The 53,906-nt window shown below is 71.1% G+C and carries 42 protein-coding genes; 33 read left to right on the forward strand and 9 right to left on the reverse strand.

Annotated features, from left to right (window positions below; genetic code table 11):
- Nucleotides 1-123: 123 nt before the first annotated feature.
- Nucleotides 124-1,719: an NADH-ubiquinone oxidoreductase-F iron-sulfur binding region domain-containing protein gene (locus tag ACIBB8_RS00005; protein ID WP_398948109.1), complete on the reverse strand. Its 1,596-nt coding sequence runs from the start codon at nt 1,717-1,719 to the stop codon at nt 124-126.
- Complete coding sequence (locus ACIBB8_RS00010) at nt 1,716-3,041, reverse strand: hypothetical protein (RefSeq protein WP_398948110.1); 1,326 nt, start codon at nt 3,039-3,041, stop codon at nt 1,716-1,718. Before ACIBB8_RS00010 ends, ACIBB8_RS00005 begins: the two co-directional genes overlap by 4 nt.
- A 407-nt stretch (nt 3,042-3,448) precedes the next feature.
- Between ACIBB8_RS00010 and leuS the strand changes: the two genes are divergently transcribed.
- From leuS to ACIBB8_RS00040, 6 genes are all read left to right on the forward strand, one after another.
- Nucleotides 3,449-6,322: a leucine--tRNA ligase gene (gene leuS / locus ACIBB8_RS00015; protein ID WP_398948111.1), complete on the forward strand. Its 2,874-nt coding sequence runs from the start codon at nt 3,449-3,451 to the stop codon at nt 6,320-6,322.
- Between the two features lie 157 nt (nt 6,323-6,479).
- Entirely contained in the window at nt 6,480-7,229 is a 750-nt protein-coding gene (locus ACIBB8_RS00020) for a hypothetical protein (protein WP_398948112.1), read from the forward strand.
- A 207-nt stretch (nt 7,230-7,436) separates the two neighbouring features.
- Entirely contained in the window at nt 7,437-8,282 is an 846-nt protein-coding gene (locus tag ACIBB8_RS00025) for a DegV family protein (protein WP_398948113.1), read from the forward strand.
- A gap of 474 nt (nt 8,283-8,756) precedes the next feature.
- A complete protein-coding gene (locus ACIBB8_RS00030; protein WP_398948114.1) occupies nt 8,757-9,461 on the forward strand; it encodes a helix-hairpin-helix domain-containing protein in 705 nt (234 codons plus the stop codon).
- Complete coding sequence (locus ACIBB8_RS00035) at nt 9,458-12,010, forward strand: ComEC/Rec2 family competence protein (RefSeq protein ID WP_398948115.1); 2,553 nt, start codon at nt 9,458-9,460, stop codon at nt 12,008-12,010. The genes ACIBB8_RS00030 and ACIBB8_RS00035 overlap by 4 nt, the downstream gene beginning before the upstream one ends.
- A 359-nt stretch (nt 12,011-12,369) precedes the next feature.
- The gene (locus ACIBB8_RS00040) at nt 12,370-13,254 is read left to right on the forward strand and encodes a YceI family protein (protein WP_398948696.1); all 885 of its coding nucleotides are present in this window, start codon (nt 12,370-12,372) and stop codon (nt 13,252-13,254) included.
- A 245-nt stretch (nt 13,255-13,499) separates the two neighbouring features.
- Here the strand turns inward: ACIBB8_RS00040 and ACIBB8_RS00045 are convergent, their stop codons facing one another.
- Nucleotides 13,500-13,745: a hypothetical protein gene (locus ACIBB8_RS00045; RefSeq protein WP_398948116.1), complete on the reverse strand. Its 246-nt coding sequence runs from the start codon at nt 13,743-13,745 to the stop codon at nt 13,500-13,502.
- 83 nt (nt 13,746-13,828) lie between these two features.
- Here ACIBB8_RS00045 and holA point away from each other — a divergent pair, with 83 nt between their 5' ends.
- Entirely contained in the window at nt 13,829-14,818 is a 990-nt protein-coding gene (gene holA, locus ACIBB8_RS00050) for a DNA polymerase III subunit delta (RefSeq protein ID WP_398948117.1), read from the forward strand.
- Between the two features lie 446 nt (nt 14,819-15,264).
- Here the strand turns inward: holA and rpsT are convergent, their stop codons facing one another.
- Nucleotides 15,265-15,531, reverse strand: a complete 267-nt coding sequence (gene rpsT, locus ACIBB8_RS00055; protein WP_398948118.1) for a 30S ribosomal protein S20 — start codon at nt 15,529-15,531, stop codon at nt 15,265-15,267.
- A 215-nt stretch (nt 15,532-15,746) separates the two neighbouring features.
- On the opposite strand from rpsT, the gene lepA reads away from it, so the two are divergent.
- From lepA to hemW, 4 genes are all read left to right on the forward strand, one after another.
- Entirely contained in the window at nt 15,747-17,621 is a 1,875-nt protein-coding gene (gene lepA, locus ACIBB8_RS00060) for a translation elongation factor 4 (protein ID WP_398948119.1), read from the forward strand.
- A gap of 327 nt (nt 17,622-17,948) precedes the next feature.
- Entirely contained in the window at nt 17,949-19,838 is a 1,890-nt protein-coding gene (locus ACIBB8_RS00065; RefSeq protein WP_398948120.1) for an AMP-dependent synthetase/ligase, read from the forward strand.
- A gap of 215 nt (nt 19,839-20,053) precedes the next feature.
- Nucleotides 20,054-21,979, forward strand: a complete 1,926-nt coding sequence (locus ACIBB8_RS00070; RefSeq protein WP_398948121.1) for a SpoIIE family protein phosphatase — start codon at nt 20,054-20,056, stop codon at nt 21,977-21,979.
- A 42-nt stretch (nt 21,980-22,021) separates the two neighbouring features.
- A complete protein-coding gene (gene hemW / locus ACIBB8_RS00075) occupies nt 22,022-23,254 on the forward strand; it encodes a radical SAM family heme chaperone HemW (RefSeq protein WP_398948122.1) in 1,233 nt (410 codons plus the stop codon).
- Between the two features lie 468 nt (nt 23,255-23,722).
- Here the strand turns inward: hemW and ACIBB8_RS00080 are convergent, their stop codons facing one another.
- On the reverse strand, nt 23,723-24,541 hold the full coding sequence (locus ACIBB8_RS00080) for a DUF3097 domain-containing protein (protein ID WP_398948123.1): 819 nt from the start codon (nt 24,539-24,541) through the stop codon (nt 23,723-23,725).
- A 25-nt stretch (nt 24,542-24,566) separates the two neighbouring features.
- Nucleotides 24,567-25,289, reverse strand: coding sequence for an MBL fold metallo-hydrolase (locus ACIBB8_RS00085; RefSeq protein ID WP_398948124.1), 723 nt, complete (start codon nt 25,287-25,289; stop codon nt 24,567-24,569).
- Between the two features lie 181 nt (nt 25,290-25,470).
- Between ACIBB8_RS00085 and hrcA the strand changes: the two genes are divergently transcribed.
- The 9 genes from hrcA (at nt 25,471) to ACIBB8_RS00130 (ending at nt 36,033) form a co-directional block, all read left to right on the forward strand.
- Entirely contained in the window at nt 25,471-26,487 is a 1,017-nt protein-coding gene (gene hrcA / locus ACIBB8_RS00090; protein ID WP_266985805.1) for a heat-inducible transcriptional repressor HrcA, read from the forward strand.
- On the forward strand, nt 26,488-27,624 hold the full coding sequence (dnaJ, locus tag ACIBB8_RS00095) for a molecular chaperone DnaJ (RefSeq protein WP_358859083.1): 1,137 nt from the start codon (nt 26,488-26,490) through the stop codon (nt 27,622-27,624). It begins immediately after the preceding gene.
- Nucleotides 27,625-27,766: 142 nt separating this feature from the next.
- On the forward strand, nt 27,767-28,840 hold the full coding sequence (locus ACIBB8_RS00100) for a nitronate monooxygenase (RefSeq protein WP_398948125.1): 1,074 nt from the start codon (nt 27,767-27,769) through the stop codon (nt 28,838-28,840).
- Nucleotides 28,837-29,583, forward strand: a complete 747-nt coding sequence (locus ACIBB8_RS00105) for a 16S rRNA (uracil(1498)-N(3))-methyltransferase (protein WP_366137545.1) — start codon at nt 28,837-28,839, stop codon at nt 29,581-29,583. Before ACIBB8_RS00100 ends, ACIBB8_RS00105 begins: the two co-directional genes overlap by 4 nt.
- Nucleotides 29,584-29,677: 94 nt before the next feature.
- Nucleotides 29,678-30,217: a hypothetical protein gene (locus ACIBB8_RS00110; RefSeq protein WP_398948126.1), complete on the forward strand. Its 540-nt coding sequence runs from the start codon at nt 29,678-29,680 to the stop codon at nt 30,215-30,217.
- Between the two features lie 79 nt (nt 30,218-30,296).
- Nucleotides 30,297-33,548: a S41 family peptidase gene (locus tag ACIBB8_RS00115; protein WP_398948127.1), complete on the forward strand. Its 3,252-nt coding sequence runs from the start codon at nt 30,297-30,299 to the stop codon at nt 33,546-33,548.
- A 166-nt stretch (nt 33,549-33,714) separates the two neighbouring features.
- Entirely contained in the window at nt 33,715-34,074 is a 360-nt protein-coding gene (locus ACIBB8_RS00120; RefSeq protein ID WP_358859004.1) for a histidine triad nucleotide-binding protein, read from the forward strand.
- A gap of 34 nt (nt 34,075-34,108) precedes the next feature.
- Entirely contained in the window at nt 34,109-35,029 is a 921-nt protein-coding gene (locus ACIBB8_RS00125) for a ribonuclease Z (RefSeq protein WP_398948128.1), read from the forward strand.
- A gap of 11 nt (nt 35,030-35,040) precedes the next feature.
- On the forward strand, nt 35,041-36,033 hold the full coding sequence (locus ACIBB8_RS00130) for an adenosine deaminase (protein ID WP_398948697.1): 993 nt from the start codon (nt 35,041-35,043) through the stop codon (nt 36,031-36,033).
- On the opposite strand, the gene ACIBB8_RS00135 is transcribed toward ACIBB8_RS00130, so the two are convergent.
- Nucleotides 35,997-37,355, reverse strand: a complete 1,359-nt coding sequence (locus tag ACIBB8_RS00135; protein WP_398948129.1) for an MFS transporter — start codon at nt 37,353-37,355, stop codon at nt 35,997-35,999. The genes ACIBB8_RS00130 and ACIBB8_RS00135 overlap by 37 nt on opposite strands.
- Before the next feature lie 400 nt (nt 37,356-37,755).
- Here ACIBB8_RS00135 and ACIBB8_RS00140 point away from each other — a divergent pair, with 400 nt between their 5' ends.
- From ACIBB8_RS00140 to era, 9 genes are all read left to right on the forward strand, one after another.
- Nucleotides 37,756-38,865, forward strand: a complete 1,110-nt coding sequence (locus ACIBB8_RS00140) for a carbohydrate kinase family protein (protein ID WP_398948130.1) — start codon at nt 37,756-37,758, stop codon at nt 38,863-38,865.
- Between the two features lie 136 nt (nt 38,866-39,001).
- Nucleotides 39,002-41,098 carry a PhoH family protein gene (locus ACIBB8_RS00145; RefSeq protein ID WP_398948131.1) on the forward strand — a complete coding sequence of 699 codons (2,097 nt, stop codon included), beginning with the start codon at nt 39,002-39,004 and terminating at the stop codon, nt 41,096-41,098.
- A gap of 12 nt (nt 41,099-41,110) precedes the next feature.
- Entirely contained in the window at nt 41,111-41,608 is a 498-nt protein-coding gene (gene ybeY / locus ACIBB8_RS00150; RefSeq protein WP_356481747.1) for an rRNA maturation RNase YbeY, read from the forward strand.
- A complete protein-coding gene (locus ACIBB8_RS00155; RefSeq protein ID WP_398948132.1) occupies nt 41,605-42,888 on the forward strand; it encodes a hemolysin family protein in 1,284 nt (427 codons plus the stop codon). Before ybeY ends, ACIBB8_RS00155 begins: the two co-directional genes overlap by 4 nt.
- Nucleotides 42,885-43,238 carry an MmcQ/YjbR family DNA-binding protein gene (locus tag ACIBB8_RS00160; RefSeq protein WP_398948133.1) on the forward strand — a complete coding sequence of 118 codons (354 nt, stop codon included), beginning with the start codon at nt 42,885-42,887 and terminating at the stop codon, nt 43,236-43,238. Before ACIBB8_RS00155 ends, ACIBB8_RS00160 begins: the two co-directional genes overlap by 4 nt.
- Before the next feature lie 166 nt (nt 43,239-43,404).
- Nucleotides 43,405-43,758, forward strand: coding sequence for a cytidine deaminase (locus ACIBB8_RS00165; protein ID WP_366137536.1), 354 nt, complete (start codon nt 43,405-43,407; stop codon nt 43,756-43,758).
- A gap of 164 nt (nt 43,759-43,922) precedes the next feature.
- Nucleotides 43,923-45,302, forward strand: a complete 1,380-nt coding sequence (locus ACIBB8_RS00170) for a beta-xylosidase (protein ID WP_398948134.1) — start codon at nt 43,923-43,925, stop codon at nt 45,300-45,302.
- A gap of 87 nt (nt 45,303-45,389) precedes the next feature.
- On the forward strand, nt 45,390-46,334 hold the full coding sequence (locus ACIBB8_RS00175; protein WP_398948135.1) for a WxL protein peptidoglycan domain-containing protein: 945 nt from the start codon (nt 45,390-45,392) through the stop codon (nt 46,332-46,334).
- Between the two features lie 50 nt (nt 46,335-46,384).
- Nucleotides 46,385-47,359, forward strand: coding sequence for a GTPase Era (era, locus tag ACIBB8_RS00180; protein ID WP_398948136.1), 975 nt, complete (start codon nt 46,385-46,387; stop codon nt 47,357-47,359).
- A gap of 170 nt (nt 47,360-47,529) precedes the next feature.
- Here the strand turns inward: era and ACIBB8_RS00185 are convergent, their stop codons facing one another.
- The gene (locus ACIBB8_RS00185) at nt 47,530-47,796 is read right to left on the reverse strand and encodes a protealysin inhibitor emfourin (protein WP_398948137.1); all 267 of its coding nucleotides are present in this window, start codon (nt 47,794-47,796) and stop codon (nt 47,530-47,532) included.
- Nucleotides 47,797-47,913: 117 nt separating this feature from the next.
- Nucleotides 47,914-48,990, reverse strand: a complete 1,077-nt coding sequence (locus ACIBB8_RS00190) for a M4 family metallopeptidase (protein WP_398948138.1) — start codon at nt 48,988-48,990, stop codon at nt 47,914-47,916.
- Between the two features lie 294 nt (nt 48,991-49,284).
- Here ACIBB8_RS00190 and leuA point away from each other — a divergent pair, with 294 nt between their 5' ends.
- The 4 genes from leuA to ACIBB8_RS00210 all read left to right on the forward strand — a co-directional run bounded on the left by leuA (nt 49,285) and on the right by ACIBB8_RS00210 (nt 53,749).
- Entirely contained in the window at nt 49,285-51,072 is a 1,788-nt protein-coding gene (gene leuA, locus ACIBB8_RS00195) for a 2-isopropylmalate synthase (protein ID WP_398948139.1), read from the forward strand.
- Between the two features lie 214 nt (nt 51,073-51,286).
- A complete protein-coding gene (locus ACIBB8_RS00200; protein WP_398948140.1) occupies nt 51,287-51,991 on the forward strand; it encodes a TerB family tellurite resistance protein in 705 nt (234 codons plus the stop codon).
- A 120-nt stretch (nt 51,992-52,111) separates the two neighbouring features.
- A complete protein-coding gene (gene recO, locus ACIBB8_RS00205; protein WP_398948141.1) occupies nt 52,112-52,858 on the forward strand; it encodes a DNA repair protein RecO in 747 nt (248 codons plus the stop codon).
- A gap of 36 nt (nt 52,859-52,894) precedes the next feature.
- The gene (locus ACIBB8_RS00210) at nt 52,895-53,749 is read left to right on the forward strand and encodes an isoprenyl transferase (protein ID WP_398948142.1); all 855 of its coding nucleotides are present in this window, start codon (nt 52,895-52,897) and stop codon (nt 53,747-53,749) included.
- Nucleotides 53,750-53,906 lie beyond the last annotated feature (157 nt).

The following is a 53,906-nucleotide window of genomic DNA, read 5'->3' on the forward strand; positions in this document are numbered from 1 at the left end:
GTGTTTGGGGTGGCGGATTGCTTGGTTGGTCTGCTGTCTTTTTTCACTCCCACTTTCCCACCAGTCCTAACACCCCCCGCGCGGAACCCCGTACGGCCCCCCCCCGCTTCCTGTCTGTGCAGGTCAATTACGGCCGGCAGGCCAACTACGGCCGCTGCCGAGAGCCTTCCGGCCGACGCCCGGCGGCAGCGCGGGTCGCTCCGCGGGCGGCTGTTCGATGCGGAGTGCCAGCGCCGGACACCGCCGCACGGCACGCTGTGCGCGCCCCCGCAGATGCATCGGAACCGCGGCGTCCGCGAGCGCGGGATAGCCGTCGGGGCCCAGTCTGATCAACTCCGGGACGATGTCCGCACAGAGCCCGTGGCCCTTGCAGAGCGTCCAGTCCACCGCCAGCCTCTCGCCGCTCGGGATGGACTCCTCCACGTCCTGGTAGCCGGGCGTGGGCAGCGGGAGCACTCCGAGCGTCTCCCGGCCGCAGCCGCCGCCGAGGACATGGGCGGCCAGATCGTCCGTGAACGCGGACAGGGTCGACGTGAGGAAGCGGGCCGAGCCGTCCGGATGCTTGCAGGCCCCCCGGCCCTTGACCGCCTGGGTCACCTCGCGCAGCGCCTCCAGGGCCGCGGGACCGCCGCCGTTCAGCACGTCGGAGAGTCCGCCCGCAGCGGCCGGCAGCCCCAGCTTGCAGGGGCCGCACTGGCCCGCTGTCTCGGCGGCCAGCCAGTTCGCGATCCGCAGTGATTCCCCGATCGGGCAGGTCTCGGGCCCGATCGGCAGGATCGCGCCCGCGCCCAGCGCGCCGCCCGCCGCCGCCAGGGACGCCCGGGAGACGACGGCGTCGTGCGAGGCCATCGCGTCGATCCAGGTGCCGTGGTAACCGCCGGTCAGCACGCCCTGGGGCAGTGGTGGTGCGTCGGCCAGCTGCAGCACGTACCGCAGGGGGACACCTGTGGGCACCTCGATGACCATCGGGCGCGAGACGGCGCCGGAGACGGTGAGCAGCACCGTGCCGGGCTCGTCGGGCAGGCCGGTGTGCCCGTAGCGGCGGGCACCTGTCCGGGCCGCGACGGCGAGCTGCGCGTACGTCTCCGCGTTGGACAGCAGCGTCGGGGCGCCGGCGATTCCCGACTCCGCGGCCCGCTCGCGACGGCCGGGCGGCAGGGCGGGTCCTCCGCCCGCCGCTCTGATGACGGCCGATGCCTCGCCGGAGACCATCCGCTCGGGCGTGCGCACCACGCGTGCCCGCAGCTGCTGTCCGCGCCGGTCGGACAAGCCACGCTCGGCGAGGGCGGAGCGTATGGATATCTCCGTGGAGTTGCGCGTGACGGCGACGATCAGCGTGCGGGCGCCGAGCGCCTCGGCCGCCAGGAGGGCGCCGTCCAGGATGAGGTGCGGGGCGCGGTTCAGCAGGACGGTGTCCTTGCGGCAGGCGGGTTCACCCTCACTGCCGTTGATCACGACGACGGGGCGCACCCCGCGCCGGATGGACGCCTTGGCGACGGCCCGCAGCTTCTTTCCGAAGGGAAAGCCCGCACCGCCGCGGCCGCGCAGCGAGATGGTCTCGGCCAGCTCGGCCAGTCGCTCTCCGGGCATCGGTTCCAGCGGTCCGTGCACCTTCAGGTGCATGGCGAGGTCGAGCCGCTCCACCAGATCGAACCCGGTGGTCAGCTGGGGGAGGCCGACGACACGGACTTCGGGCACGTCGGGGAGGGGGAGGTTCACGGTCGGTCTCCTGCGGGTGCCTGCCAGGGTTCTCCGGCAGGGGGCGGATAGAGGGGCCCGGGCAGCGGCGCGGTCTCGTCGGCGGCGGGCACCGGGCCGGTGGGCACATCAGCCGCGTACGGGTCGTACGAGTGCTCCTGGGCGGGCTCGTGCAGGTGACGGAACGGCTGGGTCTGTGCCCGGGCCGGCGGTGCGGGCGACGGGGCGGGCCGGCGTGCGGAGGGTTGCCGGGGGCTCGGCCCCGGCACCGGGACCGCGGTCTCGGCGGCCCGTGAGACCGCCCGGTAGGCAGCGGATATCCCGGGACCGGGGCCCGTACGGGCAGGTCCGCCGGCCGGGTCCAGGTCGAGACCTTCGGAACTGCGGGGTGGCGTCTCGTGCAGCGGCGGGGCGGACGAGGAGAGGGGTGCGCGCGGGCGCTCGAAGGATGACGGCAGCGGGGTGCCGAACAGGTCCCGTCCGAGCCCGTCGCGGCCCGTGCTGCCGTAGGCGCTCTCGTCCCGGATCAGCTGCTCCTGGCCGAGATCCTCCCGGCTGAGCGTCCCCCACCCGGGCGGGGTGACGCGCTCGGCGCCGGGCGGCGGGGACTCGCGGAGCACCGGGTCCGGTTCGGAGGCGAGGGCGTCCGCCTTGATCAGAGCGGTGATCAGCTCGGTGATCCGGCGCTTCATCGGGGGCGGCAGCTGCCGCAGGCACAGGGCGGTTGCCACCGCGAGCAGCGAGAGGCTGTACATCGCGACGACCCAGGTCGCGGGCGGCCGGCCCGCGTACAGCCCGTGGATCAGTGCGGCGCACCACGCCGGGTAGGACAGTGCGTGCAGGGCGCGCCAGCGCCCCGCCATCCGGCCCGGGGTGGCAAAGGCGCTGCGCAGCGCGCCGGTCGCGGCGGCGGCCACCATGAGCAGCCCGGCCAGTGAGCCGAAGCCGATCAGCCCGGCCGTCCCGCTCACGCCGAGGCCGAAGGGGATGAGGGCGCCGAGCAGCGCCACATGCCCGAGCGTGACCTTCACGGTGACATGGAGGAGCAGGAAGCCCAGCGAGGCGGTGGCGGCGGCCCGGTGGATGCCCTGGCCGAGCAGTCGCTGCCGCGAGGACAGGAACAGCCGGTCGGTGGCGATCAGGCCCCAGGCCACGGCCGCGGTGAGCGAGACCAGCGACAGGGCACCGGTCGTGAAGTCGAGTGCGGCGCGCAAGTCGTCGCTCCCTGCGACGGCGAGCAGCGGGATCAGAACCAGCGCGGCGACGGTCAGCCCGCCCTGTACCGTGCGGCCCGGTCCGGTGCTCAAGGTGGCGGATGAGCGGATCCTGCGATGAGGGTTCATGGGGGCGACTCCGAATGGTTCGGCAAAGCGGTCCCGTTGCCGCATGCTAGGTCGCTCCATACCGGCCAGTAGGGGGTTTGAGCGGTTGCCCCGATAGAGGGCATTACGCGGAGTAACCCCCGCTTCCCGGATGTTCCGCCGTGACCCGGCGCGTGCTCTGCCGCCGCCTCGCCGGTGCTCCGGCCGTCCGGCGTCGTCCACGGAGCGGAATCGCCCGGCTGCGCTCCGGGCCCGTGCGGTACCCTGACGCCATGCGTGCCGTACGCCTTCTGCTTAGCGAGCCGCGCTGATCAGTCCCGACCGGTGTGAATGCCTGGTTGGAATCGGCGCGGCGTCCCCTCCTGTGCGAGGGGCTTTTTCGTTTCCGTAAGCGCTGGCAGATGACGATCGATGGAGCTTTGAGGATCATGAGCGAGACGAATTCCGCAGTCGACGTGGCTGCGCCGCACCGCTATACGGCGGCGATGGCCGCCGACATCGAGGCACGCTGGCAGGACTTCTGGGACGCCCACGGCACGTACGAGGCGCCGAACCCGACGGGCGATCTGGCGGGCGACGCGGAACTGGCAGCCAGGCCGAAGAAGTTCATCATGGACATGTTCCCGTACCCCTCGGGTGCGGGCCTGCACGTCGGTCACCCGCTGGGCTACATCGCCACCGATGTCTACGCCCGCCACCAGCGCATGACCGGGCACAACGTGCTGCACACCCTGGGTTTCGACGCCTTCGGCCTGCCGGCGGAGCAGTACGCCGTACAGACCGGTACGCACCCGCGCGCCTCCACCGAGGCCAACATGGTCAACATGAAGTCCCAGCTGCGCCGGCTGGGCCTGGGCCACGACAAGCGCCGCTCGTTCGCGACGATCGAGGCGGAGTACTACAAGTGGACCCAGTGGATCTTCCTGCAGATCTTCAACTCCTGGTACGACACGGAGGCGGACCGGGCCCGGCCGATCGCCGACCTGGTCGCGCAGTTCGAGAACGGTGAGCGCCCGACCCCGGACGGCCGCGACTGGAGCGCGCTGAGCGCCGTCGAGCGAGCCGATGTCCTGGGCGAGTACCGCCTGGCGTACGCCTCCGACGCTCCCGTCAACTGGTCGCCGGGGCTGGGCACCGTGCTGGCCAATGAAGAGGTGACGGCGGACGGCCGTTCCGAGCGCGGAAACTTCCCCGTCTTCAAGGCCAAGCTGCGCCAGTGGAACATGCGCATCACCGCCTACGCCGACCGGCTGCTGAACGACCTGGACGGGCTGGACTGGCCCGAGGCGATCAAGCTGCAGCAGCGCAACTGGATCGGGCGTTCCGAAGGCGCGCGCGTCGACTTCCCCGTCGACGGCGCCGGTGACATCACCGTTTTCACCACCCGCCAGGACACCCTGTTCGGCGCCACGTACATGGTGCTGGCGCCCGAGCACGAGCTGGTGGAGCGGATCATTCCGGCCGCCTGGCCCGAGGGCACCCACCCGGTGTGGACCGGCGGACACGCGTCCCCGGCCGAGGCCGTCACCGCGTACCGCAAGCAGGCCGCCGCCAAGTCCGATGTGGAGCGCCAGGCCGAGGCCAAGGACAAGACCGGTGTCTTCACCGGTGCGTACGCGACCAACCCGGTCAGCGGCGAGAAGGTGCCCGTCTTCATCGCCGACTACGTCCTGATGGGCTACGGCACCGGCGCGATCATGGCCGTGCCGGCGCACGACGCGCGCGACTTCGCGTTCGCGCGCGCCTTTGAGCTGCCGATGCGCTGCGTTGTCGAGCCGTCGGACGACCGCGGTACGGACCCCTCCACGTGGGACGACGCGTTCGCCTCGTACGACGCGAAGCTGGTCAACTCCGCCAACGACGAGATCTCGCTGGACGGCCTGGGTGTCGTCGACGCCAAGGCGAAGATCACCGAGTGGCTGAAGGCGAAGGGCCTGGGCGAGGGGACCGTCAACTTCCGGCTGCGCGACTGGCTGTTCAGCCGCCAGCGCTACTGGGGCGAGCCCTTCCCGATCGTCTACGACGAGGACGGCATCGCCCACCCGCTGCCCGAGTCGATGCTGCCGCTGGAGCTGCCGGAGGTCGACGACTACTCGCCGCGCACCTTCGACCCGGAGGACGCCGACACCCAGCCCGAGACTCCGCTGTCCCGGAACGCCGACTGGGTCAACGTCACGCTGGACCTGGGCGACGGCAAGGGCCCGAAGAAGTACCGCCGCGAGACCAACACCATGCCCAACTGGGCCGGTTCCTGCTGGTACGAGCTGCGCTACCTGGACCCGAACAACGACGGGAAACTGGTCGACCCGGCGATCGAGCAGTACTGGATGGGGCCGCGCGAGGGCCAGCCGACCGGTGGTGTCGACCTGTACGTGGGCGGCGCCGAGCACGCCGTACTGCACCTGCTGTACGCCCGCTTCTGGTCCAAGGTCCTGCACGACCTGGGGCACATCTCGTCGGCGGAGCCGTTCCACAAGCTGTACAACCAGGGCATGATCCAGGCCTTTGTCTACCGGGACAGCCGCGGCATCGCGGTCCCGGCGGCCGAGGTCGAGGAGCGCGACGGCACGTTCTACCACCAGGGCGAGAAGGTCAGCCGCGTCCTGGGCAAGATGGGGAAGTCCCTGAAGAACGCCGTCACGCCCGACGAGATCTGCGCCGAGTACGGGGCGGACACGCTGCGTCTGTACGAGATGGCGATGGGCCCGCTGGACGTGTCGCGTCCGTGGGACACGCGCGCCGTGGTCGGCCAGTACCGGCTGCTGCAGCGGCTGTGGCGCAACATCGTCGACGAGGAGACCGGTGAGGTCACCGTCGTGGACACCGAGCCCGGCGAGGACACGCTGCGCGCGCTGCACAAGGCCATCGACGGCGTCGGCCAGGACATGGCGGGGATGCGCTTCAACACCGCCATCGCCAAGGTCACCGAGCTGAACAACCACCTGACCAAGGTGGGCGGCCCGCTGTCGCGGTCCGTCGCGGAGCGGCTGGTGCTGCTGGTCGCACCGCTGGCGCCGCACATCGCCGAGGAGCTGTGGCGCCGGCTGGGCCACACCGAGTCGGTCGTGCACCAGGACTTCCCGGTCGCCGACCCGGCGTACGTCGTGGACGAGACCGTGACCTGCGTGGTTCAGGTCAAGGGCAAGGTCAAGGCGCGGCTGGAGATCTCCCCGTCGATCTCGGACGAGGATCTGGAGGCGCTGGCCCTGGCCGACCCGGCGGTGGTCGCGGCCCTGGACGGGGCCGGGATCCGCAAGGTGATCGTGCGGGCGCCGAAGCTGGTCAACATCGTCCCCGCGTGACGGTCCGGGTCCAGGGCTGACCGCCGGTTGTCGTACGGCGGTGTGAGGGCTTTCCCCTACGGGCAGGTTGGGGGTTCCGACGGAACCCCCAACCTGCCTGTTCCGTTTACGGTTGAGGGGCCGGTACTCGGCAGCCGAACCGACATCAAGGGGCGTCATGGAAGCCGTGATCCTGATCCTGGGGCTGCTCTTTGTCGCGCTCATGGCCCTGGGCGTCTATGTGGGCGTCAAGGTCATCGGCGCGGCGAAGCGCGGCGTCGACCGCACGATCACGCAGGCGCGCCGCACCGTCGAGGACACCGCGCTGCGGGCGAAGAGCTATGGCCAGCCGGGCGTGGCCGGTGAGCTGGCGCAGCTCCGGCTCGCGCTGCGTACGTCGATGCGGGCCACGCAGGAGGCGTTGCAGACAGGGGTGGCCGAGGATGCCTCACTGTCGGAGTCGCTGGGGCTGTTCCAGCGGCTGAGCGTCCACGGGCGGGAGCTCGACGAGGAGCTGAAGAGGCTGGAGCGCGAGCCCGACCGGGCGACGGTCGCCTCGCTGCTGCCCGGGCTGAAGCAGCGCACGCAGCGGATCACGCACTCCGCGGAGTCGCTGCGGTGGGCCGCGCGCGACCGGGCACGGCAGTTCGCCGACGAAGATCTGGCGGCGCTGAACACGCAGATCGACGTGGAGGCGGGGGCGCTGCGGCACTGGACGGTGGAGGAGCCTGTGGAGCCTTCGGCGGGGGTGGACGCCCGTGCCGAAGGGCGGGCCGACACCGGCGCGGGGGCACGCCCGGGTGGGGACGGACGGGCGCGGAGTGCGGCGGTCGGCGAGGAGGGGCCGGAGGCGCTCACGGCTCGGGATCCTCGGGGGCAGGCGGGCTATCCGTGGCAGAAGGCCGCGCGGCCCGAGACGACGAACTGAGGCGGCGGGGCGGACCCGACCGGGGGACTTCGGTCGCGCGCAGGGGCGGCTGAGGGCGGTTCCGGGTGTGTACAGGCGCGTGGCCGTCGGGTCGGGCTCGAACCGACGTGACTGGTGGTGGCAGGATGCGCCCTGAAGCGACCGGATGTGATCACTCGCTCGGGGGCGGACTGCCGAGCCACCGCCCCGGCAGGTAACCTCCCGCTCATGTCCCGCCATGTCGCGATCGTCACCGATTCCACGGCCCACCTGCCGCCCGAGACGATGGAGCGGCATGGCATCACCGCGGTGCCCCTGACCGTCGTCCTCGGCGATCAGGCGCTGGAGGAGGGCACCGAGATCTCGGCCCGCTCCCTCGCGCTGGCGCTCCAGAAGCGCCGGCCCGTGACGACATCCCGGCCGAGCCCCGAGGTCTTCGCCGCGGCGTACCGGGCGGCGGCCGAGGCGGGCGCAACCGGCATTGTCTCGCTGCACCTCTCGGCCGAACTCTCGGGTACGTACGATGCCGCGCTGCTTGCCGCGAAGGACGCTCCGGTGCCGGTGCGGGTCGTGGACACCGGGATGGTGGCCATGGCCCTGGGATTCTGTGCCCTGGCAGCGGCGGAGACGGCGGAGGGGGGCGGCAGCCTGGACGAGGCGGTCGCGGCCGCCGAGAAGCGGGCCGCGGGCACCTCCGCGTACTTCTACGTCGACACGCTGGACTATCTCCGCCGCGGTGGACGCATCGGCACGGCCCAGGCCCTGCTGGGGTCGGCGCTCGCGGTGAAGCCGCTGCTGCAACTGGACGGCGGCCGCATCGAGCTGCTGGAGAAGGTACGGACGGCCTCGAAGGCGATCGCACGGCTGGAGGAGATCGTCGTCGAGCGGGCGGGCACGGGCCAGGTGGACATCGCCGTGCACCACTTGGCAGCGCCCGAGCGCGCCGAGCGACTGGCCGAGAGGCTGCGCGTGCGGGTCCCGGGACTTGCTGAACTGCATGTCAGCGAGGTGGGTGCTGTGATCGGTGCGCACACCGGCCCGGGTCTGCTGGGAGCGGTGGTTTCGCCGCGTTGATCTCGCTCCTGAGAGTGAGCGAGATATCCACAACAGGTCGGTTGTCCACCGGATACGGGCCTGCTCAGCGGGTTCGCGCAGATGTGCCTAGCGTCGTGACGCATGGCTCCCCGATCACATCGTGCAAGCAGCGGAAGTGGACCCGGCCGCGCTGCGGCCTCGGACGTGCGGGACCGACGCAGGCCCGGTGCGGGCCAAGGCGTTGATCCCGGGCCCGGCCCTGGACCCGGGCGACGACGGCCTTCGCGCGGGCGCGCCGCCGTGGTCGCTGCCGCTTCGCGGCGGCGTGCGGACGCGCTCATGGCGGGGGCGTACGGAGGATCTGCGGACCGGTCGGTGACGGGGGCAGCCCCTACCCCGGACACGGCCCCCGCACGGGCCCAGGCGTTTTCTCGTCCGGCGAGTGCCGCGCCGTCCGACCAGCCGGCGCGGGTGGCCGACGCGGCTCCGGCTGCGCCAGGGTGGTGGGAGCGGATGGTGCCCGCGGTGCGGGAGCGGCTCCCGATGTGGTTGCGGCTCAGGTGCGGTCTGGAGCCGAGAACCCTTGCCGCGCTCACCGTCGTGCTGGTCGCGGCCGCAGTCGTCGCGGCGGTCCACTTCTGGTCCGTACGGCCCCAGTCCGTACGCGCGCCCGACCCGGTCAACGAGCGTGCGCACGCCCCGACATCGGACCCGATGACGCACCCCGTCCAGACCCCCGAACCGTCACCCGGACCACCGGCCACCCCGGGACCGGACGGGCGGATCGTCGTCGACGTCAGCGGCAAGGTGCGGCGGCCGGGCATCTACCCCTTGCCGTCCGGAGCGCGGGTTGCCGACGCGCTACGGGCGGCGGGCGGGGTCCGGCCGGGCGTGGACATCACCGGGCTCAACCGGGCACGGGTGCTGCTGGACGGGGAACAGGTCGTGGTCGGCGCGCCACCCGGCGCACTCGTCTCCGGTGCCACGGGCGGCGCCGGCACGGGCGGCCCTGGTGGCCCGGCGGCCGGTCCGGTCAGCCTCAACAGCGCGACCGTGGAACAGCTGGACACCCTGCCCGGCGTCGGTCCGGTCCTTGCCCAGCACATCCTCGACTACCGCACGCAGCACGGCGGCTTTCGTTCCGTCGACGAACTCCGTGAGGTCAACGGGATCGGCGACCGCCGGTTCGCCGATCTCCAACCGCTGGTACGGCCATGACCCGCCCGCACATCCCACCGGACGTGCATACGGCGTCGGGCCGACGGCTCGGCGCCTCCGACCCGCGACAGGAGGGCCCGGTCGATCTGCGACTGGTTCCGCCGGCCCTCGCTGCCTGGGCCGCCGCGGCGCTCGCCGTGGGTGCGCCGTGGCGCTGGACGGCCGTGGGGACGGCGCTCTGCCTCGTCGCCGCCCTGGTGCTCCTCGGCGTCTCACGGGCCTCGACGACACGTGCAGCGCGCGCCCGGCCCGCCGACCACCAGAAGTGCGAGGACAGTGAGGGCAGCACTGGACGGAACCGGCACAGGCTCCATGCCACCGCGGCGGCCGCGGTGCTGCTCTGCGCGGCGGCCGGAGCGACGGCGGCGGGCCTGCACGGCGCGGACGCACGGCAGGGGCCCGTTCCCGGTCTGGCCGACCGTTTCGAGAGGGTCGAGGCGGAGGTGACGGTCACGTCCGACGCACGCCGGACCCGCCCCAGGGTCCAAGGCGACCACAGCACCCCGGCCGCTCTCCTCCTGGACGCCGAGATCACCGGGCTCACGGCACTCGACGGCGCCACCACCCGTCTCCGCACCCCGGTGCTGCTGATCGTGTCGCCCTCCGGTTCGACGGCGCGATGGGAGCGGCTGCTGCCGTCCACGAGGCTGCACGTGAGCGGCCGACTCGCGCCACCGCTGCACAGCGGGCAACGCAACGCCGCGGTCCTGCGTCCGGACGGCAAGGGGCCGCCTCGTGTCACCGGGCCGCCGACTCCTCTCCAGCGCACGGCGGGCGAACTGCGCGCGGGCCTGCGACGCGCGACGGACGGGCTGGATCCCGATGCGCGGGCGCTGCTCCCGGGGCTGGTCGTCGGCGACACCTCCAGGGTCACCCCCGAACTCCACGAGGCCTTCCAAGCAGCCGACCTCACACACCTGATGGCGGTCTCCGGTGCCAACCTGGCGATCCTGCTCGTGTTGCTCATCGGACCGCCCGGTGCTGCGCTCCGGGTCGAACGCCGTGGTCTGGCAGCCCGGTTGGGCATCCCGCTGCGGATGACCGCGCTGCTCGGCGGCGGACTCACGCTCGCCTTCGTCCTGGTGTGCCGACCGGAGCCGAGCGTGCTGCGCGCCGCGGTCTGCGGACTGATCACACTGCTCGCGATCGGTACGGGCCACCGCCGCTCGCTGATTCCCGCACTCGCCGCCGCCGTTCTGCTGCTCGTGCTGTACGACCCGTGGCTGACGCGCAGTTATGGCTTTGTCCTCTCCGTGCTGGCGACAGGCGCCCTGCTCACGGTCGCCCCGCGATGGAGTGCCGCGCTGCAACGGAGGCGGGTGCCGCCCCGGCTCGCGGAGGCGCTGGGTGCGGCCGCCGCGGCGCAGGCGGTGTGCGCGCCCGTCGTCGTGGTGCTCGCCTCGCGGGTCAGTCTGGTGGCGATTCCGTGCAACCTGCTGGCCGAGTTCGCCGTGGCACCCGCCACCGTCCTCGGGTTCGCCGCGCTCGCCGCGGCACCGGTGGCCATGCCCGTGGCCGAGCTGCTCGCCCGGATCGCGGGCTGGCCGGCCGGGTGGATCGCCTCGGTGGCCCGCACCGGGGCGGCTCTTCCCGGGGCGGAGATCGACTGGCCCGACGGCTGGCGGGGAGCGCTCCTGCTGGCCGCCCTCACGGCCCTGGCGGCGCTCTCCGCCCGCCGTATCGCCCGTCACCCATGGGTCTGTTCGGCTGCCGCGCTGCTGCTGGTCCTCGCGGTGCTGCGCCCGGTGCCGCTCACCCGGGTGCTGACGGGATGGCCGCCGCCGGGCTGGGCGTTCGTGATGTGCGATGTGGGTCAGGGCGACGCCATGGTGCTTGCGGCGGGGGACGGCGAGGGCGTGGTGATCGACACCGGACCCGATCCACGTCTGGCCGACCGCTGCCTGCGTGACCTGGGCATCACTCGGGTGCCGCTCCTGCTGCTCACACACTTTCATGCCGATCATGTCCGGGGTCTGCCAGGCGTGTTGCGGGGCAGGGCGGTCGGCGCGATCCAGACGACGAGTCTGGACGAACCACCGGACCAGGCGGCGTTCGTACGCAGAACAGCCACTGCGGCGCGGGTCCCCCTGGTACGGGCAACAGTGGGAGAGCACCGCCGCATCGGCACGCTCGACTGGCGAGTCCTGTGGCCGGCGGGAGGCACGACGGCAGGCCCCTTACCGGAGGAGCCCAACGACGCAAGTGTCGCGCTGTTCGTCCGGACCGGCGGACTGAGCCTGTTGCTCCTCGGCGACCTCGAACCCGCAGCCCAGCAAAGGCTGTTGCGCCAGTACCCGGCGCTTCCACGGGTGGACGTCCTCAAGGTCGCCCATCACGGATCCGCCCACCAGTATCCGGCGTTGCTGCGCAGCGCGCGTCCCCGGCTCGCCCTGGTGAGTGCGGGCAGGGACAACCCGTACGGGCACCCGGCGGCCCGGACCGTCGAGGCGCTGAGGGCCGGTGGAGCGGTAGTGCTGCGTACGGACCTGGACGGCGCGATCGCGGTGACGGGTGCCGGGTCGCGGCTGCGGGCGGTCGGGCGCTCATGACCACCGTCCGGCCGACCGCGCCCCGTGCATCCGCGTCGTGGCCGACCGCGCCCCGCTCGGCCGTACGCGCGACGGCGCCGCGGCAAGCGCCGCGAGCGCTGCCGGAACTTCGGGCTGCGTCTCCACCGGCTGCCCACGGTCCATCAGGTTGAGATTTTCGGACGCAACAGCTGATGCACATAAGCGGAGCGTTCAATTCGGACCTTCGGTAACACCTCCTCCCAAGCCCCTTCCAGTCGCTCCGTTTGCCTCGAACACCCCAAGAGTGATCGAATGCATGCTCGTCGGCGGGCCGCTGCTCCGACAATGACGTCCAGCCGTACGGCCCCAAGGTGAATCTCCCCCGGGGGTACGTGAAGATGTTCGGCCGTTGGCTGGGAAGAAAAAACGCAACGGGTGCGGCGCAGGGCAACCCGCTCGCGGGGCTCGCGGTGCCGCGCACTGCGGGAGTCCTGAGCTGCCGCGTCCTCGATCCGGTCAACGAGGCTGTTCAGCAGGCTGAGTTCGTCGTCACGGACAGCGCGGGCCGCAAGGTCGTCGGCGGTGAGACGGACCCCTTCGGGAACGTCCTCGCCGCCGTACCGGCAGGTGACTACCGGCTGGCTGTCACGGCCGAGGGCTTCACCCCGTTCCACGGTTCGGCCACGGTCTCCGAGAGCGGCCACTCGGGGCTCGGGGACGTCATGCTCCAGGTGGCCGTGCCCCCACAGCTGCCCGACCCCGGCGAGTGGGAGATCGAGCCCAACCACTCGCAGATCGGCTTCACGGCCCGCCACATCGGGCTGGCCCGTATCCATGGCCGATTCAACACATTCGCAGGTGCGATACGGATCGCCGACCGCATGGAGGACTCCGCCATGCACGTGATCATCGATGCCTCGTCGATCGATACCAACGTGCAGATGCGCGACGACCATCTGCGGTCCAGCGACTTCTTCGACGTCGGGCGCTATCCGACGATGGAGTTCTACAGCGACCGTTTCGTTCACCGGGGCGGCAGCCGCTGGGGCGTGAGCGGCGCGCTCACTCTTCACGGAGTCAGCCGTACCGTGATGCTGGACACCCAGTACCTCGGCGTCGGCAACGGTGTGGAAGGGGAGACCAGGGCCGCATGCCGGGCCACCACCGAGCTGCACCGTGAGGACTTCACCCTCACCTGGCAGACGATGCTGGCCCGCGGTATCGCCGCCGTCGGCTCCAGCATCGCCATCGACATGGACATCCAGATCGTCCCCAAGGGCTGAGCCCCGGGGGTGCTGCCGCCGGGCCCGCCGCCGCTGGGTGGTGTCCGGCGGATCAGGGGCGGACAGTCCTAGGGCGTGTTTCGAAAGTCCCGCCTGCCTGGCGGCGTCTGGCACGCACGCTCACTGCGTTGTCGGGCTCGCCCCGATACGCCCAGTATCGGGGCGACCCTCCGCCTTGCGATCGCACGCACCAGACGCCGCCAGGCCCGCCCTACGGGCGGACGACGCTCCTTTCGAAACACGCCCTAGGGCGCCTCCAGCCAGCCCTCGTACTCCGTCGCCAGCGCGTCGAGTGCCGATGGGTCGAGCCGGTCGTCCGCGTCCTCCACGACCACCAGCCACTGGGCGTCCTCCGCGTCGTCCTCGCCGGCCAGTGCGTCGCGTACGAGTTGAGGTTCCTCGGCGACCCCGAAACGGTCGGCGAGCTCCCCGGCCACCTCCTCCGCGCTATCGCGGTCGGGTAGCACCAGTACATGTCTCACATCGCTCACCTGCCCATTCTCCGGTACGGCGACGGGTGCGCGGAGAGGCGTCGAAGCCGGGCTGTCAGAGGGGCGTGGGATGCTGGACGGCGATGGCCACCAGAAGGAATTCCACCGACGATCCGCTCGCCCCCCTCACGCTCGCCGTGGGCCAGGAGGACCTCCTCCTCGACCGTGCGGTGCAGCAGGTGGTGGCGGCGGCCCGCGCGTCCGACGCCGACACGGACGTTCGCGACCTCACCTCCGACCAGCTTCAGCCGGGCACCCTCGCCGAGCTCACGAGCCCGTCGCTCTTCGCCGAGCGCAAGGTCGTGATCGTGCGCAATGCGCACGATCTCTCCGCCGACACGATCAAGGACGTCAAGGCGTATCTCGACGCCCCGGCCGAGGAGATCACGCTCGTCCTGCTGCACGCGGGCGGCGCCAAAGGCAAAGGGCTGCTGGACGCTGCCCGTAAGGCGGGTGCGCGGGAGGTCGCCTGCCCGAAGACCACGAAGCCTGCCGAGCGGCTCTCGTTCGTCCGGTCGGAGTTCCGGGCGCTGGGGCGTTCCGCGAGCCCCGAGGCGTGCCAGGCGCTCGTCGACTCCATCGGCAGCGATCTGCGGGAGCTGGCGAGCGCGGTGTCCCAGCTGGTCGCGGATGTCGAGGGCACGATCGACGAGGCGGTCGTCGGGCGCTACTACACCGGTCGTGCGGAGGCGTCCAGCTTCGCGGTCGCCGACCGGGCGGTGGAGGGGCGGGCGGCGGAGGCGCTGGAGGCATTGCGCTGGTCGCTGTCGACCGGGGTGGCGCCGGTGCTGATCACCAGTGCGCTGGCGCAGGGTGTGCGGGCGATCGGCAAGCTGTCCTCGGCGCGCGGGGGCCGGCCTGCGGATCTTGCGCGCGAACTGGGCATGCCGCCGTGGAAGATCGACCGGGTGCGGCAGCAGATGCGGGGCTGGACGCCGGACGGGGTGGCGGCGGCTCTGCGGGCGGTCGCGGATGCGGATGCGGGCGTGAAGGGCGGTGGGGACGACCCCGAGTACGCCCTGGAGAAGGCCGTGGTCGCTGTTGCGCGGGCGGCGCGGGCCGGGCGGCGCTAGGGCGTGTTTCGAAAGTCCCGCCTGCCTGGCGGCGTCTGGCACGCACGCTCGCTGCGTTGTCGGGCTCGCCCCGATACGGCCCAGTATCGGGGCGACCCTCCGCCTTGCGATCGCACGCACCAGACGCCGCCAGGCCCGTCCTACGGGCGGACGACGCTACTTTCGAAACACGCCCTAGTGCTGTGACCGGCAAGCTTTACCCCGTGTGGGTGCCGGGCGGTTGACGTGTTGCCCTCGATCGACGGGCGGGCCGGCCGGGACCGGTGTGTCCGGGCATGCCGAAGGCCCCGGCTGTCGCTCTGGGGAGGGCGATGGCCGGGGCCTCGGTTTCACGCTTGGTGCGCCGCACCCGCGTGGCGAACGCAGGTTCGGTGTGCGGCGCGGGGGCCGGGCAGGGGCGGGAGAGAGGGCCCGCTGGTCCGTTCCGGCGGTTTACATCAGAAAGCTCAGGCCTGGAGGGCGGCAACCTTGGAGGCCAGCGCCGACTTCTTGTTGGCGGCGGCGTTCTTGTGGATGACGCCCTTCGAGACAGCCTTGTCGAGCGCGCGCGAAGCGTCGCGAACGGCCGTGGTGGCCTTCTCGACGTCGCCCGCAGCGGCAGCCTCGCGGGCCTTGCGGATCGCGGTCTTGAGCGAGGACTTGACGGCCTTGTTGCGCAGGCGCGCCTTCTCGTTCGTCTTGTTCCGCTTGATCTGGGACTTGATGTTCGCCACGAAAGAGCCTTTTCAGGTTCGTTGGATCTTCGATGTGTGCCGCGCCGTCCGAAGGGGCCACGAAGCACAGCTGTCAACGGTACCAGTCGCGCTCCGACCGGCCCAAACCGGTCTCAGCCCCGCGGGCGTGGGACGATGGAAGCTACGTATCGATCCGACCGACCCGACATCGACCCGAGACACGGCGTTCGGCGTCTCAAGAATCAGGACCCTGCGTGCCCGCGACTCCTATCCACGTGCCCGAGCCGAGCCGTACCGACCCGGCGCTGATCCGCAACTTCTGCATCATCGCGCACATCGACCACGGCAAGTCGACCCTTGCCGACCGGATGCTTCAGCTGACGGGTGTGGTCGACCAGCGGCAGATGCGCGCTCAGTACCTCGACCGGATGGACATCGAGCGCGAGCGCGGCATCACCATCAAGTCCCAGGCGGTACGTCTGCCCTGGGCGCCCACCACGGGCGAGGGACAGGGCAGCACCCATGTCCTCAACATGATCGACACTCCCGGCCACGTGGACTTCACGTACGAGGTCTCCCGCTCGCTCGCCGCCTGCGAGGGCACGATCCTGCTGGTCGACGCCGCGCAGGGCATCGAGGCCCAGACGCTGGCCAACCTGTACCTGGCGATGGAGAACGACCTCACCATCGTTCCGGTGCTCAACAAGATCGACCTGCCGGCCGCGCAGCCGGAGAAGTTCTCCGAGGAGCTGGCCAACCTCATCGGCTGCCAGCCCGAGGACGTCCTCAAGGTCTCCGCGAAGACCGGCATCGGTGTGGACGCCCTGCTTGACCGGGTGGTCAGGGACGTCCCGGCGCCCGTCGGCAAGGCCGACGCACCGGCCCGCGCGATGATCTTCGACTCGGTCTACGACTCGTACCGCGGCGTCGTCACGTACGTCCGTGTCGTCGACGGCCAGCTCAACAAGCGCGAGCGCATCAAGATGATGTCCACCGGCGCCACCCACGAGCTGCTGGAGATCGGTGTCTCCTCCCCGGAGATGACCCCGGCCGACGGTCTCGGTGTGGGCGAAGTGGGCTACATCATCACCGGTGTGAAGGACGTCCGGCAGTCCAAGGTCGGTGACACGATCACCTCCCTGAACAAGGGTGCGACCGAGGCGCTGGGCGGCTACAAGGACCCCAAGCCGATGGTGTTCTCGGGGCTGTACCCGCTGGACGGCTCGGACTATCCCGACCTGCGCGAGGCCCTCGACAAGCTCCAGCTCAACGACGCCGCCCTGGTGTACGAGCCGGAGACCTCCGCGGCCCTCGGCTTCGGCTTCCGTGTCGGCTTCCTCGGTCTGCTGCACCTCGACGTGATCCGCGAGCGCCTGGAGCGCGAGTTCGGTCTGGAGCTCATCGCCACCGCCCCCAACGTGGTCTACCGCGTGGACATGGAGGACGGCAGCGAGCACATCGTCACCAACCCGAGCGAGTTCCCCGAGGGCAAGATCGACAAGGTGCACGAGCCGGTCGTGCGCGCCACCGTCCTCGCCCCCAGCGAGTTCATCGGCGCGATCATGGAGCTCTGCCAGAACCGGCGCGGCACCCTGATCGGCATGGACTACCTCTCCGAGGACCGGGTCGAGATCCGGTACACCCTGCCGCTCGCCGAGATCGTCTTCGACTTCTTCGACCAGCTGAAGTCCAAGACCCGCGGGTACGCCTCGCTCGACTACGAGCCCACCGGCGAGCAGACCGCCCAGCTCGTCAAGGTCGACATCCTGCTGCATGGCGACAAGGTCGACGCGTTCTCCGCGGTCACGCACAAGGACAAGGCGTACGCGTACGGCGTGCGGCTCGTCGCCAAGCTGCGCGAGCTCATCCCGCGGCAGAACTTCGAGGTGCCGATCCAGGCCGCCATCGGCTCCCGGGTCATTGCCCGTGAGACCGTCCGCGCCATCCGCAAGGACGTCCTCGCCAAGTGCTATGGCGGTGACATCTCCCGTAAGCGGAAGCTGCTGGAGAAGCAGAAGGAAGGCAAGAAGCGGATGAAGATGGTCGGCAATGTGGAGGTGCCTCAGGAGGCCTTCATCGCCGTGCTGTCGACGGACGAGTCGGGCGGCGAGGGCAAGGGCAAGAAGTAGCTCCCGGCGGATTCCCGCTTTTGGGCAGGCTCCGGCTTCCGTACCCGCTACTGGGTGGTAGCCCCACGGGCCCCTGCGCCGCAGCATGCTGCGGCGCAGGGGCCCGTTCGTTACGAAGCGGCGTCCGATTGCCTCTTACGCGGCGGACGCGGGCGCTTTACCCTGATCACGGCTTCGTGGTTACTCGCCAGTTAAACAAGCGGAACCATCCGCGCGGACAAGCACGCAGGACAAGCACGCAGACGGACGTACCCAAGCAGGAACAAGCAGCAGCACGCAGCAACCACCAATCGGTCGTGAAGCACTGCCGCAGGCCCGGAGGATGTCGTGAGCGACACACAGACCATGATCGATAACCGACCGCCCTCCGTGGCGGGCCTCTTCATCGAGCGCGTGGCGGCCACTCCGGACGGGGAGGCCTACCGCTTCCCGGTCCCGTCGGCCACCGGCCAGGGCCCCGATGAGTGGAAGTCGGTGAGCTGGGCACAGGCCGCGGAACGTGTCTACGCGATCGCCGCCGGGCTCATCGGTCTGGGCGTGGAGCCGGAGCAGCGGATCGCGCTGTCCTCCGCCACCCGCATCGAGTGGATCTTCGCCGACCTCGGTGTGATGTGTGCGGGCGCCGCGACGACCACGATCTACCCGTCGACGAACGCCGAGGAGTCGGCGTTCATCCTCGCCGACTCGGAGAGCCGGGTACTGATCGCTGAGGACGCCGGCCAGCTGGCCAAGGCCCGTGAGCGCCGCGCCGACCTGCCGGAGCTCGCCTATGTCGTCGTCATCGACCCGCAGGGCGTCGAGCCCGACGCGGCCGACCCCGAGGGCTGGGTGCTCTCGCTGGCCGACCTGGAGGCCCGCGGCGCCGAGCTCCTGACGAAGAACCCGTCCGTGGTCCAGGAGCGGGTCGGCGCGATCTCCCCCGACCAGCTGGCCACCCTGATCTACACCTCGGGCACCACCGGCCGTCCCAAGGGTGTGCGACTGCCGCACGACAACTGGTCGTACATGGCCAAGGCCACCGTGGCGACCGGCCTGATCACCGAGGACGACGTCCAGTACCTCTGGCTGCCGCTCGCGCACGTCTTCGGCAAGGTCCTCACCTCCGGCCAGATCGAGGTCGGTCATGTGACCGCGGTCGACGGCCGGGTCGACAAGATCATCGAGAACCTGCCGGTCGTCCAGCCGACGTACATGGCTGCTGTGCCCCGGATCTTCGAGAAGGTCTACAACGGGGTCGCGTCCAAGGCGCGGGCCGGTGGCGGCGCCAAGTACAAGATCTTCCAGTGGGCGGCCGGGGTCGCCCGCGAGTACGCCAAGGTGTCCCAGGACAACTTCCGGCGCACCGGCAGGGCCTCCGTACCGTTCGCACTTGGCGCCAAGCACAAGGTCGCCGACGCGCTCGTCTTCGCCAAGATCCGCGAGGCCTTCGGCGGCCGGCTCCGCGCCTGTGTCTCCGGCTCCGCGGCTCTCGCCCCCGAGATCGGCTATTTCTTCGCCGGCGCCGGCATTCACATCCTGGAGGGCTACGGGCTCACCGAGTCCAGCGCCGCCTCCTTCGTCAACCCGGGCGAGGCCTACCGCACCGGTACGGTCGGCAAGCCGCTCCCCGGCACCGAGGTACGGATCGCGGACGACGGCGAGATCATGCTGCGCGGCCCCGGCATCATGCAGGGCTACCACCGCGAGCCGGAGAAGACCGCCGAGGTGCTGGAGCCCGACGGCTGGCTGCACAGCGGTGACATCGGTGAGCTCTCGGTGGACGGCTACCTGCGGATCACCGACCGCAAGAAGGACCTGATCAAGACGTCGGGCGGCAAGTACGTCGCCCCGGCGGAGGTCGAGGGGCAGTTCAAGGCGGTGTGCCCGTTCGTCTCCAACATCCTGGTGCACGGCGCGGACCGTAACTACTGCACCGCCCTGATCGCCCTCGACGAGCCGACCATCCTCGGCTGGGCCGCCGAGCACGGCCTGGCGGGCAAGCCGTACGCCGACGTGGTCGCGTCCCCGCAGACCGTGGAGCTCATCGGCGGTTATGTGAAGCGGCTCAATGAGGGGCTGCAGCGCTGGCAGACCATCAAGCAGTTCCGGCTGCTGCCGCGCGACCTCGACGTCGAGCACGGCGAGCTCACGCCGAGCCTCAAGCTCAAGCGGCCGGTCGTCGAGCGCGAGTACAAGAACCTCATCGACGAGATGTACGTGGGGGCCCGCGAGGCGTAACGCGAGGCGTCACGAAGCGCGCGGTGCGGACGGGGTGAGCTGCCCCGTCCGCACCGTCGTTTCGCGTCGCCGTTTCTGACAAACGGTCCTGCGTCGTTCTCTGTTCACTTCGGTAACTCGGTGCTTATGGACAGGTCCGGTCTGTCACTCTGTCGGTGTCGTCAGCGGCACACGGCACGAGACAGGCCGTGCGAGAACAGGTCAGGAGCTGCGCCATGGGGCCCATTCCCTTGCAGCGGGACACCGTTCAGCGTCCCGGTACATACGTCGGCCAGGTGGAAGCGCAGCCGGTCGCCCGGACGAGTCTGCCCGGGAATGTCCTTGCGCCGGCCGCCGCCCGCCGGTTCGTCCGGGCCGCGCTGGCCGAGTGGACCGGACTGGGGCTGCCCGCGGCCGTGGGGTTCAGCGACCGGTTGGCGGACGATGCGGTGGTTGTCGTCGATGAGCTCGTCACCAATGCCGTCGTCCACGCAGGGACCACCGTCGATCTGCTCTTCCGGCTGGAGGAGGCGGCCGGGGACGAGGCCGCCGCCCTGGTGCTGGAGGTCACCGATCATCACCCCGCCCGTTCCGTGCGCAGCGAACGCCCCGGCCCGTTATCGGCCGCGGACCGGGACGGACCGGCCGAGTGCGGGCGCGGGCTGCAGGTCGTGGCCACGCTCGCCGAGCGCTGGGGCATCACGTACCGCACCGGCCTGAAGACCGTCTGGGCCCGGCTGCCCGTCGACGACTGGACCGACGCGCCCGATCCGGCAGCCGAGCCCGAACTGCACGCCGCCGAGCTGCTCGCCCCCAGCGCCCGCCGCGCCGTCCGCGACGACGCGGACTGGGCCGGGCGCGGGGCGCTCTCGTTCCTCGCCGAGGCATCGGATCTGCTCGCGGGGCAGCTCGACGAGGACATCGTGGCGGCGCTCGCCGGGCAGTTGCTGGTGCCCCGGCTCGGCGACTGGTGCGCGATCTGGCTGCAGGGCGAAGGCGGCGGGCCCTCGGCCGCGCCACGGCTGGTGCGGGTCTGGCACGCCGACGAGGACGGCACGGAGCAGCTGCGCACGGTCCTGGAGGAGGAGCCGCTCCTGCTGTCCGACGAGGCCGGCACCGGGCCGGTCCCGGTTCCGTGGCCCCTGAGCGACGGGGAGGACGAGGGGACGGCTCTGGGGTTTCGGATGACGTCGGGGGACCGCACGCTCGGCACCGTTCTGCTCGGCCGGGAGGGCGCCGCCCGGGTGCCGCACGAAGTGACCGCCCTGGTCGAGGATTTCGTACGCCGCGTCGGCCTCGCCGTCGGCGCCGCTCGCGCGTACACGCGGCAGGCCACCATCAGCCGTGTCCTGCAGCGCGGTCTGCTGCCCAGCAAGGTCGCGGAGATACCCGGCGTCACCAGCTCGCTGGTGTACGAGCCCTCCGACGACGGTGTCGTCGGCGGTGACTTCTACGACATTTTCCCGTGCCCCGGCGACCGCTGGTGCTTCGTCCTCGGCGATGTGCAGGGCAGCGGCCCCGAGGCCGCCGTCGTGACCGGCCTCGCCCGGCCCTGGCTGCGGCTGCTGGCCCGGGAGGGGTTCCGCGTCGGCGAGGTGCTGGACCGGCTCAACCGGCTGCTCCTCGACGACGCGATGGAGACCGCCGAGGCCGCCGCGCTCATGGTCGCGGCCGCGGGCGGGCAGCACCTGACGGAGGGCGGCCGGCATCTGCGGGAGGACGGTCCGCAGCTGCCGGACGGCGGGCAGCCCCGGTTCCTCTCCCTGCTGTACGGGGAGATGGTGCCGCTGCCCGGTGGTGGAGTGCGCTGCACGCTCGCCAGCGCGGGCCATCCGCTGCCGCTGCTGCTGCGGCCCGACGGCACCGTGCGGGCCGCCGCCGAGTCGCAGGTGCTGCTCGGGGTCGTCGAGGACGTCGCGTACGAGAGCCAGAGCTTCGACCTGGAGCCGGGGGACAGCCTGCTCTGCGTCACGGACGGGGTCACGGAGCGGCGCTCCGGGCCGGCGATGTTCGACGACGGGGACGGTCTCGCCCGGGCACTGGCCGGGTGCGCCGGGCTGACCGCGGAGGGGATCGCGGACCGGATCAAACGCGCCGTTCACGAGTTCGCCGAGCGCCCGCCGGACGACGATCTGGCCCTGGTGGTCCTGCAGGCCCGGTGAGCGCGGGCGGAACAGGACCGGCGACGAGTGACAATGGACGGTATGCCTTCCGTACTGCCCGATGGTGAGCCCGTGCCCGACGACGGGGCGCTGCCCCGCCATGCCCTGGAAGGTGCCGCCGACCGGCCGCTCGGCTTCTACCTGCACGTGCCGTACTGCGCCACGCGCTGCGGGTACTGCGACTTCAACACGTACACGGCGACCGAGCTGCGAGGGTCGGGCGGTGCGCTGGCATCCCGGGACAACTACGCGGCCCATCTGATCGGCGAGGTCCGCCAGGCCCGCAAGGTGCTCGGCGACGACCCGCGACCGGCCCGCACGGTGTTCGTCGGCGGCGGTACGCCCACGCTGCTGCCCGCCGGGGATCTCGTCCGGATGCTGGCGGCGATCCGTGACGAGTTCGGGCTCGCCGACGACGCCGAGATCACCACCGAGGCCAATCCGGAGTCGGTCGACCCGGCGTATCTGGCGGAGCTGCGGGAAGGCGGCTTCAACCGGATCTCGTTCGGGATGCAGAGCGCCCGGCAGCACGTGCTGAAGATCCTCGACCGTACGCATACGCCGGGGCGGCCCGAGGCGTGTGTCGCCGAGGCCCGGGAGGCGGGCTTCGAGCACGTCAATCTCGACCTGATCTACGGCACGCCCGGGGAGTCAGACGACGACTGGCGGGCCTCGCTGGACGCGGCGATCGGAGCGGGGCCGGACCATGTGTCCGCGTACGCGCTGATCGTCGAGGAGGGCACGCAGCTGGCGCGGCGGATCCGGCGCGGCGAGGTTCCGATGACGGACGACGACGTCCACGCCGACCGGTATCTGATCGCTGACGAGGCCATGGCCGCGGCGGGCTTCTCCTGGTACGAGGTGTCGAACTGGGCCCGGACGGTGGACGGGCGGTGCCTGCACAACGAGCTGTACTGGCGGGGCGCCGACTGGTGGGGCGCCGGGCCGGGGGCGCACAGCCATGTGGGCGGGGTGCGCTGGTGGAACGTGAAGCATCCCGGCGCATACGCGCAGGCGCTCGCGGAGGGGCGGTCACCGGGCGCGGGACGGGAGATCCTGTCGGCGGAGGACCGGCGGGTCGAGCGGATTCTCCTGGAGCTGCGGCTGGTCGACGGATGCCCGCTGTCGCTGCTGGCGCCCGCCGGACTGGCAGCGGCGGGGCGCGCGGTGGAGGACGGGCTGCTGGAGGCGGCGCCTTATGCGGCTGGGCGGGCGGTGCTGACGCTGCGGGGGCGGTTGCTCGCGGATGCGGTGGTCAGGGACCTGGTGGACTGAGGGGCGCGCGGGCGGGGGTGGGTCGGGGGGGGGGGCGGGGGGGGGGCGCCCCCCCCCCCCGCCCCCCCCCGCCCCCCCCCACGCGGCCCCCCCCCCCCCCCCCCGGCCGGGGGGGGGGGGGGCGGGCGGGGGGGGGGGGGGGGGGGGGGCCGGGGGGGGGGGGGGGGGCGGGGGGGGGGGGGGGGCCGCGCGGGGGGGCGGGGGGGGGCGCGGGGGGGGGGGGCGCCGCGGGGGCCGGCCCCGTTCCGCTGCCCGCCCCCTTTCCCGGAACCGGAGGCTCCACCTTCGGGCCCCCGGGCCCAGACCCTGGGGCGTGTGTCGAAAGTCCCGCCTGCCTGGCGACGCCTGGCATGCTCGCTGCGTTGTCGGGCTCGCCCCGATACGCCTGGTATCGGGGCGCCCCTCCGCCTTGCGATCGCACGCACCAGACGCCGCCAGCCCCGCGCTACGGGCGGACGGCGCACCCTCCTAGGCCGGAGCTGTCACGAAGTCGATCAGGTGTTCAACCGAGCCCAGCAGCGCCGGTTCCAGATCCTTGTACGAGCGGACCGTCGACAGGATGCGCTGCCACGCCGCGCCCGTGTTCTCCGGCCAGCCCAGTGACCGGCACACGCCCGTCTTCCAGTCCAGGCCGCGGGGCACCACCGGCCAGGAGCCGATGCCCACCGACGCCGGCTTCACCGCCTCCCAGATGTCGATGTACGGATGCCCCACCACCAGCACGTTCGCGTCGGTGACCTCGGCCGCGATTCTCGACTCCTTCGAGCCGGGGACCAGGTGGTCGACCAGGACGCCCAGACGCGCATCCGGGCCGGGGGCGAAGGAGCGGACGATGGACGGGAGGTCGTCGACGCCTTCCAGGTACTCCACCACCACACCCTCGATGCGCAGGTCGTCGCCCCAGACCCGTTCGACCAACTCCGCGTCGTGCCGGCCTTCCACGTAGATCCGGCCCGCCCGCGCCACCCGGGCCCGCGCGCCGGGGACCGCCACGGAACCGGAGGCCGTGCGGGCGGGGCGGGCCGGGCCGGTCGCCGAGGGGCGTACGAGAGTGATGACGCGGCCCTCCAGGAGGAAGCCGCGCGGTTCCATCGGGAACACCCGGTGCTTGCCGAAACGGTCCTCCAGAGTCACCGTCGGGCCCTGCGCCGTCTTCTCGCAGCGGATCACCGCACCGCAGAAGCCGGTGGAGACCTCCTCCACGACCAGATCGGACTCGGCGGGGACCTCGGGCACGGGAGCGGACTTCTTCCAGGGCGGGGTCAGGTCCGGGTGGTAGCTGCGCATCGGACGACGATAGGACGGAAACCGGTCACGACACGCCGAAGGCGTCGGACAGCCGGTCACGTTGGGCCCGTACGAACGCCGCGTCCACGACGGCCCCGTGCCCCGGCACATACACCGCGTCCTCGCCGCCCAGCGCCAGCAGCCGGTCCAGCGCGGCCGGCCAGCGCGACGGGATCGCGTCCGGGCCCGCCTGCGGTTCGCCCGATTCCTCGACCAGGTCGCCGCAGAGGACCACGGCCGGGGAGTCGGGCACGAGGGCGACGAGGTCGTGGCCGCTGTGCGCAGGGCCCAGGTTCGCCAGCAGTACCTGACGGCCGCCGCCCAGGTCGAGCGTCCATTCGCCGCAGACCTGGTGATGCGGCGCCACCAGGACGTCCGCCGCCTGCGCCGCGTCCTCCTCGGACACCCCGTGGCGTACCGCGTCGGCGTACAGCTCGTCCGCACCGCCGGTGAGAAGAGCGGCCGTACCGATGGCGCCGTACACCTCCGCCCCGGCGAATGCCGCGGTGCCGAGCACATGGTCGAAATGAGGGTGGCTGAGTGCGATATGCGTCACCCTCCGGCCGGTCATGGCCTGCACCTGGGTCCGTATCTCCACACCTTCGCGCAGCGTCGATCCCGTGTCGAAGAGCAGGGCCGCCTCCGCTCCGACCACCAGTGCGACCGTGGCGTCCCACCCGGGGAGCCTCCGGCGGCCCACGCCGTTGCCCAGTCGCTCCCAGCCGAACTCTTCCCAAGACGCGTCCATGCGGAGACGCTATCGGCATCGACCTGCGCAGTCTCGGGGTGGGGTGGCCGGTCGCCCTTGCTAGGGCCCCACCCGACCGCCGTACACTGGCGGGGGTCGCTGGCACTCGTACGCATCGAGTGCCAGGAATCACCGGAGATCGACCAGAACCACCGAGGAAACACAGCTGGAGGTGTGCGCCATGCTCAGCGAACGCAGACTCGAGGTGCTGCGCGCCATCGTCCAGGACTATGTCGGCACCGAGGAGCCCGTCGGCTCCAAGGCGCTCACCGAGCGGCACAAGCTGGGGGTCTCCCCGGCCACCGTCCGCAACGACATGGCTGTGCTCGAGGACGAGGGTTTCATCGCCCAGCCCCACACCAGCGCGGGTCGCATCCCGACGGACAAGGGCTACCGTCTCTTCGTCGACAAGCTCGCGGGGGTCAAGCCCCTGTCGTCGCCGGAGCGCAGGGCCATCCAGAACTTCCTCGACGGTGCGGTCGACCTCGACGACGTCGTGGGCCGCACCGTGCGGCTGCTCGCGCAGTTGACCCGGCAGGTCGCCGTCGTCCAGTACCCCTCGCTGACCCGGTCCACGGTGCGGCATGTGGAACTGCTGTCGCTGGCGCCCGCCCGGCTGATGCTCGTGCTGATCACGGACACCGGCCGGGTCGAACAGCGCATGATCGACTGTCCCGCGCCGTTCGGTGAGACCTCTCTCGCCGATCTGCGGGCCCGGCTCAACAGCCGGGTCGTGGGGCGCCGGTTCTCGGACGTCCCGCAGCTGGTGCAGGACCTGCCGGAATCCTTCGAGAGCGAGGACCGGGGAACCGTGTCCACCGTGCTCTCCACCCTGCTCGAAACCCTCGTCGAGGAGACGGAGGAGCGGCTGATGATCGGCGGCACCTCCAACCTCACCCGCTTCGGGCACGACTTCCCTCTGATGATCCGGCCGGTGCTGGAGGCGCTGGAGGAGCAGGTCGTGCTGCTGAAGCTGCTCGGCGAGGCCAAGGACTCGGGCATGACCGTACGTATCGGGCACGAGAACGCCCACGAGGGGCTCAACTCCACGTCCGTCGTCGCGGTCGGCTACGGTTCGGGCGACGAGGCAGTCGCCAAACTCGGCGTGGTCGGACCGACCCGCATGGACTACCCCGGAACGATGGGAGCGGTACGCGCAGTGGCACGTTACGTCGGACAGATCCTGGCGGAGTCGTAAGTGGCCACCGACTACTACGCCGTTCTCGGCGTGCGCCGCGACGCATCTCAGGACGAGATCAAGAAGGCCTTCCGGCGGCTCGCACGCGAGCTGCATCCGGACGTCAACCCCGATCCGAAGACCCAGGAGCGGTTCAAGGAGATCAACGCCGCCTACGAGGTGTTGTCGGACCCGCAGAAGAAGCAGGTCTACGACCTCGGCGGCGACCCGCTGTCCGCCTCCGGCGGCGGTGGCGCGGGCGGATTCGGACAGGGTGGCTTCGGCAACTTCTCCGACATCATGGACGCGTTCTTCGGCACGGCGTCGCAGCGTGGACCACGGTCGCGCACCCGGCGCGGCCAGGACGCGATGATCCGGCTGGAGATCGATCTCGCCGAGGCGGCGTTCGGTACCACCAAGGACATCCAGGTCGACACGGCCGTCGTCTGTACGACCTGCAGCGGCGAGGGCGCCGCACCCGGCACCTCCGCCCAGACCTGTGACATGTGCCGCGGCCGCGGCGAGGTCTCCCAGGTCACCCGGTCGTTCCTCGGCCAGGTCATGACCTCGCGGCCCTGCCCGCAGTGCCAGGGCTTCGGTACGGTCGTGCCGACCCCGTGCCCGGAGTGCGCCGGTGACGGCCGCATCCGTTCGCGGCGCACGCTCACCGTGAAGATCCCCGCCGGTGTCGACAACGGCACCCGCATCCAGCTCGCGGGCGAGGGCGAGGTCGGCCCCGGCGGCGGCCCGGCCGGCGACCTGTACGTCGAGATCCATGAGCTGCCGCACCCGGTGTTCCAGCGCCGCGGCGACGACATGCACTGCACGGTCACCATCCCCATGACAGCGGGCGCGCTCGGCACGAAGGTGCCGCTGGAGACGCTCGACGGCCTGGAGGAGGTCGACATCCGGCCGGGCACCCAGTCCGGCCAGTCGGTTCCGCTGCACGGCCGCGGCATCACGCATCTGCGGGGCGGCGGGCGCGGCGACCTGATCGTGCACGTCGAGGTGACGACCCCGTCGAAGCTGGACCCGGAGCAGGAGCGACTGCTGCGGGAGCTCGCGAAGCTGCGTGGCGAGGAGCGGCCCACCGGTCAGTTCCAGCCAGGGCAACAGGGACTCTTCTCCCGCCTGAAGGATGCGTTCAACGGCCGCTGAGGACCGTCCGCACCCGCTGTTCCCTTGCGCCGTAGCGCCCGCCCGTCCCCGGACCGGCGGGCGCTACGGCGTTCCGCGTATACCGCTCCGGTCATGACGTGGCTGATTCGGCAGGGTGCACCGGACGTGACACGATGCGGTCATGTCATCCGCGTTGACTGATCTCTGCCGGTATCCGATCGTGCAGGCCCCCATGGCGGGCGGTGTGTCCTGTCCGCAGCTCGTGTCGGCCGTTGCCGAAGCCGGTGGGCTCGGCTTCCTGGCCGCCGGGTACAAGACTGCCGACGGCATGTACAACGAGATCAAACAGCTGCGCGGAATGACCGGTCAGCCGTTCGGCGTCAACCTCTTCATGCCGCAGCCGAACCTCGCCGACCCGAGCGCCGTCGAGGTGTACCGGCACCAGCTCGCCGGTGAGGCCGCCTGGTACGAGACCCCGCTCGGTGACCCGGACTCCAGTGGTGACGACGGCTACGAGGCCAAGCTCGCGATTCTCCTGGAGGACCCCGTTCCGGTGGTCTCCTTCACGTTCGGCTGCCCCACCCGCGACGCCCTCGACGCGCTCGCCGGAGTCGGTACGTACACCGTCGTGACGGTCACCTCGCCCGAGGAGGCCCAGGCCGCCCAGCGGGCGGGCGCCGACGCGATCTGTGTCCAGGGCGTCGAGGCGGGCGGCCATCGGTCCACCCACCGCGACGACCCACAGGCCGACGACGCCGGCATCGGGCTGCTCACTCTGGTGGCCCAGGTCCGTGAGGCCGTGCAGCTGCCGCTCATCGCGTCCGGCGGCATCATGCGCGGCTCCCAGATCGCGGCGGTCGTCGCGGCGGGCGCGGAGGCGGCGCAGCTCGGCACGGCATTCCTGGTCTGCCCCGAGTCCGGCGCCCATCTGCTGCACAAGCAGGCGCTGACCAACCCGCTGTTCGTACGGACGGCCCTGACCCGGGCGTTCTCCGGACGCCCCGCCCGCGGCCTCGTCAACCGCTTCATGCGCGAGCACGGTCCTTACGCCCCCGCCGCCTACCCGCAGGTGCACCATGTCACCAGCGGGCTGCGCAAGGCCGCGGCCAGGGCCGGGGACGCGCAGGGCATGGCCCTGTGGGCGGGCCAGGGCCACCGCATGGCACGCGAGTTGCCGGCCGGCCGGCTGGTCGAGCTGCTCGCCGAAGAACTGGACGCCGCGCACGCGGCACCGAGCACAAGGAGCACGCAGTGACCGCACCGGTCTTCGTCGTCGAACAGGTCCCCGCCGGGCCCGAGTTCGTCCTGGACGGTCCCGAGGGGCGGCACGCCGTTTCGGTCAAGCGGCTGCGGGCCGGTGAGGACGTCGTCCTGACGGACGGGCACGGCCGGTGGACGGAAGGGGTCGTGCGGGCCGCCGAGGGCAAGGACCGGCTGGTGGTGACGGACCTCTGCACGGTCCACGAGGAGCCCCGTCCCACACCCCGCATCACCGTGGTCCAGGCGCTCCCCAAGGGTGACCGCGGCGAGGTCGCCGTCGAGACGATGACGGAGACGGGCGTCGACGCGATCGTGCCGTGGCAGGCTTCGCGCTGCATCACCCAGTGGAAGGGCGACCGCGGTCTCAAGGCCCTCGCGAAGTGGCGGAACACGGCCCGCGAGGCGGGAAAGCAGTCGCGCCGGGTGCGATTCCCGGAGGTGACGGACGCACTGACGACCAAACAGGTTGCCGCACTTCTGGCCACAGCCGACTTCGCGGCCGTCCTGCACGAGGACCGGGGGTACGACAGCGAGCCGCTGGCCACCGTCGGACTGCCCGCAGGGGGCGAGATCGTCCTGGTCGTGGGCCCCGAGGGCGGTGTGTCGCCCGAGGAACTGGCTGCCTTCGCCGAGGCAGGCGCCCGGACCTGCCGGCTCGGCCGGAGCGTCCTGCGCACCTCGACGGCGGGCACCGCGGCGACGGCACTGCTGCTGGGGCGCACCGGCCGCTGGGCGTAACCGCCGTATACAACACGTCCGGTGTGGCTGCAAGCGGTCTACCGCACCGCGGGGGAGTGGTGGGACCCTGCCTCGTATGGGGACATTGAGGGCATTGAGTTCATGGGGTCGCGGCCGGACCCATCGCATTCCGGCCGTACTGTGCCTCGTCGGTGCGGCGGTTGCGGGGGCCGCCGCCTGCGAGCCGATCGACGGGCTGAACTCCGCGTCCGTCGCCCTGACCACCGACCGGGCCGGAACCGCGGCGCTGGAGCGCAAAGGGGTCGATGTGCAGTGGCTGAACTGCACGGCCGAGGTCGAGGGCGGCGGTAGGACGCCGTCCTCGGCCTCGCGCTCCGCGTCCGTGCGGCAGGTGGCGCACGTCGACTGCCGCGGCCGGAACAGGGGCGGCAAGGACATCACACTCGCCGGCAAGGTCACGAAGGAGGTCAGCGGGCTTTGTGTACGGGGGGACTTGACCGGGAAGGTCGGCGGCAGGACCGTCCTGCGGGCCGATGTGCTCGGCAACTGTCACGCCACCCCCTCGACCGGCGGCATGACACCGCCGGCAGGCGGTGGAAACGGTGGTGGCGGCCGTGTCCGGCCGACCGTCACCGTGACGGTCACGGTGACCGGATATCCGCAGGGCAAGTGAGTGGGTCCGACGCGACGGCGGGGGCGGACTCCGGCCAACCCTGTTCCCCGGAACACGACCGCAGCCTAGGGTGATCGATGTGACACAGCCTGCCTATCTCCGGTACCCCCATGTCCAGGGCGAATTGATCGCCTTCACCGCCGAGGACGATGTCTGGCTGGCGCCGCTCGACGGCGGCCGGGCCTGGCGGGTCAGCGCCGACAACCGGCCCGTCCGCCAGCCACACATATCGCCCGACGGCACCCACGTCGCCTGGACATCCACCCGGGACGGCGCCCCCGAGGTGCACCTCGCCCCCGTCGACGGAGGCCCTTCGAAGCGGCTGACCTACTGGGGCGACGCGCGGACCACCGTGCGCGGCTGGACCCCCGAGGGCGACGTCCTCGTCACCAGCACCCAGGGGCAGGTGTCGCTGCGCCGCAGCTGGGCCCGGGCCGTCCCGGTCGACGGCGGGCCCGCGCGGACCCTGCCGTACGGACCGGTCGGCTCCCTCGCGTACGGACCCGGCGGACGGGTCCTGCTGCTCTCCGCCACCATGGGGCGCGAGGCCGCCACCTGGAAGCGCTACCGGGGCGGCACGGCAGGCAAGTTGTGGCTCGCACAAGCACCCGGCGAAGGCCAGGGGCCGGACGGCGTCGCGGACTTCGTACGGATCCACGAGGGCCTCGACGGCAACATCGAATGCCCGATGTGGGTCGGCGACCGTCTCGCCTTCCTCTCCGACCACGAAGGCGTCGGCGCGCTCTACTCCTCGCTCCCCGACGGCTCCGACCTGCGGCGGCACACCGACGCCGAGGGCTTCTACGCCCGCCACGCGACGACCGACGGCACCCGCGTCAGCTACGCCTCGGCCGGTGAGCTGTGGCTGCTCGACGACCTGGAAGGCGCCGGACCCCGGCGTCTCGACATCCGCCTCGGCGGCCAGCGCGCCGACCTCCAGCCGCACTCCGTCCACGCCGGGAGCCACCTCGACTCGGCGTCCCCGGACCGTACCGGCCGCGGCAGCGCCGTCGGGACGCGCGGCGCCGTCCACTGGGTCACCCACCGCGAGGGCCCGGCCCGCGCACTGGCCGTCGAACCCGGGGTGCGGGCCAGACTGCCCCGTACCTTCCAGGCCGACGGCGATCAGCACGTCGTCTGGGTCACCGACGCGGAGGGCGACGACGCCCTGGAGTGCGTACCCGCCACCGGAACCGCTCCGGGCACCGCACCGCGCCGACTGGCCGCCAACCGGCTCGGCAGGGTGCTCGACCTGGCGGCGGCCGCCGACGGCAGCCGGTTCGCCGTCGCCTCGCACGACGGCCGGATCCTGATCGTCGAGCGGGAGAGCGGCGAGGTCCACGAGGTCGACCGCAGCGAACACGGCGACGCCTCCGGACTCGTCTTCTCGCCGGACTCGGCATGGCTCGCCTGGTCCCACCCCGGACCCGAACCGCTGCGCCAGCTCAAGCTCGCGCACCTCGCCGATCTGTCCGTCGCCGAGGCCACGCCGCTCCGCTTCCGGGACTACGCCCCCGCGTTCACCGTCGACGGCAAGCACCTCGCCTTCCTCTCCGAGCGGACCTTCGACCCGGTCTACGACGCACACGTCTTCGACCTGGCCTTCGTCGGCGCCTGCCGCCCGCACCTGCTGACGCTCGCCGCCACCACGCCCTCCCCGTTCGGGCCGCAGCGTCACGGCCGCCCGACCGAGAAGGAGAAGAGCTCCGGCGGCGGCGACCAGGACAACCCCACCGCGCTGCCCGTCACCCGGATCGACCTCGACGGGCTCGCCGACCGGATCGTGCCGCTGCCCGTCGAGGCCGCCCGCTACTCCTCGCTGCGCGCGGCGAAGGACGGACTGCTGTGGCTGCGGCACCCGGTGACGGGCGTGCTCGGTACGGCGGGGGCGACGCCGGACTCCCGGGGACCGGAGACCGTCCTGGAACGGTACGACCTGGAGAAGCTGCACAGCGACGAACTCGCCTCCGACGTCAGCCGGTTCGCCGTCAGCGGCGACGGCAAGCGGCTGGTCCTGCACACCCGGGGCAAGCTGCGCGTCGTACCCTCCGACAGTCGTGTCCCGGCGGACTCCGACGACGACCACGACGGCGGCAGCGACAACAGCATCACCGTCGACCTCTCCCGGATCCGCCGGACCGTCGAACCGGCCGCCGAATGGCGCCAGATGTACGACGAGGCCGGTCGCATCATGCGCGACAACTTCTGGCGGCCCGACATGGGCGGCGTCGACTGGGACGGCGTCCTCGACCGCTACCGGCCGGTGCTGGCGCGCGTCGCCACCCATGACGACCTCGTCGACCTGCTCTGGGAGGTGCAGGGGGAGCTCGGCACCTCGCACGCGTATGTGACGCCGCCGGGCGGCCGGAACGACGACGCGAGCCGGCAGGGGCTGCTCGGGGCCGACATCTCCCGTACGGACGAAGGCCATTGGCGTATCGACCGGATCCTGCCGTCCGAGACGTCCGACCCGGCAGCCCGTTCGCCGCTTGCCGCGCCCGGCGTCGCGGTCCGCGCCGGGGACGCGATCCTCGCCGTCGACGGGCAGGAGATCGACCCCCTGACCGGGCCCGGGCCGCTGCTCACCGGTTCGGCGGGCAAGCCGGTCGAGCTGACCGTCTCGCCGGCGGACGGCGGCAATCTGCGTCATGTCGTCGTCGTGCCGACCGCGGACGAGGAGGCGCTGCGGTACCACGCGTGGGTGGCGGACCGGCGGGCGTACGTGCACGAGCAGTCCGGCGGACGCCTCGGCTATCTCCACGTCCCCGACATGGTCGGCTCCGGCTGGGCGCAGCTCCACCGGGACCTGCGGGTCGAAGTGGCCCGTGAGGGGCTGGTGGTGGACGTACGGGAGAACCGCGGCGGTCACACGTCGCAGCTGATCGTGGAGAAGCTGGCCCGCCGCATCGTCGGCTGGGACCTGCCGCGCGGTATGCAGCCGTACAGCTACCCCGGGGACGCGCCGCGCGGTCCGGTGGTGGCCGTGGCGAACGAGTTCTCCGGCTCGGACGGCGACATCGTGAACGCGGCGATCAAGGCGCTCGGGATCGGGCCGGTGGTCGGTACCCGGACGTGGGGCGGCGTGGTCGGCATCGACAGCCGGTACCGGCTGGTCGACGGCACGCTGGTCACGCAGCCCAAGTACGCGTTCTGGCTGGAGGGGTACGGCTGGGGTGTGGAGAACCACGGGGTGGACCCGGATGTGGAGGTCGTGATGGCGCCGCAGGACCATGCGGCGGGGCGGGATCCGCAGCTGGACGCCGCGATCCGGATCGCGCTGGAGAGGCTCGCGGAGAGCCCGGCGAAGTCGGCACCGGGTCTCCCGGGATAGGCGCTGGGCCTTTCTTCCGGATCTGGCCTGATCCGGAAGAAAGGCTCTCGTTCTCCTCCCCGCCCGTTCCCGGGACCGGGGCTCCGCCCCCGGTCCCGGGAGCCGGCCAACCGCGCCCGATAGCATGCCCGTGTACGGATCAACCACGCGACCGAGGAGCCCGGCCATGGCGGGAGAACCGCAGCCCGACTGCCTGTTCTGCAAGATTGTCTCGGGAGACGTCCCGGCAACCATCGTCCGCGAGACCGAGACGACCGTCGCCTTCCGCGACATCAACCCCCAGGCCCCCACCCACATCCTCGTCATCCCCCGCGTCCACCACCGCGACGCCGCCACCCTCGCCGCCGCCGAGCCGCAGATCGCCGCCGACATACTGCTCGAGGCCGCGAACGTCGCCGCCGACGAGAAGATCACCGACACCGGTTACCGGGTCGTCTTCAACACCGGCACCGGTGCCGGGCAGACCGTCTTCCACGCGCACGCCCACGTCCTGGGCGGCCGCGGAATGCAGTGGCCGCCCGGATAACGCCGAATCCCCCGAATCGCAGGCCGCCGCACTCATGTCCGTACGCGAACTCGTCGTCCTCGGCACCGCCAGCCAGGTCCCCACCCGGCAACGCAACCACAACGGCTATCTGCTGCGCTGGGACGGCGAGGGCATCCTCTTCGACCCCGGCGAGGGCACCCAGCGCCAGATGCTGCGCGCCGGCGTCGCCGCGCACGACATCAACCGGATCTGCGTCACGCACTTCCACGGCGACCACTCCCTCGGCCTTGCCGGGGTGATCCAGCGCATCAATCTCGACCAGGTCCCGCACCCTGTGACCGCGCACTACCCGGCGAGCGGGCAGCGCTTCTTCGAGCGGCTGCGGTACGCGACCGCCTACCACGAATCCGTCGAGCTGACCGAGGCGCCGGTCACGGCCGACGGGGTCCTCGCCGAGACCGCCGCGTACACCCTGCACGCCCACCGGCTCTCCCACCCCGTCGAGTCGTACGGCTACCGCCTCGTCGAGCCCGACCGGCAGCGCATGCTGCCCGACCGGCTCGCCGAGCACGGGATCAGCGGGCCGGACGTCGGACGGATCCAGCGCGAGGGCTCCCTGGGCGGCGTCGGCCTCGACGAGGTCTCCGAGCGCAGGCGCGGCCAGCGCTTCGCGTTCATCATGGACACGCGGCTCTGCGACGGCGTGTACACGCTTGCCGAGGGGTGCGACCTGCTGGTCATCGAGTCGACCTTCCTCGACGAGGACGAACGGCTCGCCGTCGACCACGGTCATCTCACCGCCGGACAGGCGGCCCGGGTGGCCCGGGAGGCAGGCGTACGGCATCTCGTGCTGACGCACTTCTCGCAGCGGTACGCAGATCCGGGTGTCTTCGCCGCCCAGGCTCGCGCCGCCGGGTTCGAGGGCGAACTGACCATCGCCCAGGATCTGATCAATGTTCCCGTCCCGAGCCGACATCAACAGCAGCAAGAGTGAGCGAGCAACCCGTGCATCTTCCCAAGGCAGAACTCCACGTCCATATCGAAGGAACCCTCGAACCCGAGCTGGCCTTCGCCCTCGCCGAACGGGGGGGCGTGGAGCTGCCCTACGCGAACGCCGAAGAGCTGCGCACCGCCTACCTCTTCGACGACCTGCAGTCCTTCCTGGACCTCTATTACGCGCTGATGGCCGTCCTGCGCACCGAGGAGGACTTCGAGCAGCTCGCCGACGCCTACCTCACCCGCGCGGCCGCCCAGGGCGTCCGCCACGCCGAGATCTTCTTCGACCCGCAGGCGCACACCGCCCGAGGCGTCCCGATCGGCACCGTCGTCGAAGGACTCGGCCGGGCGCTCGACCGCAGCGAGGAGACCCATGGCATCTCCACCCAGCTGATCATGTGTTTCCTGCGCGACCAGTCCGCCGAATCGGCCCTGGAGACCCTCGACGCCGCGAAGCCGTACCTGCACCGGATCAGCGCCGTCGGCCTGGACTCGGCGGAGGTCGGGCATCCGCCCGCGAAGTTCCGTGAGGTCTACGAGGCGGCCGGGGCGCTCGGGCTGCGGAAGGTCGCACACGCCGGAGAGGAGGGTCCGCCGGAGTACATCCGGGAGGCGCTCGACGTCCTCGGGGTCGAGCGCATCGACCACGGGCTGCGCTGCATGGAGGACCCGGCCCTGGTGAAGCGGCTCGCAGCCGACCGGGTGCCGCTCACCCTCTGCCCGTTGTCCAACGTACGGCTGCGCGCCGTCGACACCCTGGAGCAGCACCCGCTGCGGGCGATGCTGGACGCCGGGCTGCTCTGCACGGTGAACTCCGACGACCCCGCGTACTTCGGCGGATACGTCGGAGACACCTTCCATGCCGTCCACGAGGCGCTCGGACTGGAGCGTGAGCAGCTGCGCACCCTGGCCCGGAACTCCTTCGAGGCGGCCTTCCTCGACCACGACGAGGAGCGCAGGTCGCGCTACCTGGCGGAGGTCGAGGCGTACGCGTTCGACTGACCGTCCGCGCCCGACGGACCGGCCGTCCGGAACGCGTTCCTGCCGAGGCGCCTGCGCCGCAGCGCGGGCACGCTGATCTCCGTGACGGCCTGTTCGGGGGCGCCCATCCTGGGCACCGCGCCGGACAACGTGCCGGTGGTCGCGGCGAGCAGCGCCGCGGGGGCGCCGCCCCGGCGGCGGACGGAGCCGGGCACCAGCGGACGGCCGCCGGTGTGCAGCGCGACGGCCGTGACCGGGGCGGCGACCAGCAGGGTCACGAGGCCCAGGATCAGGCCCATCACCGGGTAGCCGGCCGTCTCGGACAGCACACTGCCGAGGACCGGGCCGCAGGCCACGCCGACGGACGACGCGGAGCCCGCGAGGACCGCCCAGCGGCCCCGTGCATCCAGTGACGCGGCCAGGCCGATCAGATACGACAGGACCACCGGGTAGACGGTGTTCCACGCGATCTCGCCGGTGGCGAACGAGCCGAGCCCGGCGGCCGACGAGCTGAGCACGATGCTGCCTGCGATGATCACGGTGCCGAGACCGATCGGGACGGCCCGGCCGAGTCTGGCGCCCAGCACTCCGGCGCCCATCACGCCGAGCAGGCCGGCGCCGAGCGCGGCGGCGAACACCGCGCCGATGGTGACCTCGGAGAGCCCGGCCTGGGACACGCCGATCCGGCTGCTGACCCCCCACAGGGCGTTCTGCGCCATCGACCAGACGAGCATGCCGCCCGCCAGCACCAGACCGGAGCGGCGGTGCGGCAGCCGGCCGCCCACCGGTGCCGTCGAACCGGTGGGCGCCGAGCCGCCGAGCCGCCAGGTGGCGGGCCAGACGAGCAGGGCGACCAGGGCGATCGCGGCGAACGGCAGCCGGTGGCCGCCCCCCAGGTGAGGGATCGTCAGATAGAGGGCGCCCGCGGTCGCGGAGACGCTCAGCAGGCCCAGGGACGAGGTCCGGTGCGGGTCGCGCTGCGCGGCGATACCGGCCGCAGCCACTGCCGTCGCCGTACCCGAGCCGAGCCCGCCGATCACCGCGCCCATGACCACGAGGGGCACGGAACCGGCCAGCGCCGCGCAGCCGTAGCCCACCACGGCCAGCGCCAGTCCGGCCCGCGCCGGTCTCCGCGACCCGTACCGCTCGACCCGGCCCGCCAGTGTGAACCCGGCGGTGGCCGAACTCAGCAGGAGCGCGCTGCCGACCAGGCCCGCCTGGGCCGCGCTGAGGCCCAGATGGGTGGAGAGCCGGCCGACGATGGTGGGGAGCAGGTAGGCGGCGAGGTAACCGGCGGTGAACACGGCGACCAGGGGCCACGCGGCGCGAGGGCGCGGGGACATGGGCGTTCCTGAAGACATGCCGGAGGAGGCAGGGAAGGCGGGGAGGGGTACAGCGGGGGGACGTGGCACTCGTCGGCGTCGATCGGCGACGGTGCGTGCGGGCCAATTTGTATCAAGTGCGTACAGTCGACCGAAAGCCACCTTTGAGTGATCTGGGCCACACTTGTGTTTGCTGTCCTGTGAAGCGGGTAGCGGCTCATGTTTACGCAGGTCAGTGTTGGTATGCGCAGAACCCGGGCGGCTGAGAGCCTGCCGGGCGACGTCTGATCGGGCGGTCGCCCGACAGGCTCTCAGGTACCGGCCCGGCTCACGCCCGCCCGGTGCGACGGCGCGGACCCATCCCGGACGCAGGGGTGAATCGGGCACACTGGCCGGATCTGCCACGAGCGGGGAGTACAAGGTGAGCACAGACAATCCGGGCATCGATCCACTGGACGGGCTGCGTGCCCCGCAGGACCCGGACTGCGATGTGTTCCTCACCGGCACGGTCTTCCTCGACATCGTCTTCACCGGCCTGGACAGCGCCCCGGTCCGCGGCACCGAGTCCTGGGCGCGCGGCATGGGCTCCAGCCCCGGCGGTGTCGCCAACATGGCCACCGCACTGGCCCGGCTCGGACTGCACACCTCGCTCGCCGCCGCGTTCGGCGACGACCACTACGGGGAGTACTGCTGGGACGCCCTCGAACAGGGCGAGGGCATCGACCTCTCGATGTCGCACACCGTCCCCGGCTGGCACTCGCCGGTGACCGTCTCCATGGCGTACGAGGGCGAGCGGACGATGGTCTCGCACGGACACGAGGCCCCGCCACCCGCCGCCCCCTCGCACGCGGACCGGACCTTCCCGTGCTGCCCGCCGCGCGCCCGCGCCGCCGTCGCCTCGCTGACTCCCGGACGCAGCGAGCCGTGGGTCGCCGTCGCGGCCCGGCACGGCGCCCGGATCTTTGCCGACGTCGGCTGGGACGAGACCGGCCGCTGGGACCTGGACGCGCTGCCCGACCTGCAGCACTGCCAGGCGTTCCTGCCCAACGCGGAGGAGGCGATGCGCTACACCCGTACCGACTGCCCCCGTGCCGCCGCCCGCGCCCTCGCCGAACGGGTGCCCATCGCCGTCGTCACGCTGGGCGCGGAGGGCGCCTACGCGGTGGACGCGGCGACCGGTGTCACCGCCGAGGTGCCCGCGATCGAGGTCGAGGCCCTCGATCCGACCGGCGCGGGTGACGTCTTCGTCGCCGGATTCGTCACCGGCACCCTGGCGGACTGGCCGCTGGCCGACCGGCTGGCCTTCGCCGGACTGACCGCGGCGCTCTCCGTCCAGGAGTTCGGCGGGTCCCTGTCGGCGCCGGGCTGGGCGGAGATCGCCGCCTGGTGGCAGCGGGTCCGCACCTGCGACGGGCAGGATCCGGCGGCCCTCCAGCGGTACGCGTTCCTGGAGCATCTGCTTCCCGCCACCGCCCGGCCGTGGCCGCTGCGCCGGGCCGTACCGACGATCGGCTTCCGCCACCCCGCGTGACGCGGACACGGGTGTTCGCATCGTGTGCGAAAAAGCCCTCGGTGTTGTCCGTGCGGAGTCGTAGGCTTGGTCCCAGAGGTTGTCGAGCGGCGAGAACCCTGCAACGGGAGGTATGTGCAGGCCCGAGGGCCGGCCCATGACTCAGACACCCACACAGCCGCAGGCGCGTGCCCAGATCATGATCCCGGCCGCACACCCCATGGTGATGCTCCTCGGATCGGGCGATTCGCTGCTGCGCGTGATCGAATCGGCTTTCCCGGCGGTCGATATCCATGTCCGGGGCAACGAAATCAGAGCCACGGGTGACGCAGCCGATGTCGCCCTGATCCAGCGCTTGTTCGACGAGATGATGCTCGTGCTCCGCACCGGGCAGCCGATGACGGAGGACGCAGTGGAACGGTCGATCGCCATGCTCCGGGCGAGTGGCAACGGGCAGGGGGAGCCGCAGGGCGAGACGCCCGCCGAGGTGCTCACGCAGAACATCCTCTCCAACCGCGGTCGCACGATCCGCCCCAAGACGCTCAATCAGAAGCGCTACGTGGATGCCATCGACAAGCACACGATCGTCTTCAGCATCGGACCCGCCGGCACCGGCAAGACGTATCTCGCCATGGCGAAGGCGGTCCAGGCCCTGCAGTCCAAGCAGGTCAACCGGATCATCCTGACCAGGCCCGCCGTCGAGGCGGGCGAGCGGCTCGGGTTCCTGCCCGGCACGCTCTTCGACAAGATCGACCCGTATCTGCGCCCGCTCTACGACGCGCTGCACGACATGATCGACCCCGACTCGATCCCGCGGCTGATGGCGGCGGGCACGATCGAGGTGGCGCCGCTGGCTTACATGCGTGGACGGGCACAACCTGTTTTCACGAACGTCCTGACTCCGGACGGCTGGCGTCAAATTGGCGACCTCCGGGTCGGTGACCTGGTCGTCGGTTCGAATGGCGAACCGACGCCGGTCCTCGGTGTGTATCCGCAGGGCGAGAAGGACATCTACCGGGTCACCGCCCAGGACGGTTCCTGGACCCTGTGCTGCGGCGAGCATCTGTGGACGGTGAGGACGGCCTCGGACAAGCGCCGCAACAAGCCGTGGCGAGTCCTGGAGACCCAGGAGATGATCGGGAACCTGCGTGCGGCTCACGCCCGCCGCTACGAGCTGCCGCTGCTCACGGCACCGGTGTGTTTCCCAGAGCGCGAAGTTCCGATGGATCCATACGCCCTTGGGCTTCTGCTCGGCGACGGCTGTCTCACCGGCACCACCACGCCCTCCTTCGCGACGGAGGATCCGGAACTGGCCCAGGCTCTGGAAGCCTCACTCGCCGGCGTTGTCGTGCGGCACAAGGGCGGGCCCGACTACGTCCTGAACCGGGTGAAGTCGGCCGGCGACGTGGTCACCTTGGCGAACCCGGTCACCCGAATCCTGCGTGAGCTGGACATCCTGGGCACCCGTTCGCACTCCAAGTTCGTTCCGGACGATTATCTGTACAACTCCGCCGAGGTGCGGCTGGGAGTGCTCCAGGGTCTCCTCGACGCCGACGGCGGACCCGTTGTTCAGGCGGACCGCACGTGCCGCGTTCAGTACACAACGACGTCGATCGTGCTCCGTGATGACGTGATCTCTCTCGTGCAGTCGCTCGGCGGTGTCGCGTACACCCGCCGTCGGGCAGCAGAGGGCCGGACACCGGGTCGCGCCAAGGGCCGCGAGGTCCAGCACCGCTACGACGCGCACATTGTCGACATCCGTCTCCCCGAGGGCATCGAGCCCTTCCGGCTCGCCCGCAAGCGCGACACGTACCACGCGGCCGGGGGCGGCGGTCGGCCCATGCGCTTCATCGACAGCATCGAGCCCGCCGGCCGCGAGGAGGCCGTGTGCATCCAGGTGGCGGCGGAGGACTCGCTGTACGTCACCCAGGACTACCTGCTGACGCACAACACCCTCAATGACGCGTTCATCATTCTCGACGAGGCGCAGAACACCAGCGCCGAGCAGATGAAGATGTTCCTGACCCGGCTCGGCTTCGACTCGAAGATCGTCGTCACCGGTGACATCACCCAGGTCGACCTGCCGAACGGCACCAGGAGCGGTCTGCGCCAGGTCCAGGACATCCTGGAAGGCGTGCCGGACGTGCACTTCTCCAGGCTCACCTCCCAGGATGTCGTCAGGCACAAGCTGGTCGGCCGTATCGTCGACGCGTACGAGAAGTACGACAACCGAGACAGCCACAACGGGAAGTAGTCGCAGCGCACCATGTCGATCGACGTCAACAACGAGTCCGGAACCGAGGTCGACGAGCAGGCGATCCTCGACATCGCCCGCTATGCGCTCGCACGGATGCGGATCCACCCGCTCTCCGAACTCTCGGTGATCGTGGTGGACACCGACGCCATGGAGCAGCTCCACATCCAGTGGATGGACCTGCCGGGTCCGACGGATGTCATGTCCTTCCCGATGGACGAACTGCGTCCGCCGTCGAAGGACGACGAGGAGCCCCCGCAGGGGCTCCTCGGTGACATCGTGCTCTGCCCGGAGGTCGCGAAGAAGCAGGGCGAGGACGCGGAGACCCGGCACTCCATGGACGAGGAGCTCCAGCTCCTCACCGTCCACGGGGTGCTGCATCTGCTGGGGTACGACCACGAGGAGCCGGACGAGAAGGCCGAGATGTTCGGTCTCCAGGCGGCGATCGTGGACGGCTGGCGCGCCGAGCACGGCCTGACCGGTCCGTCGCCCGCCCCCACCGTCTCGTGAGCGTCCCCCTCGTCCTCGGCGCCGTTCTGCTGGTCGTGTTCGGCTGGCTGGCGGCCTGTGCCGAGGCGGGCATCGCCCGCACGTCGAGCTTCCGGGCGGCCGAGGCGGTGCGTTCCGGGCGGCGTGGCAGCGGCAAGCTGGAACAGGTCGCGGCCGACCCGACCCGCTATCTCAATGTCGCCCTGCTCGTGCGGGTCGCCTGCGAGATGTCGGCCGGCGTGCTCGTCACGTACGTCTGCCTGAAGGAGTTCCCGGAGACCTGGGAGGCGCTGGCCGTCGCGATGGGTGTGATGGTCCTCGTGTCGTACGTGGCCATCGGCGTCTCGCCGCGCACCATCGGGCGGCAGCACCCGCTGAACACGGCGACGGCCGCAGCGTACGTGCTGCTGCCGCTCGCCAGGATCATGGGCCCGATCCCGCAGCTGCTGATCCTCCTCGGCAACGCGCTCACCCCCGGCAAGGGGTTCCGCAAGGGCCCGTTCGCCAGCGAGGCGGAACTGCGGGCGATGGTCGACCTCGCCGAGCAGGAGTCGCTGATCGAGGACGAGGAGCGGCGCATGGTGCACTCCGTCTTCGAGCTCGGCGACACGCTGGTGCGCGAGGTGATGGTGCCGCGGACGGACCTGGTCTGCATCGAGCGGTACAAGACCATCCGGCAGGCGCTGACCCTGGCCCTGCGCTCCGGGTTCTCCCGGATCCCGGTCACCGGGGAGAACGAGGACGACGTCGTCGGGGTCGTCTACCTCAAGGACCTGGTCCGCAAGACGCACATCAACCGGGAGTCGGAGGCCGATCCGGTCTCGACGGCGATGCGTCCCGCGGCGTTCGTGCCGGACACCAAGAACGCCGGCGATCTGCTGCGCGAGATGCAGCAGGAGCGCAGCCACGTCGCCGTCGTCATCGACGAGTACGGCGGCACGGCGGGCATCGTCACGATCGAGGACATTCTGGAGGAGATCGTCGGTGAGATCACCGACGAGTACGACCGTGAGCTCCCGCCCGTCCAGGAGCTGGAGAACGGCTGCTTCCGGGTGACCGCCCGGCTCGACATCGGCGACCTGGGCGAGCTGTTCGGGGTCGACGCCTTCGACGACGAGGACGTGGAGACGGTCGGCGGACTCCTGGCGAAGGCGCTCGGCCGGGTGCCGATCGCCGGGGCTTCCTCGGTCGTCGATCTGCCCGACGGGCGTCGGCTGCGGCTGACCGCGGAGTCCCCGGCAGGACGCCGGAACAAGATCGTCACCGTACTGGTGGAGCCGGAGGAGGCAGCAGCGGAATGACCCCGCAGGAGTTGAGGGCGTTCTGCCTGGAGTTCAACGCGAGCGTCGAGGAGTTTCCGTTCGGACCGGAGACGTCGGTCTTCAAGGTGCTCGGCAAGATGTTCGCGCTCAGCGCGCTGGACGCACGGCCACTCACGGTCAATCTGAAGTGCGATCCGGATGACGCGGTGCGGCTGCGGGAGGAGCACGCGGCGATCGCCCCGGGGTGGCACATGAACAAACGGCACTGGAACACGGTGACGGTGTCGGGGGTGCCGGGGCGGCTGCTGCGGGAGCTGATCGAGGACTCGTACGACTTGGTGGTGGCGGGGTTGCCGCGGGCGGAGCGGCTGCGGCTGGACCGGGGGTAGAGCGGGACCGGGTCCGGGGCGCCGCTCCGGACCCGCCCCTCCACCGCCGCAGGGGCCGGCCGCGGCCCGTCACGCGTGGCGGAGGCCCGCCGCCACTGCCCACCCCTGCCGCCCCGGGTGACCGCCCGCGTGCCGGTCCCGGCCGTCCGCTTCGTATGCTCGGCACATGACTGAGAGCACCGACCTCGGCCCCGAGGACCGCAAGATCGTCACGCTGGCGCGCAGCGCCCGCGTCCGCAACGGTGTGCCGGAGGGCGCGGCCGTACGGGACGAGACCGGACGGACGTATGTCGCGGGCACCGTACAGCTGGAGTCGCTGAAGCTGAGCGCCCTGCAGACCGCCGTCGCGATGGCGGTGGCCAGCGGTGCCACTTCTCTGGAGGCGGCCGCGATCGTTTCCGAGGCGGAGACCCCGTCGGACGCGGACCGCGCGGCGGTACGGGACCTCGGAGGGCCGCAGACCCCGGTGCTGCTGGCCGGACCGGACGGCGCGGTGCGGGTCAGTGTGACGGCCGGCTGACCTCGGATGTCGTCAGGATCCCTGTTCCCAGGGATCTTGACAGTATCTGATGGGCCATCAGTCGTGGCATTTCGCTGCCATTGACTTCTTTTCGGCCGAAGTCATGAATGGCCCCCTGCCGGCGCAGAAGAGCCTCTGCGCCGCGTCCCGCAGGAGGGGGCTCCATGCGTCCGACCACGCATCCGACCATTCGTAGATCCGCCACCCGAAGACACCCGGACCGCAGGCGCCGCTGGGCCGCCGCGCTCGGCGTCACCGCGCTCGTCGTCGCCGGGGGAGGAGGACTCGCAGGCCCCGCGCAGGCCCTGGCGACGGCCTCCGTCGCGGTGGACTTCCCGACGCACTGCATCCCGCCGGCCATGGCGGGCATCCCGCCGATCGACGGGACGACGACGGCGCAGATCAGCGTCGACAACGCCGCCCCGAAGGTGGGCGACACGGTCAACATCACGTACACCGTGGTCAAGCCGGCCGCGAGCAACCCGGTCGATCTGGCCCTGCCCGCCGACATCATGACGCCGACCGGCAAGGTCACCGTCGGCGGCGCCCAGAGCGGCAGCGTCACCGTCGCCGGTCCCAAGAAGAACGACCCCGTACCCGGCAAGGGCACCTTCCCGTCCTTCTCCATGACGGGCGCCTTCACGGTCACCGCACCCGGTGAGATCACGCTCTCGCCCGGCGACTACAACATCCACACCAGTTACATCATGGAGCTGGACACCCCCTGCACGGTGACGAACCCGCCCGCCCCCGTCTCCCAGACGGTCATCGCGACGAACGGCGGCGGCCAGGTCAACGAGCGTGCTATCCAGCTCGGTACGGCCTCCGGCAAGGCGGGCGAACCGGTCACCGTGACCGGATCGAAGTTCACCGCGGGCGCGAGCGTCACCCTGGCGGGCCGCGCCGGTGGCACCCAGACCGCGGACACGGTCACGGTGAAGGCCGACAGCCACGGCGGTTTCACCGGACGGCTCACCGTCAACGATCCGGCGACCACCGGCATCGTCGCGTACGAGGGCTCCGGCTGGGACGCCGACAAGGGCGCGGGCCCGCAGGCGTACACCGTCACCGGTGGCGGCGGGGAGATCCCCGGCGACAGCCAGCGACTCACCTCGTCCGTCAAGGCGGGCACCCTGTCCATGACCCAGGCCGGCGACACCGTCGAGATGTCGGCGGTCGACTTCGGTACGGGCGGCGCCTCCCGCGGCTCGCTGCAGACGGTGACGGTCAAGGACTTCCGCGGTGGTCCCGCGGGCTGGTCCCTGACCGGCAAGGTCACCGACTTCAGCGGCCCCGGTGGTGCGAGGATCGGCGCCTCCGCGCTCAGCTGGACCCCGGCCTGCGCGACAAAGCCCGGGAGCCCGAGTAGCTGCGCCGCAGGTTCCGAGGGTTCGGTCGGCAGTGCGGGCGCCACCCTGGCGTCCACCCCGAACGGGGCGTTCACCGGCGGTGAGTTCACCGTCGACGCCCGGCTCGCCCTGGACGTACCGGCGTACACCGCGACCGGCGCGTACTCCGGCGTGCTGACGCTCACCCTCACCTGAGCGTCGGTCCCCGACCGACCGGTGGGCCGGGCGGCGAACCCGGCCGGCCCACCCCGTCCGTACCGAGCACCCTGGGGGTTCCGCACCGTGCGCAAGCTGTACGTACTCCTCCTGGCCGCCGTCCTGCTGCTGTTCGGCGCACCCGCGGGCCATGCCGCCGACAACGGCAGCTGGTCCGTCTATCCGGCCACCACGAAGTACGGGCAGCGCCCGTACTTCTATCTCTCCGCCGACCCCGGTACCACCCTCACCGACAAGGTCACCGTCACCAACAAGACCGCCGAGCCGCTGACCTTCCGGCTGTATGCCGCCGACGCCTACAACACCGAACGCGACGGCGGGTTCGCCGTCCGCTCCCCGGACGAGAAGCAGCGTTCCATCGGCGCCTGGGCGAGGACCGACCGTGACAAGGTCACCGTGAAACCGCACGGCTCCGTCACCGTGCCGGTCACCGTCACCCTCCCGGAGACCGCCGAGCCCGGCGACCACCCAGGTGCCCTCGTAGCCCTCGACGAACGCATCGACCCCGCCGACCGGGGAGCCGTCGCCGTCGGCATCCGGAAAGCGGTCGGCGCCCGGATCTATCTCCGGGTGAACGGACCGGCGATGCCCGCGCTGTCCGTCGACGACGTCACCGTCAAGCACACCCAGCCGCTCGTCCCGGGCACCGGAGAGAGCCGGGCCGTCATCTCGTACACCCTTCACAACCGTGGGAACGTCACCCTCAACCCCAAGGTCGCCCTCAAGGCCCAGGGGCTCTTCGGCCGTACCCTGCTCGCCCGCGACCTGAAGAAGATCCCGTCCGAGCTGCTGCCCCGCCAGGAGGTCCGGCTGACCGAGCAGTGGGCCGATGCGCCGCAGCTGGAATGGGGCGAGATCAAACTGACCGCGAGCGCCCGCGACACCCACGAGTCCGCCGCCGCCCGGTACATCGCACTGCCCTGGCTGATGGCCGCGGTCCTGCTGGTGATCGTCGGCGGTGGTACGGGGATGTGGATACGGGCCCGGCGGAGCCGCATCCGCAGGGCCTGAGACGACAGCAGGCTGCCCGCTGTGCGGTGGGACCGCCGGGATCGGGGACAATGGGCGCCATGAGCGCTCGACCGAACCCAGAAGCTGCTGCGCAGCAGGCTGAGAACAACGCCCCCCACCGGGCCGGCTTCGCCTGCTTCGTGGGCCGCCCCAACGCGGGCAAGTCCACCCTTACGAACGCTCTGGTCGGCCAGAAGGTGGCGATCACCTCCAACCGGCCCCAGACGACCCGCCACACGGTGCGCGGCATCGTGCACCGCGAGGACGCGCAGCTGATCCTGGTCGACACCCCTGGCCTCCACAAACCGCGCACGCTGCTCGGCGAGCGGCTGAACGACGTCGTGCGGACCACCTGGGCCGAGGTCGACGTCATCGGTTTCTGCCTGCCCGCCGACCAGAAGCTCGGCCCCGGCGACAAGTTCATCGTCAAGGAACTCGCGGGCATCAAGAAGACCCCGAAGATCGCGGTCATCACCAAGACCGACCTGGTCGACTCCAAGCAGCTCGCCGAACAGCTGATCGCCGTCTCCCGTCTCGGCGAGGAGCTCGGCTTCGAATGGGCAGAGATCATTCCGGTCTCCGCGGTGAAGGACAGCCAGGTCGGGCTTCTCGCCGACCTGATCGCGCCGCTGCTCCCCGAGAGCCCGCCGCTCTACCCGGAGGGCGACCTCACCGACGAGCCCGAGATGGTGATGGTCGCGGAGCTGATCCGCGAGGCCGCGCTCGAAGGCGTACGCGACGAGCTGCCGCACTCGATCGCGGTCGTCGTCGAGGAGATGCTGCCGCGCGAGGGCCGGCCCGCGGACAAGCCGCTGCTCGACATCCACGCGAACGTGTACATCGAGCGGCCCAGCCAGAAGGGCATCATCATCGGCCCGAAGGGCAAGCGGCTGAAAGAGGTCGGCACGAAGTCGCGCAAGCACATCGAGGCGCTGCTCGGCACGCCGGTCTTCCTGGACCTGCATGTGAAGGTCGCCAAGGACTGGCAGCGCGATCCGAAACAGCTGCGCAAGCTGGGGTTCTGAGCGCCGGCGGTGTCCGGCGGCCGGAGGCCGGCGCAGTCGCCCGAAGCCGTTGAGGCCCCCTGGGGCCGAGAGGTGCGAGGGCGGCCATGGGGGTGGGTTCCGAAACAGCTGCGCAAGCTGGGGTTCTGAGCGCCGGCCGAGTCCGTAGGCGGGTCAGTTGTGCGTCGATCTCACGCGCCCTCCTTGAGGACGCGTGAGATCAGTGCGCGCTGGGCGTCGGTCAGCTGCGGATCCGCGCAGTGCGCGGTGCGGTCGTCGACCGTGATCCGGTACTGGAAGCCGTCCGGCACCCCGGGCGGTGGGGTGCCGCGGCCCGCCGCGAGAGCGGATTCGGCCAGGGCTTCCCACTCCGCGGCGTCGGCGCGATCCGAGGTGTCGATCTCGCGGTGGCGGGCGATGCCGGTGAAGCCGCCGGTGCGGGTGACCTGGATCCGCATGGTTCGACTCCTCTCGGGTTGTTTCCGGGGCTCTGCCCCGGACCCCGTTCCTCAATCGCCGCAGGGGCTTGATTTTCGCCGAGCTCCGGCGATCGAGGACGGGAACCGCGACCGGGCCTACGCGGACGGCACGCCCACCTCCGACCATGCCTTCCGTACCGCTTCCAACTCGTCGCCCTCGCCGAAGCGGCCCCTCGCCGCCTCGACCGTCAGGCGGGCGAAGTCCGTGAACTCCGCGTCCGCGGCCAGGCGGCGGCCCGTGAGGACGTCGAACCAGAGCTGTCCCGCCCGCTCCCACGCGTTGCCGCCGAGTGCCATGGCCAGCAGACAGAAGGCGCGGTTCGGGATGCCGGAGTTGAGGTGTACACCGCCATTGTCCTCGGTGGTGTGGATGTAGTCCTCCATCGACGCGGGCTGCGGGTCCCTGCCGAGCACGTCGTCGTCGTACGCCGTACCGGGCGCCTTCATCGAGCGCAGCGCCTCGCCCTGCACCCGTGGGGCCAGCAGACCTGCGCCGATCAGCCAGTCCGCCTGGTCGGCGGTCTGGCCCAGTGAGTACTGCTTCACCAGGGAACCGAAGACGTCCGACATGGACTCGTTGAGCGCGCCGGACTGGCCGAAATAGCTCAGGTTGGCCGTGTGCTGGGTCAGCCCGTGCGTCAGCTCGTGGGCGATCACATCGATGGCGACGGTGAAGTCGAGGAAGATCTCCCCGTCCCCGTCGCCGAACACCATCTGCTCGCCGTCGAAGAAGGCGTTGTTGTACTTCTCGTCGTAGTGGACGGAGCCGATCAGCGGCAGCCCGTTGCCGTCGATCGAATGGCGGCCGTACGCCGTGAGGAGCAGTTCGAAGGTGGCGCCGAGTCCCGCGAACGCGCGGTTGACGCTCGCGTCCCTCGTCGGCTCCTCGCCCTCGCCCCGGACCTTGAAGCCCGGCAGCTGCGTGCCGTGGCGGCAGTCGTAGAGCGTGCGCTCAGGCTTGTCGGACAGCTGGTCCGTCGTCGCCGGGCCGGGTGCGGGGGTGACGAGGGTGGCCATCTGGCGGCGGGTACGCCGGGCGGCGTCGGCCTCCAGGGTGCGGCGGGCCGGACCGGCCAGATCGGGGTCGTCGGCTTGTGACAGCTTGTCGAGTACGTGGGGCGGCACGATCGTGCAGAAGACGGGCTGGAACCCGTGCTGAGGTCGAGGCTGCATGGGTTCGACTGTGGCACTGCGTCATCGTGATGTCACTGTTTGCCATAAGGATTGAACAAATGGAGTGATCGATCACTGTTTACCCGTTACCGAGGTCCGGTCCCGCATACTGATACACCACCGACGTCCCGGGCGCCTCTCGGCTAGTCTCATCGCATCATGCGTTTCGGGCTGCTTCTTCTTAGCTGCCGCGGCGAGGGCCTGTAGTCGTAGGCCGACCCCCTCCCCGCGGAGTCTGGTGTTGCAGCGACACAGTCGGCCGTCCCACCGCTGGACCCCGAGGAGCCGTACGTCATGACCGTCGCGAATCCCGCTCAGACCCCCGCCGAGAACGCCGTCGGCCGGCCCACGCCGATCACCAACGCCACTCAGCTGCAGAAGCCGTCCGGGATGCCGTTCCACAAGTACGGCCGGTACGAGGCCGTCGAGATTCCCGACCGCACCTGGCCGGACAACCGGATCACCGTGGCGCCCCGCTGGCTGTCCACCGACCTGCGTGACGGCAACCAGGCACTGATCGACCCGATGTCGCCGGCCCGCAAGCGCGAGATGTTCGACCTGCTCGTACGCATGGGGTACAAGGAGATCGAGGTCGGCTTCCCGTCCTCCGGCGAGACCGACTTCGCGTTCGTGCGCTCCATCATCGAAGAGGGCGCGATCCCCGAGGACGTGACGATCTCCGTCCTGACCCAGGCCCGCGAGGAGCTGATCGAGCGAACTGTTGAATCACTGGTCGGTGCGCGGCGCGCCACGGTGCACCTGTACAACGCCACCGCTCCCACCTTCCGCCGCGTGGTCTTCCGCGGTTCGAAGGAGCAGGTCAAGCAGATCGCGGTGGACGGCACCCGACTGGTCATGGAGTACGCGGAGAAGATCCTCGGCGACGAGACGATCTTCGGCTACCAGTACAGCCCGGAGATCTTCACCGACACCGAGCTGGACTTCGCCCTGGAGGTCTGCGAGGCCGTCTGTGACGTCTGGCAGCCCGAGGAGGGCCGCGAGATCATCCTCAACCTGCCTGCCACCGTGGAGCGTTCGACGCCGTCCACGCACGCGGACCGGTTCGAGTGGATGTCGCGCAACCTGTCGCGCCGCGAGCACATCTGCCTGTCGGTCCACCCCCACAACGACCGCGGCACCGCCGTCGCCGCCGCCGAACTGGCGATCATGGCCGGTGCGGACCGGATCGAAGGCTGCCTGTTCGGCCAGGGCGAGCGCACCGGCAACGTCGACCTGGTGACGCTGGGCATGAACCTGTTCTCGCAGGGCGTCGACCCGCAGATCGACTTCTCGCAGATCGACGAGATCCGCCGCACCAGCGAGTACTGCAACCAGATGGAGGTCCACCCGCGCCACCCCTACGCGGGCGACCTGGTCTACACCGCCTTTTCCGGCTCCCACCAGGACGCCATCAAGAAGGGCTTCGACGCCATGGAGGCCGACGCGGCCGCCCAGGGCAAGACCGTCGACGACATCGAGTGGGCGGTGCCGTACCTGCCGATCGACCCGAAGGACGTCGGCCGCTCGTACGAGGCGGTCATCCGGGTCAACTCGCAGTCGGGCAAGGGCGGAATCGCCTACGTCCTGAAGAACGACCACAAGCTGGACCTGCCGCGCCGGATGCAGATCGAGTTCTCCCGGATCATTCAGGCCAAGACCGACGCCGAGGGCGGCGAGGTCACGCCGGCGCAGATCTGGTCGACGTTCCAGGACGAGTACCTGCCCAACCCGGAGAACGCCTGGGGGCGCGTACAGATCCGCTCCGGTCAGACCACGACCGGTTCCGACGGCCAGGACACGATCACGGTCGACGCGACCGTGGACGGCGCGGACACCGTGCTGACCGGTACCGGCAACGGTCCGATCTCCGCGTTCTTCGAAGCGCTGCAGGCCATCGACATCGACGCCCGTCTGCTGGACTACACCGAGCACACCATGAGCGAGGGCGCGAGCGCCCAGGCCGCCTCGTACATCGAGTGCGCGATCGACGGAAAGGTCCTGTGGGGCATCGGCATCGACGCCAACACCACACGGGCCTCGCTGAAGGCGGTCGTCTCCGCGGTCAACCGCGCGACCCGCTGACTCCGCGCCCGAAAGGGCGTAGCACCGCACGGCCGAAGGACCCCGCCCACCCGCGCCAGGGGGGCGGGGTTCGGCCATCTCCCGACGGTTGTGACGAGCGAGGTGCTGACGCCACATCGCGACTGTGGTTAACATCACGTCACCACGGCAATGTTGCCGGAGGGGGCACCTCCCGTGCCCTTGGGGCTACGGGGGATTTACGGAGGTGTGCGACGTGCGGTCAGCCCTGGGACAACGCGCCATAAAGCTGCGTATCTGCGGCATCCGCACCATCTGGGTCACTGTCGGTGACGGCGAGTTCTTCTGCCCCGGCTGCGGCGGCGACCGCAACTACCGCCGTCTCGCCGGTCGTCGACGCTTCGCCGTGCTCGGCGTGCCACTGCTGCGCCGCGGCACCGTGGGCCCCGTCGTCGAATGCGTCGCCTGCCGGACCCACTTCGGCACCGACGCGCTCGACCACCCCACCACCACCCGGTTTTCCGCGATGCTCCGGGACGCTGTCCACATTGTCGCGCTCGGCGTCCTCGCCGCCGGTGGTACCGCCTCCCGCAGCGCGTTGGAGACGGCGGCGGCCACCGTGCGCGGCGCCGGGCTCGACGACTGCACCGAGGACCAGCTCTCCACCGTGGTCGAGGTCCTCGCTGCCGACATCGGACACGGCTCCGCGTTCGACGCCGCCGCCGAGGCGTGCGGCGCCGCCCTCGCCATCGAGCTCCACGAGGCGCTGGAACCCCTCGCCCCGCACCTCGCGCCCGGCGGGCGCGAGTCGATCCTCCTGCAGGGCGCCAGGATCGCGCTCGCCGACGGCCCGTACCGCCCGGCGGAGCGCGAGGTGCTGACCACGGTCGGCGCCGCGCTGCAGCTCTGCCCGCAGGACACGGCCCGGCTGCTCGCCGCGGCGGCGCGCACCCCCTCGTGACATACACCGCTGCGCGCCGCGCCGCCTCCCATGCGTCGGTCGGTCTGAACCGGGGCGCCCGTCGCGGGCGGTCTTCCGGGGCGGGCCCGCTCCGCCGGCTGGGTGCAGGACAATGGGCGCATGAGCTTGTTCCGGGACGACGGCGTGGTGCTGCGCACGCAGAAACTGGGCGAGGCCGACCGGATCATCACGATCCTGACCCGCGGCCACGGCCGGGTGCGGGCCGTCGCGCGCGGGGTGCGGCGTACGAAGTCCAAGTTCGGCGCCCGCCTCGAACCGTTCTCCCATGTGGACGTGCAGTTCTTCGCCCGCGGCAGCGAGCTGATCGGCCGCGGACTGCCGCTCTGCACCCAGAGTGAGACCATCGCACCGTACGGAGGCGGCATCGTCACCGACTACGCCCGGTACACCGCGGGCACCGCGATGCTGGAGACCGCCGAGCGCTTCACCGACCACGAGGGTGAGCCCGCGGTCCAGCAGTACCTGCTGCTCATCGGAGGGCTCCGCACCCTCGCCCGCGGGGAGCACGCCCCGAACCTGATCCTCGACGCCTTCCTGCTGCGTTCCCTCGCGGTCAACGGCTACGCACCCAGCTTCGAGGACTGCGCGAGGTGCGGAATGCCCGGTCCGAACCGGTTTTTCTCCGTCGCGGCGGGCGGCGTCATATGCGGCGACTGCCGGGTGCCCGGCAGCGTCGTACCCTCAGCTGAGGCCGTCGCCCTGCTGAGCGCGCTGCTCACCGGTGACTGGGAGACGGCCGACGCGTGCGAGGCGCGGTATGTCAGGGAGGGGAGCGGGCTGGTGTCCGCCTATCTGCACTGGCATCTGGAGCGCGGACTGCGCTCGCTGCGATACGTAGAGAAGTAACACAGGCACAGCAGGCACAGGGAGACGAGACAGCTCATGGCAGTACGCGGGATCCTCGGTGGCCGTAACAGGCGTACATACAAGACCCCCGAGCCGCACCCCTCCGGGGCCACGCCCCCGAAGATTCCCGGCGAGCTGGTGCCCAAGCACGTCGCCGTCGTCATGGACGGGAACGGCCGCTGGGCCAAGGAACGGGGTCTCCCGCGCACCGAGGGCCACAAGGTCGGCGAGGGTGTCGTCATGGACGTCCTCAAGGGCTGCATCGAGATGGGGGTCAAGAACCTCTCTCTGTACGCCTTCTCCACCGAGAACTGGAAGCGCTCCCCGGAAGAAGTGAAGTTCCTGATGAACTTCAACCGGGATGTCATCCGCCGCCGCCGCGACGAGATGGACGAACTGGGCATCCGCATCCGCTGGGTGGGCCGGATGCCGAAGCTGTGGAAGTCCGTCGTCCAGGAGCTCCAGGTCGCCCAGGAGCAGACCAAGGACAACGACAGGATGACGCTGTACTTCTGCGTCAACTACGGCGGCCGGGCCGAGATCGCCGACGCCGCGCAGCGCATCGCGGAAGACGTCGCGGCCGGAAAGCTGGACCCCGCAAAGGTCAACGAGAAGACCTTCGCGAAGTACATCTACTACCCGGACATGCCGGACGTCGACCTCTTCCTGCGCCCCAGCGGCGAGCAGCGCACCTCCAACTACCTGATCTGGCAGAGCGCGTACGCCGAGATGGTCTTCCAGGATGTGTTGTGGCCCGACTTCGACCGCCGTGACCTGTGGCGGGCCTGCCTGGAGTACGCCCAGCGGGACCGCCGCTTCGGCGGCGCCGTCCCGAACGAGGAACGCCTCGCCGTAGGGGGCACCGACACGGGCCCCGACACGGCGGTCTGACCCGGGGAGGGGGGGGGGGGGGGGGGGGGGGGGGGGGGGGGGGGGGGCGGGCGGCGGGGGCGCGGGGGGGGGGCGCCCCCCCCGCCCGAGCCACCCCCGACGGCGGGGCGCGGGGGGCGGCCGCCCGCGCCGACGCCGGCCCGCGCGCGCGGCGCCC

It is taken from the genome of Streptomyces sp. NPDC051286 (assembly GCF_044455345.1).
In the GTDB taxonomy this organism is placed as follows: domain Bacteria; phylum Actinomycetota; class Actinomycetes; order Streptomycetales; family Streptomycetaceae; genus Streptomyces.

Bases quoted from the DNA above. Each gene is read 5' to 3' on its own strand.
- ACIBB8_RS00100 (WP_398948125.1), top strand. From the start codon at position 27,767: ATGTCATCCGCGTTGACTGATCTCTGCCGGTATCCGATCGTGCAGGCC.
- ACIBB8_RS00170 (WP_398948134.1), top strand. From the start codon at position 43,923: ATGCGTCCGACCACGCATCCGACCATTCGTAGATCCGCCACCCGAAGA.
- ACIBB8_RS00210 (WP_398948142.1), top strand. From the start codon at position 52,895: ATGGCAGTACGCGGGATCCTCGGTGGCCGTAACAGGCGTACATACAAG.
- ACIBB8_RS00120 (WP_358859004.1), top strand. From the start codon at position 33,715: ATGGCGGGAGAACCGCAGCCCGACTGCCTGTTCTGCAAGATTGTCTCG.
- ACIBB8_RS00020 (WP_398948112.1), top strand. From the start codon at position 6,480: ATGGAAGCCGTGATCCTGATCCTGGGGCTGCTCTTTGTCGCGCTCATG.
- recO (WP_398948141.1), top strand. From the start codon at position 52,112: ATGAGCTTGTTCCGGGACGACGGCGTGGTGCTGCGCACGCAGAAACTG.
- ACIBB8_RS00185 (WP_398948137.1), bottom strand. From the start codon at position 47,796: ATGCGGATCCAGGTCACCCGCACCGGCGGCTTCACCGGCATCGCCCGC.
- leuS (WP_398948111.1), top strand. From the start codon at position 3,449: ATGAGCGAGACGAATTCCGCAGTCGACGTGGCTGCGCCGCACCGCTAT.
- ACIBB8_RS00135 (WP_398948129.1), bottom strand. From the start codon at position 37,355: ATGTCCCCGCGCCCTCGCGCCGCGTGGCCCCTGGTCGCCGTGTTCACC.
- ACIBB8_RS00145 (WP_398948131.1), top strand. From the start codon at position 39,002: ATGACTCAGACACCCACACAGCCGCAGGCGCGTGCCCAGATCATGATC.
- ACIBB8_RS00070 (WP_398948121.1), top strand. From the start codon at position 20,054: ATGGGGCCCATTCCCTTGCAGCGGGACACCGTTCAGCGTCCCGGTACA.
- ACIBB8_RS00030 (WP_398948114.1), top strand. From the start codon at position 8,757: ATGGTGCCCGCGGTGCGGGAGCGGCTCCCGATGTGGTTGCGGCTCAGG.
- ACIBB8_RS00165 (WP_366137536.1), top strand. From the start codon at position 43,405: ATGACTGAGAGCACCGACCTCGGCCCCGAGGACCGCAAGATCGTCACG.
- ACIBB8_RS00035 (WP_398948115.1), top strand. From the start codon at position 9,458: ATGACCCGCCCGCACATCCCACCGGACGTGCATACGGCGTCGGGCCGA.
- ACIBB8_RS00160 (WP_398948133.1), top strand. From the start codon at position 42,885: ATGACCCCGCAGGAGTTGAGGGCGTTCTGCCTGGAGTTCAACGCGAGC.
- ACIBB8_RS00040 (WP_398948696.1), top strand. From the start codon at position 12,370: ATGTTCGGCCGTTGGCTGGGAAGAAAAAACGCAACGGGTGCGGCGCAG.
- leuA (WP_398948139.1), top strand. From the start codon at position 49,285: ATGACCGTCGCGAATCCCGCTCAGACCCCCGCCGAGAACGCCGTCGGC.
- holA (WP_398948117.1), top strand. From the start codon at position 13,829: ATGGCCACCAGAAGGAATTCCACCGACGATCCGCTCGCCCCCCTCACG.
- hrcA (WP_266985805.1), top strand. From the start codon at position 25,471: ATGCTCAGCGAACGCAGACTCGAGGTGCTGCGCGCCATCGTCCAGGAC.
- ybeY (WP_356481747.1), top strand. From the start codon at position 41,111: ATGTCGATCGACGTCAACAACGAGTCCGGAACCGAGGTCGACGAGCAG.
- hemW (WP_398948122.1), top strand. From the start codon at position 22,022: ATGCCTTCCGTACTGCCCGATGGTGAGCCCGTGCCCGACGACGGGGCG.
- ACIBB8_RS00125 (WP_398948128.1), top strand. From the start codon at position 34,109: ATGTCCGTACGCGAACTCGTCGTCCTCGGCACCGCCAGCCAGGTCCCC.
- ACIBB8_RS00010 (WP_398948110.1), bottom strand. From the start codon at position 3,041: ATGAACCCTCATCGCAGGATCCGCTCATCCGCCACCTTGAGCACCGGA.
- ACIBB8_RS00025 (WP_398948113.1), top strand. From the start codon at position 7,437: ATGTCCCGCCATGTCGCGATCGTCACCGATTCCACGGCCCACCTGCCG.
- ACIBB8_RS00085 (WP_398948124.1), bottom strand. From the start codon at position 25,289: ATGGACGCGTCTTGGGAAGAGTTCGGCTGGGAGCGACTGGGCAACGGC.
- ACIBB8_RS00080 (WP_398948123.1), bottom strand. From the start codon at position 24,541: ATGCGCAGCTACCACCCGGACCTGACCCCGCCCTGGAAGAAGTCCGCT.
- era (WP_398948136.1), top strand. From the start codon at position 46,385: ATGGGCGCCATGAGCGCTCGACCGAACCCAGAAGCTGCTGCGCAGCAG.
- ACIBB8_RS00190 (WP_398948138.1), bottom strand. From the start codon at position 48,990: ATGCAGCCTCGACCTCAGCACGGGTTCCAGCCCGTCTTCTGCACGATC.